The 56,107-nt window shown below is 71.1% G+C and carries 57 protein-coding genes (2 of these 57 running past the window's edge); 36 read left to right on the forward strand and 21 right to left on the reverse strand.

All coding sequences use genetic code 11. The features are described 5' to 3' along the window. Positions 1 to 2,362: the end of a DNA repair ATPase gene (locus tag OG254_RS40745; protein WP_405592387.1), read on the forward strand. 2,573 nt of this gene lie to the left of the window's left edge; only the last 2,362 of its 4,935 coding nucleotides appear in the window; the start codon falls outside the window, past its left edge; it ends in the stop codon at positions 2,360 to 2,362. A gap of 116 nt (positions 2,363 to 2,478) precedes the next feature. Further along, positions 2,479 to 3,036, forward strand: a complete 558-nt coding sequence (locus tag OG254_RS40750) for a hypothetical protein (protein ID WP_405592389.1) — start codon at positions 2,479 to 2,481, stop codon at positions 3,034 to 3,036. A gap of 27 nt (positions 3,037 to 3,063) precedes the next feature. Here OG254_RS40750 and OG254_RS40755 read toward each other — a convergent pair whose 3' ends face one another. After that, positions 3,064 to 3,540 (reverse strand): CBS domain-containing protein, encoded by a 477-nt coding sequence (locus tag OG254_RS40755; protein ID WP_405592391.1) that lies wholly within the window; start codon positions 3,538 to 3,540, stop codon positions 3,064 to 3,066. A 159-nt stretch (positions 3,541 to 3,699) separates the two neighbouring features. Between OG254_RS40755 and OG254_RS40760 the strand changes: the two genes are divergently transcribed. Next, positions 3,700 to 4,281, forward strand: coding sequence for a hypothetical protein (locus tag OG254_RS40760; RefSeq protein WP_405592393.1), 582 nt, complete (start codon positions 3,700 to 3,702; stop codon positions 4,279 to 4,281). A gap of 1 nt (position 4,282) precedes the next feature. On the opposite strand, the gene OG254_RS40765 is transcribed toward OG254_RS40760, so the two are convergent. The 9 genes from OG254_RS40765 to OG254_RS40805 all read right to left on the reverse strand — a co-directional run bounded on the left by OG254_RS40765 (position 4,283) and on the right by OG254_RS40805 (position 12,744). Next, the gene (locus tag OG254_RS40765) at positions 4,283 to 4,528 is read right to left on the reverse strand and encodes a hypothetical protein (RefSeq protein WP_405592395.1); all 246 of its coding nucleotides are present in this window, start codon (positions 4,526 to 4,528) and stop codon (positions 4,283 to 4,285) included. Between the two features lie 278 nt (positions 4,529 to 4,806). Next, positions 4,807 to 6,699, reverse strand: coding sequence for an NAD-binding protein (locus OG254_RS40770; protein ID WP_405595486.1), 1,893 nt, complete (start codon positions 6,697 to 6,699; stop codon positions 4,807 to 4,809). A 64-nt stretch (positions 6,700 to 6,763) separates the two neighbouring features. Further along, positions 6,764 to 8,062: an SLC13 family permease gene (locus OG254_RS40775; RefSeq protein ID WP_405592397.1), complete on the reverse strand. Its 1,299-nt coding sequence runs from the start codon at positions 8,060 to 8,062 to the stop codon at positions 6,764 to 6,766. Continuing rightward, positions 8,059 to 8,517, reverse strand: coding sequence for a CBS domain-containing protein (locus OG254_RS40780; protein ID WP_405592399.1), 459 nt, complete (start codon positions 8,515 to 8,517; stop codon positions 8,059 to 8,061). Before OG254_RS40780 ends, OG254_RS40775 begins: the two co-directional genes overlap by 4 nt. After that, a complete protein-coding gene (locus OG254_RS40785; RefSeq protein ID WP_405592401.1) occupies positions 8,504 to 9,739 on the reverse strand; it encodes a cation:proton antiporter in 1,236 nt (411 codons plus the stop codon). The genes OG254_RS40780 and OG254_RS40785 overlap by 14 nt, the downstream gene beginning before the upstream one ends. A gap of 172 nt (positions 9,740 to 9,911) precedes the next feature. Then, positions 9,912 to 10,256, reverse strand: a complete 345-nt coding sequence (locus OG254_RS40790) for an STAS domain-containing protein (protein WP_405592403.1) — start codon at positions 10,254 to 10,256, stop codon at positions 9,912 to 9,914. Between the two features lie 141 nt (positions 10,257 to 10,397). Next, on the reverse strand, positions 10,398 to 11,651 hold the full coding sequence (locus tag OG254_RS40795; RefSeq protein WP_405592405.1) for a cation:proton antiporter: 1,254 nt from the start codon (positions 11,649 to 11,651) through the stop codon (positions 10,398 to 10,400). A gap of 6 nt (positions 11,652 to 11,657) precedes the next feature. Then, a complete protein-coding gene (locus OG254_RS40800; protein ID WP_405592407.1) occupies positions 11,658 to 12,143 on the reverse strand; it encodes a cation:proton antiporter regulatory subunit in 486 nt (161 codons plus the stop codon). A 232-nt stretch (positions 12,144 to 12,375) separates the two neighbouring features. Then, positions 12,376 to 12,744: a hypothetical protein gene (locus OG254_RS40805; RefSeq protein ID WP_405592409.1), complete on the reverse strand. Its 369-nt coding sequence runs from the start codon at positions 12,742 to 12,744 to the stop codon at positions 12,376 to 12,378. Positions 12,745 to 13,381: 637 nt separating this feature from the next. On the opposite strand from OG254_RS40805, the gene OG254_RS40810 reads away from it, so the two are divergent. The 14 genes from OG254_RS40810 (at position 13,382) to OG254_RS40875 (ending at position 29,730) form a co-directional block, all read left to right on the forward strand. Then, positions 13,382 to 13,996, forward strand: a complete 615-nt coding sequence (locus OG254_RS40810; protein ID WP_405592411.1) for a hypothetical protein — start codon at positions 13,382 to 13,384, stop codon at positions 13,994 to 13,996. A 12-nt stretch (positions 13,997 to 14,008) separates the two neighbouring features. Beyond that, entirely contained in the window at positions 14,009 to 16,180 is a 2,172-nt protein-coding gene (locus tag OG254_RS40815) for a hypothetical protein (RefSeq protein ID WP_405592413.1), read from the forward strand. Continuing rightward, positions 16,177 to 17,202 (forward strand): hypothetical protein, encoded by a 1,026-nt coding sequence (locus OG254_RS40820; RefSeq protein ID WP_405592415.1) that lies wholly within the window; start codon positions 16,177 to 16,179, stop codon positions 17,200 to 17,202. Before OG254_RS40815 ends, OG254_RS40820 begins: the two co-directional genes overlap by 4 nt. Before the next feature lie 650 nt (positions 17,203 to 17,852). Then, positions 17,853 to 19,514, forward strand: coding sequence for a hypothetical protein (locus OG254_RS40825; RefSeq protein WP_405592417.1), 1,662 nt, complete (start codon positions 17,853 to 17,855; stop codon positions 19,512 to 19,514). After that, positions 19,514 to 19,915: a hypothetical protein gene (locus tag OG254_RS40830; protein ID WP_405592419.1), complete on the forward strand. Its 402-nt coding sequence runs from the start codon at positions 19,514 to 19,516 to the stop codon at positions 19,913 to 19,915. Before OG254_RS40825 ends, OG254_RS40830 begins: the two co-directional genes overlap by 1 nt. Positions 19,916 to 20,021: 106 nt before the next feature. Beyond that, positions 20,022 to 20,438: a hypothetical protein gene (locus OG254_RS40835; RefSeq protein WP_405592421.1), complete on the forward strand. Its 417-nt coding sequence runs from the start codon at positions 20,022 to 20,024 to the stop codon at positions 20,436 to 20,438. Then, positions 20,422 to 21,120 (forward strand): hypothetical protein, encoded by a 699-nt coding sequence (locus OG254_RS40840; RefSeq protein ID WP_405592423.1) that lies wholly within the window; start codon positions 20,422 to 20,424, stop codon positions 21,118 to 21,120. The genes OG254_RS40835 and OG254_RS40840 overlap by 17 nt, the downstream gene beginning before the upstream one ends. Before the next feature lie 770 nt (positions 21,121 to 21,890). Further along, positions 21,891 to 22,724: a M55 family metallopeptidase gene (locus OG254_RS40845; protein WP_405592425.1), complete on the forward strand. Its 834-nt coding sequence runs from the start codon at positions 21,891 to 21,893 to the stop codon at positions 22,722 to 22,724. Then, positions 22,717 to 24,021 carry a M20/M25/M40 family metallo-hydrolase gene (locus OG254_RS40850; RefSeq protein WP_405592427.1) on the forward strand — a complete coding sequence of 435 codons (1,305 nt, stop codon included), beginning with the start codon at positions 22,717 to 22,719 and terminating at the stop codon, positions 24,019 to 24,021. Before OG254_RS40845 ends, OG254_RS40850 begins: the two co-directional genes overlap by 8 nt. 5 nt (positions 24,022 to 24,026) lie before the next feature. Next, positions 24,027 to 25,991, forward strand: coding sequence for an LpqB family beta-propeller domain-containing protein (locus tag OG254_RS40855; protein ID WP_405592429.1), 1,965 nt, complete (start codon positions 24,027 to 24,029; stop codon positions 25,989 to 25,991). Positions 25,992 to 25,999: 8 nt separating this feature from the next. Then, complete coding sequence (locus tag OG254_RS40860) at positions 26,000 to 26,923, forward strand: LD-carboxypeptidase (protein ID WP_405595488.1); 924 nt, start codon at positions 26,000 to 26,002, stop codon at positions 26,921 to 26,923. A 101-nt stretch (positions 26,924 to 27,024) separates the two neighbouring features. Continuing rightward, positions 27,025 to 28,842 carry a CocE/NonD family hydrolase gene (locus OG254_RS40865; RefSeq protein ID WP_405592431.1) on the forward strand — a complete coding sequence of 606 codons (1,818 nt, stop codon included), beginning with the start codon at positions 27,025 to 27,027 and terminating at the stop codon, positions 28,840 to 28,842. A gap of 59 nt (positions 28,843 to 28,901) precedes the next feature. Beyond that, positions 28,902 to 29,156, forward strand: coding sequence for a DUF1049 domain-containing protein (locus OG254_RS40870; protein WP_405592433.1), 255 nt, complete (start codon positions 28,902 to 28,904; stop codon positions 29,154 to 29,156). Positions 29,157 to 29,175: 19 nt separating this feature from the next. Further along, positions 29,176 to 29,730, forward strand: coding sequence for a GNAT family N-acetyltransferase (locus OG254_RS40875; RefSeq protein ID WP_405592435.1), 555 nt, complete (start codon positions 29,176 to 29,178; stop codon positions 29,728 to 29,730). Here OG254_RS40875 and OG254_RS40880 read toward each other — a convergent pair. Together OG254_RS40880 and OG254_RS40885 are read right to left on the reverse strand one after the other, a co-directional pair. Beyond that, entirely contained in the window at positions 29,702 to 30,049 is a 348-nt protein-coding gene (locus tag OG254_RS40880; RefSeq protein WP_405592437.1) for a DUF6204 family protein, read from the reverse strand. The two genes, OG254_RS40875 and OG254_RS40880, sit on opposite strands and share 29 nt — an antisense overlap. 83 nt (positions 30,050 to 30,132) lie before the next feature. Next, positions 30,133 to 30,480, reverse strand: coding sequence for a VOC family protein (locus tag OG254_RS40885; protein WP_147995889.1), 348 nt, complete (start codon positions 30,478 to 30,480; stop codon positions 30,133 to 30,135). A 97-nt stretch (positions 30,481 to 30,577) separates the two neighbouring features. On the opposite strand from OG254_RS40885, the gene OG254_RS40890 reads away from it, so the two are divergent. The 13 genes from OG254_RS40890 (at position 30,578) to OG254_RS40950 (ending at position 40,021) form a co-directional block, all read left to right on the forward strand. After that, positions 30,578 to 31,036, forward strand: coding sequence for a phage holin family protein (locus tag OG254_RS40890; protein ID WP_405592439.1), 459 nt, complete (start codon positions 30,578 to 30,580; stop codon positions 31,034 to 31,036). Between the two features lie 220 nt (positions 31,037 to 31,256). Continuing rightward, positions 31,257 to 32,903: an FAD-dependent oxidoreductase gene (locus OG254_RS40895; protein WP_405592441.1), complete on the forward strand. Its 1,647-nt coding sequence runs from the start codon at positions 31,257 to 31,259 to the stop codon at positions 32,901 to 32,903. Continuing rightward, complete coding sequence (locus tag OG254_RS40900; RefSeq protein WP_405592443.1) at positions 32,900 to 34,747, forward strand: transketolase; 1,848 nt, start codon at positions 32,900 to 32,902, stop codon at positions 34,745 to 34,747. Before OG254_RS40895 ends, OG254_RS40900 begins: the two co-directional genes overlap by 4 nt. Positions 34,748 to 34,876: 129 nt before the next feature. Next, on the forward strand, positions 34,877 to 35,209 hold the full coding sequence (locus tag OG254_RS40905) for a gas vesicle protein (RefSeq protein WP_405592445.1): 333 nt from the start codon (positions 34,877 to 34,879) through the stop codon (positions 35,207 to 35,209). 51 nt (positions 35,210 to 35,260) lie between these two features. Beyond that, complete coding sequence (locus OG254_RS40910) at positions 35,261 to 35,686, forward strand: gas vesicle structural protein GvpA (protein WP_405592447.1); 426 nt, start codon at positions 35,261 to 35,263, stop codon at positions 35,684 to 35,686. Beyond that, positions 35,683 to 36,453, forward strand: a complete 771-nt coding sequence (locus OG254_RS40915; RefSeq protein WP_405592449.1) for a GvpL/GvpF family gas vesicle protein — start codon at positions 35,683 to 35,685, stop codon at positions 36,451 to 36,453. The genes OG254_RS40910 and OG254_RS40915 overlap by 4 nt, the downstream gene beginning before the upstream one ends. A gap of 4 nt (positions 36,454 to 36,457) precedes the next feature. After that, positions 36,458 to 36,718 carry a gas vesicle protein GvpG gene (locus OG254_RS40920; RefSeq protein ID WP_405592451.1) on the forward strand — a complete coding sequence of 87 codons (261 nt, stop codon included), beginning with the start codon at positions 36,458 to 36,460 and terminating at the stop codon, positions 36,716 to 36,718. Then, a complete protein-coding gene (locus OG254_RS40925) occupies positions 36,718 to 37,338 on the forward strand; it encodes a DNA primase (RefSeq protein WP_405595491.1) in 621 nt (206 codons plus the stop codon). Before OG254_RS40920 ends, OG254_RS40925 begins: the two co-directional genes overlap by 1 nt. Then, the gene (locus tag OG254_RS40930) at positions 37,335 to 38,399 is read left to right on the forward strand and encodes an SRPBCC family protein (RefSeq protein WP_405592453.1); all 1,065 of its coding nucleotides are present in this window, start codon (positions 37,335 to 37,337) and stop codon (positions 38,397 to 38,399) included. The genes OG254_RS40925 and OG254_RS40930 overlap by 4 nt, the downstream gene beginning before the upstream one ends. Further along, positions 38,396 to 38,746, forward strand: a complete 351-nt coding sequence (locus OG254_RS40935; RefSeq protein WP_405592455.1) for a gas vesicle protein — start codon at positions 38,396 to 38,398, stop codon at positions 38,744 to 38,746. The genes OG254_RS40930 and OG254_RS40935 overlap by 4 nt, the downstream gene beginning before the upstream one ends. Next, on the forward strand, positions 38,743 to 39,537 hold the full coding sequence (locus OG254_RS40940; RefSeq protein WP_405592457.1) for a GvpL/GvpF family gas vesicle protein: 795 nt from the start codon (positions 38,743 to 38,745) through the stop codon (positions 39,535 to 39,537). Before OG254_RS40935 ends, OG254_RS40940 begins: the two co-directional genes overlap by 4 nt. Beyond that, a complete protein-coding gene (locus tag OG254_RS40945; protein ID WP_031475810.1) occupies positions 39,534 to 39,722 on the forward strand; it encodes a gas vesicle protein in 189 nt (62 codons plus the stop codon). The genes OG254_RS40940 and OG254_RS40945 overlap by 4 nt, the downstream gene beginning before the upstream one ends. After that, positions 39,719 to 40,021 (forward strand): gas vesicle protein K, encoded by a 303-nt coding sequence (locus OG254_RS40950; RefSeq protein ID WP_405592459.1) that lies wholly within the window; start codon positions 39,719 to 39,721, stop codon positions 40,019 to 40,021. Before OG254_RS40945 ends, OG254_RS40950 begins: the two co-directional genes overlap by 4 nt. A 25-nt stretch (positions 40,022 to 40,046) precedes the next feature. Here OG254_RS40950 and OG254_RS40955 read toward each other — a convergent pair whose 3' ends face one another. The 3 genes from OG254_RS40955 to OG254_RS40965 all read right to left on the reverse strand — a co-directional run bounded on the left by OG254_RS40955 (position 40,047) and on the right by OG254_RS40965 (position 42,698). Further along, complete coding sequence (locus OG254_RS40955) at positions 40,047 to 40,217, reverse strand: hydrophobic protein (protein WP_147995903.1); 171 nt, start codon at positions 40,215 to 40,217, stop codon at positions 40,047 to 40,049. Between the two features lie 41 nt (positions 40,218 to 40,258). After that, positions 40,259 to 41,080 (reverse strand): class I SAM-dependent methyltransferase, encoded by an 822-nt coding sequence (locus tag OG254_RS40960; RefSeq protein ID WP_405592461.1) that lies wholly within the window; start codon positions 41,078 to 41,080, stop codon positions 40,259 to 40,261. 124 nt (positions 41,081 to 41,204) lie between these two features. Continuing rightward, entirely contained in the window at positions 41,205 to 42,698 is a 1,494-nt protein-coding gene (locus tag OG254_RS40965; protein WP_405592463.1) for a bifunctional phosphatase PAP2/diacylglycerol kinase family protein, read from the reverse strand. Between the two features lie 72 nt (positions 42,699 to 42,770). On the opposite strand from OG254_RS40965, the gene OG254_RS40970 reads away from it, so the two are divergent. The 3 genes from OG254_RS40970 (at position 42,771) to OG254_RS40980 (ending at position 45,504) form a co-directional block, all read left to right on the forward strand. After that, positions 42,771 to 43,430: a histidine phosphatase family protein gene (locus OG254_RS40970; RefSeq protein WP_405592465.1), complete on the forward strand. Its 660-nt coding sequence runs from the start codon at positions 42,771 to 42,773 to the stop codon at positions 43,428 to 43,430. Positions 43,431 to 43,520: 90 nt separating this feature from the next. Next, entirely contained in the window at positions 43,521 to 45,140 is a 1,620-nt protein-coding gene (locus OG254_RS40975; RefSeq protein WP_405592467.1) for an ABC-F family ATP-binding cassette domain-containing protein, read from the forward strand. Between the two features lie 79 nt (positions 45,141 to 45,219). Continuing rightward, positions 45,220 to 45,504, forward strand: coding sequence for a DUF6158 family protein (locus OG254_RS40980; protein WP_405592469.1), 285 nt, complete (start codon positions 45,220 to 45,222; stop codon positions 45,502 to 45,504). 1 nt (position 45,505) lies between these two features. Here OG254_RS40980 and OG254_RS40985 read toward each other — a convergent pair whose 3' ends face one another. Further along, positions 45,506 to 46,060, reverse strand: a complete 555-nt coding sequence (locus OG254_RS40985) for a type 1 glutamine amidotransferase domain-containing protein (protein ID WP_405592471.1) — start codon at positions 46,058 to 46,060, stop codon at positions 45,506 to 45,508. Positions 46,061 to 46,066: 6 nt separating this feature from the next. Continuing rightward, positions 46,067 to 46,465 (reverse strand): DUF2795 domain-containing protein, encoded by a 399-nt coding sequence (locus OG254_RS40990; protein WP_405592473.1) that lies wholly within the window; start codon positions 46,463 to 46,465, stop codon positions 46,067 to 46,069. 141 nt (positions 46,466 to 46,606) lie between these two features. Here OG254_RS40990 and OG254_RS40995 point away from each other — a divergent pair, with 141 nt between their 5' ends. Next, complete coding sequence (locus OG254_RS40995) at positions 46,607 to 46,762, forward strand: hypothetical protein (protein ID WP_351193847.1); 156 nt, start codon at positions 46,607 to 46,609, stop codon at positions 46,760 to 46,762. Here OG254_RS40995 and fxsT read toward each other — a convergent pair. The 3 genes from fxsT to OG254_RS41010 are packed head-to-tail and all read right to left on the reverse strand — an operon-like array spanning position 46,747 to position 53,431. Then, the gene (gene fxsT, locus OG254_RS41000) at positions 46,747 to 50,514 is read right to left on the reverse strand and encodes an FxSxx-COOH system tetratricopeptide repeat protein (protein WP_405592475.1); all 3,768 of its coding nucleotides are present in this window, start codon (positions 50,512 to 50,514) and stop codon (positions 46,747 to 46,749) included. The genes OG254_RS40995 and fxsT overlap by 16 nt on opposite strands. Continuing rightward, positions 50,511 to 51,584 (reverse strand): AAA family ATPase, encoded by a 1,074-nt coding sequence (locus OG254_RS41005; RefSeq protein WP_405592477.1) that lies wholly within the window; start codon positions 51,582 to 51,584, stop codon positions 50,511 to 50,513. Before OG254_RS41005 ends, fxsT begins: the two co-directional genes overlap by 4 nt. Positions 51,585 to 51,625: 41 nt before the next feature. Beyond that, complete coding sequence (locus OG254_RS41010) at positions 51,626 to 53,431, reverse strand: SEFIR domain-containing protein (RefSeq protein WP_405592479.1); 1,806 nt, start codon at positions 53,429 to 53,431, stop codon at positions 51,626 to 51,628. Positions 53,432 to 53,772: 341 nt separating this feature from the next. On the opposite strand from OG254_RS41010, the gene OG254_RS41015 reads away from it, so the two are divergent. Then, positions 53,773 to 54,564 carry an RNA polymerase sigma factor SigF gene (locus tag OG254_RS41015; RefSeq protein ID WP_405592481.1) on the forward strand — a complete coding sequence of 264 codons (792 nt, stop codon included), beginning with the start codon at positions 53,773 to 53,775 and terminating at the stop codon, positions 54,562 to 54,564. Positions 54,565 to 54,573: 9 nt separating this feature from the next. On the opposite strand, the gene OG254_RS41020 is transcribed toward OG254_RS41015, so the two are convergent. After that, on the reverse strand, positions 54,574 to 55,701 hold the full coding sequence (locus OG254_RS41020) for a GAF domain-containing protein (RefSeq protein ID WP_405592483.1): 1,128 nt from the start codon (positions 55,699 to 55,701) through the stop codon (positions 54,574 to 54,576). 125 nt (positions 55,702 to 55,826) lie between these two features. Between OG254_RS41020 and OG254_RS41025 the strand changes: the two genes are divergently transcribed. Next, positions 55,827 to 56,107, forward strand: partial view of an ANTAR domain-containing response regulator gene (locus OG254_RS41025; RefSeq protein WP_405592485.1) — the 5' portion only. Its footprint extends 436 nt past the window's final position; only the first 281 of its 717 coding nucleotides appear in the window; it begins with the start codon at positions 55,827 to 55,829; the stop codon falls past the right edge of the window.

Raw genomic sequence — 56,107 nt, forward strand, 5'->3', positions numbered from 1 at the left:
CGACGACGGCCGCACCCTGCGCCTCGGCACCCACCGTTTCGCCGTCAGCACCCAGCCCCTGGACCTGACGCTGGTCCCGCACGGCGACGGCCTCGCCTTCGCCCTGACCGGCACGGACTACCGGTCGCCGGTGACGGACCCGGACTTCGCGGCCACCCGCCCGTACTGGGACCGCCCGCTGCCGTCGGAGTCGCCCGAGGTCTACCGCGCCGAGTACCTCGCGGCTGGGTTGCTGGCCGAGCACGGTCCGGTGTCCCTGGCGGAAGCCGACCTACGGGCCCTCGTACGAGAGGCCGCGGAGGCGGCGTACGACGAGGGATACGAGCGCGGAGTCCACGACCAGGACGCGACCCTGATCCTCACCGCCCTCCTGCGCCTGTACGAGGGAGCGGGCCTGCTGCGCCACGAGCCGGCCGCCCGCGCCGCCGCCCAGTCGTTCTGGGCGCACGGCACGACGGCCGAAGCGCGCCAGAGCTGGACGCGGCGCGCGGTGTCTCTCGCCCGGGCCCGGGACACGTTCGGCCTGGCGCCGGCGATCGCCGACCTGGAGGCGGAGCTGGCGGAGGCGATCACCGGGGAGGCCGCTGGTGCCGCCGCCGCGTACCTCTTCGAGGAGCTGACCTATGGGCCGCACGGCTTCGTCATCAGCGCCGGCGCGCGCACGCTGCTCGACAAGTTCCGCCGTACGGTGGGCACGTCGGCGTACGACGAGGACCTCACCGCACTCGACGACCTGGCCTCCCGCAGCCAACTCGTCGAGGCGTGGCTGTCGTCGTACGCCACCTCCACCGGCACGGATCTCACCCCCGGCGACCTGGCCGAGGCGGTGGCCGCCGAGCTCTGCCCGGATCTGCCCCGCTACGAATCCGACGCACCCCTCACCGAGACTGTCGAGGGGCTCCTCGGCGCCCACCCGCGCGTCACCGGCCGTGCGCTCACCGTCCGCGTCGACGAACTCCTCGCCCGCACACGGCGATTCCGCACCCACGACGCCCCGGGCCATCGCGACTACCACCGTCGCCGTACGGCGTTGGTGGTCGCCGAGCGCACCCGGCTCCGCCTGGACGAGTACCGGCCGCGGGTCATGTCCGCGTTCGTCCGCAACCGGCTCATCGACGAGGTGTACCTCCCGCTCATCGGCGACAGCCTCGCCAAGCAGCTCGGCACCACGGGGGAGGCCAAGCGCACCGACACCGGCAGTCTGCTGCTGCTCATCTCCCCACCCGGCTACGGCAAGACGACGCTCATGGAGTACGTCGCCGACCGGCTCGGATTGATCCTGGTGAAGGTCAACGGCCCGGCGCTCGGCCACGCGGTCACCTCGCTCGACCCGGCGGAGGCTCCGAACGCGACGGCCCGCCAGGAGGTCGAGAAGATCAACTTCGCTCTGGAGGCCGGCAACAACACCCTCCTCTACCTCGACGACATCCAGCACACCTCGCCCGAGCTGCTGCAGAAGTTCATCCCGCTGTGCGACGCCACGCGCCGCATCGAGGGCGTGTGGGGCGGCGAACCGCGCACGTACGACCTGCGCGCCAAGCGCTTCGCCGTGTGCATGTCCGGCAACCCCTACACCGAGTCCGGCAGCCGCTTCCGCGTGCCCGACATGCTCGCCAACCGCGCCGACGTGTGGAACCTCGGCGACGTGCTGACCGGCAAGGAGGACGCCTTCGCGCTCAGCTTCGTGGAGAACGCCCTCACCGCGAACCCGGTGCTGGCCCCGCTCGCCGGCCGCGACCGCGCTGACCTGGAACTGCTGATCCGGCTGGCCGAGGACGATCCGACGGCCCGCGCCGACCGGCTGACCCACCCGTACGCACCCGCGGAACTGGAGCGGATCCTCGCCGTACTGCGGCACCTGCTCACCGCCCGCCGGACGGTCCTGGCGGTGAACGCCGCCTACATCGCCTCCGCCGCTCAGACGGACGCCACCCGCTCCGAGCCGTCCTTCCAACTCCAGGGCTCCTACCGCAACATGAACAAGCTGGCCCAGCGCATCCAACCCGTCATGAATGACGCCGAGCTGTCAGCCCTCATCGACGACCACTACACGGCCGAGGCCCAGACACTCACCACCGGCGCCGAGGCCAACCTGCTGAAGCTGGCCGAGCTGCGCGGCACGCTCACCGCGGAACAGGCTGGCCGCTGGCATGAGTTGAAGGCGGCGTACGTCCGCACCCAGACTCTGGGTGGCCCCGAGAGCGACCCTCTCATCCGAGCCGTCGCCGCGCTGGGCCTGCTCGCCGACCGGATCGCGGCCGTGGAATCGGCGATCAGTCGTGCCGCCGACCCGCGGCACCTCGTCGCGAACCCGACCGCCCGACACGCGGCCCGCCCGCTCCCAGGGCCGGGCGAGGAGTGAGTCGACGCGCCTGCGTGGCGGCGGTGTTGAAGGCCGCTTGACCACAGGACCGTACGTCCCCAGACCACCTGTCGTGGTGGGAGACATGTCTGGTCGGCGGTCCTACCCTGGCCCGTATGCGACAGCGCACCGGAAGGCGTTCCCCGGCGGACAGAGTGCGCCATGGGGAGACGTCATGTGTGGTCCACGACCGCTACTGGGCGCGCGAGTTGCGCAGTGCCCTTCTCTGCGGCGCGCTGCTCTTCGGGATGTTGGTGCTGCTCGACTGGGGGCTCGCGGAGCTCACCGCCGTACGGCTGATGTGGTGGGCGGCGCTCGCCGCCCTGCTCTCGGTCATCCTGACGCCGCCGCGTGTCAGCGCGGTTGACGGCGGACTCGACGCACGCGGGCTGCTGAGGCACCGCAGGGTGCGAACCGACCGTCTCGTTGTCGTGCGGATGACCGAGGGGGTCGGGCAGCGGCTGGTGCTGCGCGACGAGTCCGGCGGGCGGCTGGAGCTGGACCCAAGGGTCCTGGCCGCCAACCCCCTGCTCTGGCACCACCTCGAACAGGGCGCCCGGCGTTCCCTGGAGCGGGGCACGCTGCGGCGCGGCATGCCTGTGCTGGAGCGCCTCGGGCGGCGGATCGACAGGGAGTCGTGCCGCGGGATCCGTCGGGCTTCCGGCTTGGAGTAGCCCTGTGCGCGCGGGGCCGACGGCCGGTCAGGCGGCGCTCGACGCCCCTGCGGCACCGAGCAGCTCATGCAGGAGGTGCGAGGCGGTGATCACCCCCAGGAGGTGTGTCCCGGCCTTGTCCTTGGACGCGACGGCGACCAGAGGGCTCCGCACCCGTGCCATCAGGGCGGCCACCTCCAGCGCCGTGTCGTCGGGGTCGGCGATCGGGGGTGGCATGGCCTTGCTGGGCAGGCAGTCGCCTACACGGCGGCCCGCCAGGGCCTGGCACAGCCGGTCGGCGTGCTTCTCGTCGACGACCGCGGCGAGCGTCGGGTCCTCGATCACGTAGGCGGGCACCAGCACCTTGACCATCTGGGAGGCGGGCAGGATCGCCCTCGGCTCACCCTGTTCGTCGAGGACCAGCAGGCCCGGCAGCTTGTGCTCGGCCATCAGCCGGGCGGCGTCCAGGGCGTCGCTGTCGACGCTCACCGACTCGTATTCAACCGCCAGGTCACGCGCGCGCACGGCGGGCTCCTCATCTGCTGGAAACGTCCCTGCACTCAGCGTCGTACACCCGTGGTGCGCGGGCCAGGACATTGACGCGAAACATACGCGGCGGGCTCGGCGGGAGCACACTGGAAGTGTGCTGTCGGTGCTCACAAGAGCCCGAGGGGGTGTCGGCCGATGGCTGCGTCACGGTGTGCGAAGGTGCGGCTGTGGCGGTGGCGGCGGAATCCGCTCAAACGCCCCAGTGATCTCATCGAGGCGTGGGTCGTGCTCGCCGGGTGGGTGTTCGTCCTGGTGGGCGGGCTGATCGCAGGGCTGGCGACGGCCGCCGCGATCGAGCGGGACGCCGAGGGGCAGCGGATGGAGCGCCGTCGCGTCCCGGCCGTGCTGGTCGAGGACGCGGAGGGCCGGGTGCCCGCGCGGGGTGCGACCGATTTCCGGGTGTGGGCGACGGTGCGGTGGACCGCGGCGGACGGCTCGACGCACACGGACGAGGCCAGGGTGCCGGTCAGGGCCGAGGCCGGGAACCATGTCACCGTGTGGACGGACGGCAATGGCCGGATCACGGACGGTCCCCTGACCCAGGGAGAGGCCCGGGCGCACGCGATTTCCGGCGGGGCGGTGGTGGGTGCCGGGGCGGGTGGCATGGTGTGGTGCGCCGTGTGGGCCGTCCGTCTGGGGTTGGAGCGACGGCGTATGGCGCAGTGGGCCGCCGAGTGGGAGCGGATCGATACCCGGTGGGGGTGGAAGACGGGCTGAGTCAGCCGACGGGCTGCGGGCCCTGCGTACTGCCACCACCGCCTCGCGACTCACCCTCGGCCCAGGAGCGCATGGCTTGGCGGTGGAACCGCTCACCGAGCTGTGAACCGCACATGAGCCCCGCCCCGAACATCATCAGTCCGAACTGCGCGGGGAACGTGAGAAACGTGACGTCCTCGGAGTCCAGCCCGCCCCACCGGGCGAGAGGAACGACCATCCCGCTCGCCCAGAACACCAGCAGTGCCACTCCCCGAACGCGGATGCCCCACGGAGTGGTGTGCCGCCGGACCCGCTTAGGAGCCCAGCCCCGGATCAAGGCGATCGCGAGAGGCAGGGCAAGCGCAGACCAACCGCATATCCAGAGCAAGTCGAACACGCGCGCACTCCTTGTCTGCCGGATGCCGGAACCCGAGGGCCCGCCTCCCGGCGGCTCCGTCGACCACCGCACGCGACGACGGTCCCATGGCCACCTGAAGAGCGTCACTGCCCGGTTCCGGCACTCTTGGAGTGCCCTGGCGACATGATCTACGCGTCGGCGGACCGCGTCCCGAGCTGTGGCCGCCGGCCGAGTAACTGGGCCAAGCCCTGTCGCGTGGCGGCGAGGACCACCCGGTCCTCGGGGCGCAGTACATAGCCCGGATGGAGATCCCATACGAGGCCGGCGGGGCGGTCGGCGTCGCCCGGGGCCGGGGTGGCCGCGAGGTCGGGCTGCCGCTCGTCCGGCGCGGCGGTGTCCAAGGCGATGACGCGCCAGGCACCGGGTCGGAAGGACTCGGCGATCGTGCGGCCCTCCAGCTGGGGGTGACCGGCGACGTCCAGGGCGGCGAACAGCAGCACGCGGCGTTCGACCGGGATCGCGCCCAGGATCTGGCGGCCCATCATCGTGCCGGCGAAGGCGGGGGCCGCGAGCGTGGAGACGCTGCGGCTGCGCGTGAGGGCTCGGGGGTGGGCGGCGCGCAGGGTGCGGTAGACGGCGGCGGCGAAGTCGTCGTCGTACAGACGCAGGACCGTGCGCAGGTCGGGCTTGACGGAGCGGGCGTACAGAGCGGCTTCGAGGTTGGTGGTGTCGCTGCTGGTGAGGGCGAGCAGGGCATGCGCGCGGTGGATCTTGGCCGCCTCCAGGACGCCTTCCTGGGTGACGTCCCCGACGACCACCGGCACGCGCAGGCGGCGGGCGAGCGAGATGCCGCGCGCCTCCGGGTCCTCCTCCACGCACACCACCGGAATGCCGAGTTCCGCCAGCCGGGACAACACTCGGGTGCCTACCTTGCCGAGTCCCAGCAGGACGACATGGCCGGACAACCCACGCGGCGGGCGGCGCAGCGCGGAGGCGGTGCGGAAGGTGCCGAGTGCCTCCAGGACGGCCGCGAGCAGGACGGGCAGGAGGAGTAACCCGGCCAGTCCGGACAGGAGTTGTAGCGCCTGGCGGGCGGTGGGCTCGCCGATCGCGGGGTCGCCGATCGCGAACAGGTCGAGCAGGGTGAGGTAGGCGGCGTGCAGCGGGTGGTCACCGGTGGTCAGCCAGGACGCGACGGCCAGGCCGAGGACACTGACCGCGAGCCCGGCCAGCGACCAGCGCAGCCGGCGCGAGAAGAGCCGGCCGAAGGGCAGGCCCCGTCCCGTCAGTCGACCCGGTGGGGGAGCGGAGGCGGTGTGCGTCACCGTCTCCAGCGCCACCGTGCCGCGCCCGGTGGCAGCGGCCACCGTCTCCGCGTCCGGCAGCAGCGCGGGCCCCTCCTGGCCGCTGGCGTCCGAACCCTCCGCGCCGGCCGGGTCGTTGGTGGTCGACGACAGCAGGGCCAGCGTGCAGAGGCCGGGGTCGGCGACCTCGCCGCGCCTCGGCGGGGTGCGTTCGACAGCGCGCAGCAGCAGCCCGTCCGCCTGGACGACCTTGCTGGTGCCGGCGATGGCCGTGGCCGCGAGCGCCGGTGCCGCGGTGTCCGCGTCGGACAGGACGGTGGTGGAGGTGTCCAGCACCTCCGGGTCCAGGCCGGGGACGGCGAGGGCGGCGGCCTGGTCGAGGAGTTCCTCCAGGTGCTGGCCGAGCCTGCGGTTGTAGAGCCGGATGACCAGCCGCAGCCGGGGGTTGAGGCGGCGGGCGGCCAGCGCGGCGTGGATGTTGGTCTCGTCGTCGTCATACACCAGGGCGAGCGCGGCGGCCTCGCGTACGCCCGCGTCGGACAGGGCGGCCATGTCGAGCTCCGCCGCCTCCAGCAGGCGAGGAGCGCTGGCATCGCCGTCGGCGCGGTTCATCGCGGCCTGCATGCGGCCGAGCAGAGCCGAGACGCGCTGTGCGCGCCCGGCGGCCGGACCGGTACGCCGCCCGGGCGGCACAACAAGGGTGACCTGCTCCCGGTACACCGCGCTCAGCTCGGCCGCCAGCCGCTCGGCCAACGCGTCGTCACCGCACACGATCATGTGCCCGGACCGGGGAACCCCGTGCGTCGGCTGAGGCGGAACGACCATGCCTGTCACCTTCCGGTCAGACGAGGGCGAAGTAGCGCAGCCACACGTACAGCGCGGACAGCGCGACGGTGACGGCGGTGACGACGAGGCCGTACTTGGTGAACTGCCAGAAGGAGATGGGCTGTCGGTTGCGTTCGGCGATGCCGAGGACGACGACGTTGGCGCTGGCACCGATGGCGGTGGCGTTGCCGCCGAGGTCGGCGCCGAGGGCAAGCGCCCACCACATGACGTGGTCGGGGTCGCCGCCCATGTTGTTCACCAAGTCGGCGGTGATCGGTGCCATCGTGGCGACGTAGGGGATGTTGTCCACGATGCCGGACAGCACGGCCGAGGCGCCGAGCAGCAGCATGGAGCCGCCGAGTTCGTTGTCGCCGATCGCGTCCGCGAGGGCATTGGAGATCTCGCCGATGACGCCGGTCTCGATCAGGCCGCCGATCATGATGAACAGTCCGGCGAAGAAGGCGAGGGTGGGCCACTCGACCTCGCCCAGTACCTCGCCGGTCTCCACGGACGAGATCGCGATCAGGAGACCCGCGCCGAGCAGGGCGACGACGCTCGGCTCGTAGTGCAGGACAGGGTGGAGTACGAACCCGATGACGACCAGTGCGAGGACGACCAGGCCCTGGACGAGCAGCCGGGGGTCCTTGATGGCCTCGCGCTCTTCCAGCGCCATGACCTCTTCGGCGCGCGTCTCGTCGTAGACGAAGGACTTGCGGAACAGGAAGCGGCACATCACGACGAGCACCACTGTCAGGAACGCTGACAGCGGGGCGAGGTGCACCAGGAAGTCGTTGAAGGTCAGTCCGGCCCGGCTGGCGATGATGATGTTCGGCGGGTCGCCGACCAGGGTGGCGGTGCCGCCGATGTTGGAGGCGAGCACCTCGGCGATGAGGAACGGGGCCGCGGGCAGCGCGAGACGCTCGCACACCAGCAGCGTCACCGGGGCGATCAGCAGCACGGTCGTGACGTTGTCCAGGAGGGCGGACGCCACGGCCGTGATCACGATGAGCATGACCATCACGCGGAAGGGCTTGGCCCGTGCCCGCTTGACCGCCCAGATGGCCAGGTACTCGAACATGCCCGTCTTTTTGAGCACGCCGACGATCATCATCATGCCCAGGAGCAGGAAGATGACGTTCCAGTCGATGCCGGAGTGCTCGGAGAAGAAGGCCGACTTGTCGTCGGTCGCCCCGATCGCCAGCATCAGTGCGGCGCCGCCCAGGGCCGCGCCGACGCGGTGGATCTTCTCGCTGATGATCAGGCCATACGTGATCACGAAGACGGCGATTGCCGCCCAGCTCTGCCAGCCGTTCACGGTCCTCCGACGAGTTGTTCCATCAGGCGAGCGGCCGAGACGGCGCCCGCGAGCCGGGTTTGGTCGCCGTCGCTTTCGACGACGGCGACCAGTGGGGTGTGCGTGCGGGCCATGAGGGCCGCGATGTGCATGACGCTCGCGTCCGGTCCCACGGTCGGCGGGAGGAACCTGCGGCGCGGGAGCCACTCGGCCACCGTGAGCCCGGTGAGCTTCTCGCGTACGTCGTCGAGGTCCCGGTCGTCGATCACGGCGCCCAGGAGCGGATCCTCCAGGGCGTACTCGGGTACGAGCTGCCCGATGAGCTGGGAGCCGGGCACGATGGCGTACGGCTGGCCGTCGGGGTCGACGACCAGCAGCGCGGGCAGTTTGTACTCGGCCAGCAGCCGGGCCGCTTCGGTGGCGTCGTCGTCTGTGGAGACGGACGGGTAGGGCTCGGCGAGGTCACGCGCTGACATGGCCGGTCTCCTTGCTGGTACGGGATGCTGGGGTGCCGCCGTCCACACCCGCGAGGTCGTCGACGTGGAAGAGGCGGGCGATCGGTACGTCGGTGGAGCTGTGCGCGATGATCGAGAAGGCGATGCACACGGCGATCAGGGTGAACGCCTCCTCGCCCTGGGGTATCCCGGCCTGCAGCACGAGCAGCCCGTACACCACGGAGGCGAAGCCCTTCGGCCCGAACCAGGCCGCCACCAGCTTCTCCCGTCGGGTGAAGCGTGTGCCGAGCAGTGACAGCAGCAGCGAAGCCGGACGGATCAGCACAATGGCCAGCACCACCGCGACGTATCCGCCGAAGGGCAGGTCACCGAACAGCTGAGGAGTCAGCAGCGCGCCGAACACCAGCAGCGCGGCGAATTTGGCAAGCTCCGCCAGCGCCTCGCCCAGCGGCTCGAACGCCTCCTTCGCCTCCAGCGAGCGAGCGGTGAGCACGGCACCCGCCGAGAACGCGGCGAGGTAGGGGTTGGCGTGGGTGAGATGACAGACCGCGTAGAGGATCACGCCGATCGCCAGCGGCAGCAGCGGCTGCAGCTTGGGCTCGGCACCGAGCAGCCGGAACCTTACGAGCTCGATCACCACGTACGGCAGGACGATTCCGAAGACGAGCCCGAGGAGCAGCTCCAGCGCGATCTTCCCGAAGTCGGCCTCGGAGTGAGCGGAGGTCGGCCCCGCCGCAGCGATCAGGACGAGCACGACCGGCAGGGCGAGCCCGTCGTTGATGCCACTCTCCACGTTCAACAACTGTCGCAGCTTTGCCGGGACTTCCTTGCGCCCGACGATCGCGGAGGCGAACACCGGGTCGGTGGGTGCCAGCACGGCGCCGACCAGGAAGGACGTCGTCCAGTCCAGGCCCACCAGGTAGTGCGTGATCAGCGCCATGCCGACGAACGCGAGCGGCATACCGAGACCGAGGGCGCGGGCCGGGTTGCGCCAGTTCTCCCGCAGCTTGGGGAAGGAGACGTGCATGCCGTCGGTGAACAGCACCGCGAACAGCGCCAGGTCGGCCGTGACGGACACGATCTCGCTGTCCGGCGTGATGTGGATCAGCCCGAGGAACCCGTCACTGACGAGCGCGCCCCCGACGAGGAAGAGGAAGGACGTGGACAGGACCGTCCGGGCAGCGAGCCCGGACAGCAGCACCGCGATCAGCAGCGCCACCCCGAAGACCACGACGAGCACCATGACCCGGACCCCCGATCGGCAAAGACACCTCTGTCAAAGACCGCCGACCAGACTTCCCGGCACACCGCGGGGAACCCTACACGTTCTTTACGCGGCATTGACAGGTCCTTAGCGCGCATCCTGGAGCGGCGGACATTGCCGGATTCCGGCATGCTGTGCCGCCTCGGCCCGCTTAGCGGGCGTCGCTGTTCCCGTTCGACAGAGCACGGGAGAGGCCGATCTCGCGAAGGATCGACAGCGCACGGTCGTTGGCATGCGTGATGACCAGCCGCGTGCCGCGGGCTCGTGCGGCGCGCAGGGCCGAGAACAGCGCCTGGCAGCCGTCAGGGCTGAGGTGCTTGACGTCCGTCAGGTCCACTTCCAGGACAATCGGCCCGGCATCGATGAGCCGGACGAGCCGTTGGCCCGTCGCCTTGGCGCTTCGGGTGTCCAGGTCTCCGTGCAGCCGTACCACTTCATGACCCGGCAGGGCCTGCGGCCCGGACCGGCGCCGGTGACGGAAGCGGAAGATACGCATCAGCGGCTCCGGGGCAGGCGGGGTGGGTTCGCCGACCAGACTTCCCGGCACACCTGAAGGCAGCGTATCCGGGGACGTCGCGAAGGTGCCTGTTGTCCGCCTCCAGGCGGTGACGCGGGGTGATGGCCCTCGCGAGGTCGATCACGCGTGACCGACGGCGTCCTGGTCCTCGATGCTCTCGTACGTGTCCGGCGGCAACGGCGCGGCTTCCTCAGCCGCCGGGGTCGACGGGCGGCGACGCCGGCCGAGCAGGCGGGTGGCCAGGGGCTCGGTGTAGCGGGCGGTCAGGGGACCGAGGACGACGAGGATCAGGACGTAGGCCGTGGCCAGCGGGCCGAGGGAGGGCTCGATGCCGGCCGTGACGGCGAGCCCGGCGATCACGATGGAGAACTCACCGCGCGCGACCAAGGCCCCGCCGGCCCGCCAGCGCCCCTTGGTACCGATTCCGGCGCGGCGGGCGGCCCAGTAGCCGGTGGCGATCTTCGTGGCGGCGGTGACGGCGGCCAGGGCGAGGGCGGGCAGCAGGACGGGCGGGATGCTGGCGGGATCGGTGTTCAGGCCGAAGAAGACGAAGAACACGGCCGCGAACAGGTCTCGTAGCGGGGCGAGGAGGCTGTGGGCGCCCTCAGCCACCTCGCCGGACAGGGCGATGCCGACCAGGAAGGCGCCCACAGCGGCGGACACGTTCAGCTGCTGGGCGAGCCCGGCGATCACCAGAGTGAAGCCGAGGACGACGAGCAGCAGCTTCTCGGGATCGTCGCTGGAGACGAAGCGGGAGATGTGGCGCCCGTAGCGGACCGCGAGGACCAGAACGAGGACGGCCGCGCCGAGGGCGATGGCGAGCGTGACACTGCCGGCGGCGAGCCCGGCCCCGACCAGCAGAGCGGTGACGATGGGCAGGTAGACGGCCATGGAGAGGTCCTCGAGGACGAGGATGCTCAGGATGGCCGGGGTTTCGCGGTTGCCGAGCCGTCCCAGGTCGCCGAGGACCTTGGCGATGACGCCGGAGGAGGAGACCCACGTGACGCCGGCCAGGACGACCGCGGCGACCGGACCCCAGCCCAGCAGCAGCGCCATCACCGCGCCGGGTACGGCGTTGAGGACGGCGTCGACGAGTCCGGCGGGGTAGTGGGTCTTGAGGTTGGTGACCAGATCGCTGGCGGTGTACTCCAGGCCCAGCATGAGCAGCAACAGGATGACGCCGATCTCGGCACCGACAGCGACGAACTCCTCGCTGGAGCCCAGCGGCAGCAGCCCGCCGTTGCCGAAGGCGAGGCCGGCCAGCAGATACAGCGGTATCGGGGAGAAGTGGAAGCGCCCGGCGAACCGCCCGAGCAGCCCGAGGCCCAGGATGATGCAGCCGAACTCGATCAGGAAGACAGCGGAGGAGTGCACGGCGGGTCACTCCCGCCCGAGTATCGCGGCGGCCGCCTCCACGCCTTCGCGCGTTCCGATGACGATGAGGGTGTCACCGCCGGCGAGCCGGAAGTCCGGCGTGGGGGAGGGGATCGCCTCGGCCCGGCGCAGTACGGCCACGATGGAGACGCCGGTGTCGGTACGCATCCGGGTCTCGCCCAGAAGCCGCCCGTTCCAGTGCGACGTGGATTCCAGCTCGATGCGCTCGGCCACCAGGCCGAGGTCCGTGGTGGACAGCAGGTTGGGTGTGTGGTGGGCGGGCATCAGCGCGTCGATGAGGGTCGCCGCTTCCTCGGCCGTCAGCCGGGCGGACAGGGCGCACGCGTCCGGGTCGTCCTTGCGGTAGGCGCTGATGGTTCGGTGACCGTCGCGGTGGGCGACCACCGACAGCCGGCGGTGCTCCCGTGTCGTCAGGTCGTAGCGGACTCCGATGCCCGGCAACGGCGTACTGCTCAGGCGTGGCGCGCCCATGGCTGTCCCCCTTCTCTCGGCGTGAGCGTGTCTTGCAGCGGCTCGCCTTCGGGGGCCGTCCGGACGAGTGCCCAGGTCCGGCCTGTGAGGCTCATCCTAGGCGGCGGGGTGAAATGGCTCGCTTTGAGCGGCTCTCACCCGCCGTGCGCGGGGCGCGGGCTGCCGCCGCACGCGGGCGGCACGTGGCGGCGACGCTGATGGGGCTCGACGAGGTGCCTTCCGGCCGCCGTTCTCACAACAGGTCCTCGATCCGGCGCAGTTCCTGGCGCGCGGCGTCCGGATCGGCGTGCTCGCGGTCGAGGACGAGCAGGAGGAAGAGCCCCTCGTGGGTTCGGCGGGTCAGGGGGCGCAGGAGGTGGTAGTGGCCGTTGAGGGTGATCAGGATGTCCTCGAGCTGGTCCGGCTTGTGGCCGAACAGGGGGAGGGCGGAGAGGTGGGTGCGTACGACATCGGTGCCGCCGTGTGCGATCCGGTCCAGGTCGAGATCCTCGCTGCGGCTCTGGGTACCGAGCGGCATGCGGCTGACGTAGTCGACGACGGCGACGCCGAGTGCTCCGTCGAGGCGCATCGCCCTGTTGAGCGCGACCTGGATGGCGGACACGGCCGACCCCCTTTCGGCATGTGGCGATCTCCCATGCCGACCAGGCTTCCCGGCGCTCCAGCCCCAGCCGACATCCCAGCGGGACGGCGCGCGGCGGGGCACCTTTGCATCGTGCCATGGTTCGCGGCCGTCGGTGCCGTCCGTGCGCAGTTCGCCCTGCGTGGCCGGGGTGGGGAAGCCGAGGCGACCTGGGCACGACCCGTTCGTGATCTGGCCGGCTGGCCCCGGTGCTCCGGTCGCCGTCTGTGTGATCGCGGTCGTGCGCTCCTATCGGCTCCCGCGCATCCGGCCCGACACTCAGGACTCTCCGGGCCCCGCTACGAAAGGCTGAACCGGCGGCACCCCCCTTCGCTGAGTACCGCAGCGGGGCAGCACATGCACGTGGGCCGTCATCGGACGGTACGCAGCAGCGAAGCGGCGACCGCGATGGCAGGTGCCCGGCCATACTCAACCGCTTCCCTTGACTAACGGGATGCAAAGGTCGTTAAGGTGGCGATGGGTCGATCATGGTTTGTTGACGTGCAGTCCTACGTGATGGCGCGTCACTTGCACGGGGGAAGCGATGAGTTCTGACACGGGTGACGTACGTCCTGTATCCGCACCGAACACGGGCCCGGATCCGCGTACCGCGTACCAAATGCCGACGCCGGACACAGGCAGGGACGTGCGGGACATGGACCCCGCTCCCGGCGCCAACCCCGATCCGGGCGGCCTCTACACCGATGGCATACGCACCATGCCGGCGCCCGCAGCCGGCACCTCGGGCTCAGTCCCTGCGAGCTCGCCCATCGCCGGGCCCGATCAGCCCGTCGATGTGCGTGACCTCGACCCCGCGCGCGGCTCCTACTCCGCGGGGACGGGGAGCGGTGGAATCCAGGCGATGTCGAGCGGCGGCGACGGTGGTGTGCAGACCACCGGGTTCAGCGGGGTCGACGATCCGGCAGCGCTGAACCGTGCCGGTGAGAACTCCAACCAGCTGGCCAGCCTGGTGCACTCCAACGGGGACGTCGGCGAGGACGCGGAGATGATGGCGGCTGTGGGGTCCCTCAGCGGGGACCTGTGGGGCGGCGATCTCGGTGTGTCACTGATGAGCACGCTGGAGAGCTGGGACAAGCAGGCGCGCCGTTTGGCCCGCACCTGCGGTGACATCGGCGACAAATGCATCACGACCGCGCACAACCACGTCCGTACGGAGTCGGCGAATGAGTCCGAGATGAATGCCGTCCACGCCTCGCTGCCCGACTTCGACTGACAGGGACCTGCCATGAGTAGCATTGCCTACGAACAGCTCTACCACCTCGACGTCGCCTCTCTGAAAGCCGCCGCCGACCAGTGGAGCGATGTCGCCCGCCGCTACCAGCAGTGGGGCCAGGGGTTCGGTGACGGCGTCGTCAAGCCCTTCGACCAGGCCGGCTGGACCAGCATCGACGGGACATCAGTGTTCGCCCGGGCCCAGGTCGCGGCCGCTGAGAAGGAGTTCGGTGACGCGGTCACCGAGGCTAAGGGCATACGCGCCGTCCTGGAGGACGCCTACGAGGAGTTGCGCAAGTACAAGGCGGACCTGCACGAACTGGCCGCCGACGCCCAGCGCAACGGCGTGAGGATCAGCGGCACGGGCGAAGTCAGCCTGATCGACCCTGACGAGGCAGGCGACCAGCGCCGAGGCCCCGGAGGCGTACTGCCGTCGCAGAACGAGGAAAGGATCCTGCACGTCCAGGCCCGCATCGTCCTCATCCTCACTGCTGCCGCGGACGCGGACCAGTCCGCCGCCATTGCCCTGAAGCGCAACACCGGCAAGGGCGGTGACGAGGGCTTCAACGACAAGACGGTCAAGTCCGTCGACCAGGACGAGTCCCAGCGCGCCTCGAAGCTCCTGAAGAAGTACGAGAGCGGCGAGAAGCTCTCCCCCGCCGAACTCAACGAGCTCAACCGTCTGATGAGCCACAACCAGAAGGACCCGGAATTCAGCCGCATGGTCCTGGACAACCTCGGCCCCGAGGGCACCCTTCGCCTGGCACAGGACCTGGAGCAGGAGCGCGCCGGTGACGGCCCGAACAAGGACAAGTACAACAACATCCAGCACGCCCTGGCCAACAACATCGCCACCGCGAACAAGGACAAGGAGTTCTCGGACGAGTGGCGCAAGGACATGCGTGCACTCGGTACCGAGCGGACTCCCGACAGCGCCCAGATGTATGGCTACCAGACGCTGACCACTCTGCTGAAGCACGGTGACACCGCCGAATATCCGCCACGGCTCACCACGGGCCTGACCGACGACATCATCGCGGCCGAGAAGAAGCACCCGGACCTGTGGAACAAGTACGACCAGGCAAACGCCGGCGCCGATGTCGACCCCGTTCCCGTCATCGACCCGGTGGACGACATGCTTGGCATCATGAGTCGTGATCCGGACACGGCCACCGCGTACCTCGACCCGGGCGATGACGGAGGCAACAAGCGCCTGGAGTACCTGCTCAACAAGCGCGACTGGCCCGACCTGGAGGTCCGGGAGGTCTACCGCGGGCAGGAGCCGACCGGAGACATCGACCACATCGACGCCTCCAACACCCGCGTCGGCCTCGGCAGTTTCCTGGAAGCCGCGACAACTGGCGAAGACGCGGGCCCCCCGCACACGGCCGGCCAGGCGCGCGTCATGCGCGACACCGTCGAGTTGATGGACACCGCACCCGGCCACGAGGAGATCAAGCCCAACCTGCGTCAACCGCTGGCGAACTGCCTCGCCGACTACACCAACGACACCCACGAAATCCTCTCGGGAGTCCAGGGCTCGTACACGCACGAGGCCCCGCAGGAGCATGGGCGAGGCGGCGACGGCCTGTTCGGCGACAAGAACGACGCCCACATGGCCCCCAACTCGGACAAGCTGATCCGCATGATGCGCGGGATCTCCGAGGACCCGGAGGCTTACGGCACCATGCACAAGGCCGAAACGGCGTACATCGCCAAGCAGATGGAGGACAACGGCGGCAACACTGCCGATTCCGTCCGGGACCCCGTCCGCAAGGGCGGCTCCGCTCTCGGCGCCTACGACGCCGTGCGCGAGGACGTCATCTACGACAAGCGGGACAGCGCCAACGCCCAGGAAGACTGGAAGGCCAAGACCATCTACCACGTGGCCGGCACTCCGGTGACCATGGTCCCCGGGATCGGCGACGCCGCGCAGCGCATGCTGGACGCCTGGACCTACGACGTCTCCAATGAGGAAAAGGGCTACAACAACGACGCGGCAGCCGCCGAGGTCGCCGACCGAAGCCTCAAGTCCCAGCGGGAGATGCAGTTCCTCGTCGACGAGTGGGCCAATGGGCGCGGCATGCCGGGAATGGACGACCCGTCCGTCAACGACCTGCAATTCGACATGCGCAATGACCACACCACCGGCGAGAAGCTGGCCAACGACGCGATCGGCCGATGAACAACAACACTCCACCCCAGACGGCACGCCCCCGCCGCAAACTTCTCCTCGCCGCGGCAGCGACCGCTCTCGTCCTGGTCGGCGGTGGGGCGGTCGGCTATACCCTTGTCGCGCGGGAGGACAAGCCGGACTGTGAAACCGTGCTGTCCGACGCCACCCTCCAGCGCTCCCTCGGTGACGCATATCGCGAGGACATGGACTGCGGCGCCCTGGGCCGTGCCATAAAGGACGCTGCGACCGGATCAGCTCCCGGACGGCACACGCTCCCAGAAGCCCGCACCGTGCAGGCCACCCTGGCCGTGGTCAGCGAAGACATTGAGCAACGCCACGAACCCTCCATCCCCGCGGACCTGCGCGCCCCACTCGCAGCCACACTGGCGGACTACGCCCAGGACACCTACGAGATACTCAGCGGCGTCAACGGCGAGTACACGCACCGAGAGGACAGCGCCCCGTGGCAGGACGGCAAGACCGTCCGCATGTCCGCGCACCTCGACGACCTCATCAACGTCATGCGCGCGGTGTCCGAAGACCCCGCCGCGTACGCCGACCTGCGAGCCGCGCACGTCCGCGGGTGCGCAACGCACCTGGCCGCGGTCTCCACACAGGCCACGGGCTCCGTCTACAGCGGGCCGGCCAGAAGTTGTGCCGCCGGCCTTGGCCACTACGACGGAATTGCCGACGACATGCCCGAGTCGGGGGCCGAAGAATGGCGCTCGGGCGTACTGCAGCGCCTCAAGACGACCGCAGGAAGCCCCCCGCCCTACAAGGTGGACCGTGCCCGGCACATCGCCGGCAGCTGGCAGCAGGCGGTCATCGAGCGGGTCGACTCCGACCAGACCCAGTTCCTCAAGGGCGACAGCTCCCGAATCGTCGGCATCTGGACCGGCGCACGCGGTGACGGCATCGACACCAAGAGAGTGAACGATCTAGAACTGACGGTAGCCAGCGACGCCAACTCCAGCACGGTGGAGACCGAGGGGACCCTGCGGTGCACCAGGCACCCCACCGAGTGCGGGTAGGCGGCAGACGAGGTGAACGGCACCCGTACGTTGCGTCCATGCTTTCCAGTACGTGCTGTGCCACCGAGGACGGCCGCCCCAGCCGGGTGGGAGAGGCGATGACCAGGAAGTTGTCTACCGGAAGGCCCTGACCTGCGGTGATGCCGTCGAAACTGTCGCTGACCTGGGCTGATCCGTCTGTCTGGATCTTTCAGCGTCCTGTCGGGTTACGCAGTCGATTCTCCCCACGCGCTCCCCAGCGCTGTTCGTACTCCCCAGATTCTCCCCAGAGATGGCGAGGCCGGCTCAACGGATGCGCTGGCGTAAGCACGCTGAGTGACTGGTGGAAGTCTCGCAGCACTGACCCTTTGGACGCGACGCCTCGGAGCGCAAGACGGGGCTGGTCAAGAGAGCAGCCGTTTCCCGTCGCTGCTGCCGAGTGGCTTGAGGGGCAGAATTCGGTCAACTCCTACTCGCCAAGTCAGTTGCGTGCATTGTCGCGTTTGCGATCTGGCGGTTCCTGGATTTCGCCGTGAAGATGCCCGCCGTACCGGCGAACGGGGGGCGGGATGGGATTCGGGTGGGGCCTGCGTGTGCGGCCACGTGCGGCGGAGGACGTGGTCCAGGGGCCTGCGGTACCGGTTCAACCCGCTCCTGCTGCCTCTGGTGAGGTGGATCCGACCGCGTCGGAGGTGACCGGGTTGCTGTGTCAGGCCGTTTACGCGCGGCCTGACCGGGTCAAGTCTGCCAAGGCGTGGTGGCAAAGGCTCCGCGGCAAGGACAAGGCGCCGGCCAAACCCCGCCGCAGCACGCGCAGACGCATCTACCTGGAGGGCAGCGACGACTGCCCGCCCTTGGGTGAGCCCATGGCGCAGTGGGTTTTGGATCACGTCCTGCACGGGCCGCCCGTACCTGTGCCGTCGTACGGATTCGACCTCATGCCGGTGGTCGCACACAGCCTGAGTGCACGGCGGCGAAGGTGGCTCCGGTGGGTCGGCCTGTTACTCGTGGCCGCGGGCGTGACCTATACGACACCCCGGGCTGCGGCTGTGTGGGGTGGGGTCTTCCTGGTGGCCTTGGTGATGCGGTGGGCTGCGCTGCGTGCGCAGCGGAAGGTGAAGAAGTCGCGTCTGGCGACCTCTCCTCGCTCGGCGTACCTCGTGCTGTGCGTGCCGTGGGTGCTCGCGGTGGTTCCGTTTCAGCCGGTCGACGGCGAGTTTGTCGGTCTGCGGGTCGGCCTGCTGCTGTTGCCCTTTGCGTTGTTGGCTGGGGCCGCGCTGGTGTGTGGCGGGGATCGACTCGTGGCGCGGGCTGCCCTTGGCGGGATCATCCGCGAAGGAGTGGCGTCCGGCCGGTTGCCTTGGGCAGCTGCGAAGGGTGGGCGTCGGATGGCACAGATTGGTCGGGAACAGACATGGCAGGAGCTGCCGTACGACCATCCGGAGCGTTTTGTTGGAGCCGGGCGCGACGTATGGGGTGCCGCAGACATTGGTATCCCGCTCAAGCCCAGGGACCCGGAGGAGTCGGTCAAGTCGTTCGGTGAGTGGGAACTCCTGCGCAGGATAGGCGCGGCTCTCCGAGAACTGGGACGCGGGGCCCGGGAGATCACCGATCCGCTTCCCGGGTTCACGGTAAAAGAGGTGCAGGCTCTGCCGGCAGCGCTGTGGCTCCAGCGCACTCGCGCGGCCAAGCTGGAAATGCCGGACCTGCGGGGACGGGGGCGCCGGTCCCCGTCCAGCATGCCGGACCGGCTGTACTTGCGTGCGCAGTGCGTCAGCTGGGACGGACACGTGGTGGTCAGCGTGTTCGTGCACGCTGCGCTGGAAGCGGGGGAACTGCGGCTGACCATCCGGCCACAGGTGATCACGCCCGTGTACAACGAACTGCGGGTCGCCGGCGCGCCGGTCGCCAAGCGCGGTCTCCGTCTGTTCGGCTGGCTCGTGGCCCAATCGATATTGGACGCGGCCGCGGGCCCGGTCGCGCTTTGGCGGTTCGTGACTCGGCTCGGGCTCGGCGGACAGCGTGAGGATGGCAGGGCCGAGGAGAAGGACCCGGTCAGCCTGCGCGACCGGTACTCCACCGAGGAAGTCACCGACATGCACCAGAGCGACGATGCCAAGCGGCACGTCGTGCTGATGCAGACCTGCATCTTCCGGACCGTCTCCGAGTACCTCGAAGAAGTGGGCGTCGACACCGCCCCGTACGAGCGGCAGGTTGCCGCGGTCATCACCAACATTCAGGTCTACGGCGACAACAACGCGCCCATCCAGAACGTCGCGGGCAGCGACATCCGCGGCGTGGGCCAGAGCAACGGTACCCAGGGAGGCAAGTGATGAACTTCGGACGCGGCCGCCGCGAAGAGGAGCATGGACGAGGTTCGGGCATCAGCATCGGTGGCAACAACAACGCCCCCAACCAGAACGTCGTGGGGCAGAGCATCTCCCACGTGTACCAGTCCGCCTCCGTGCAGGGCGCCGTCGACATCGAGACCCTACGTGAACTCCTCGCCTCTTTCCGCACCGACGTGGAGCAGAACGAGGCAGGTCTTGCCAACGCGGCAGTGTTGCGGGCCATGACGGATTCCGTCGACACCTCGCTGGCCGCGGCTGACCCCCAGGCGCAGGCCGGCGCCTTGAGGGGGATCGCTCAAGCCCTGCCCGCTTTGGTGGCTGGAACCGTCGTCCAACAGGGCGGGCAGGCGCTTGCCAACGCCCTTTCGTCGTGGGTGGGTTGAAAAGAATGACGCCCTAACGGCCACTGGGATCCGGGATGAACCGTTCCGGCTGCCGACGTCTGCGCGCGCGGATACAGTGCTGGGACCAGTGGGGGAGAAGACACACGTGGACGAGCTGACCTTCGCCGTGACGACAGTGTTCGCGGCACTTCTCAGCCAGGCATCACAAGACACCTACACGAAGGCGCGGGACCTCCTGCGGCGCTTGCTGCGACGAGGCGACCAGCCGGACACCGCAGCCGAGTTGGAGCGCCTCGACCAGGATCGTGCGAGTGTGATGGAGCGTTCCGCGCCCGAGCGGGACGAGGCGGCACGCCGGGCTGCCGCTGGGTGGGCGCTGGGCTTGGAAGGACTCGTACGCGCGGACCGCGCGGCCTTCGAGGAACTGCGGGCGCTTGTTGAAAGGGACGGGCCGACCACAGTGATCAACCAACACAACCACGGCTCGGGCACCTTCATTAACGGCAGTGTCGCCGGCGGGCTCACCATCAACCACGGTGCGGCGCATGGCAGAGACACCTGAACCATCGACCATGGGGGACCAGCACAACCACGGTCCCGGAATCTTCATCGCGGGTGATGTCATCGGGGACGTGCATCACCATGCTTCGTCCCGGCCAACCTTCCACCAGACCGCGCGCATCGAGGAGCACGAGTCGGTCGGAGGCCCGGGCCGTGCCGGAAGGGCGCCTGTCAATGAGGAGCCGTCGGGCGAGGAAGGCAGGACGGGGCCGCTCAAGTCCCTGATCGGGAACGCGTTCGGCGCCTTCATGCTGTTCGGCATGGCCGGCTACGGTCTGGCAACCGTGTTCATGCCGACGCATCCGACATCGGAACGTGTCATTTCGGTCCCCCTGGCGGCTGGTCTGGCCTTGGGCGGTCTGGTGCCCCTGGCATCCTCGCTCGCCGTGCTCGCCGAACTCTGTGCCGCAGGCGCGGCGAACGCGGCCGGTTCGGCGGGCAGACGAGGACGGGAGGGGCGACGGACCGCCGCCCGTTTGAACCTGCGACAGGCACGTCTGGTCGCCCGCACGGCCCACTACAGCGCCGTGCTCGCCGGTTTCGTGGCAGCACTTGTTGGCTTCCTGGCCGTGAGCAGAAGAGCGGCGGACCGCGCCCAGGAGGCAAGCGATTGTGCGGAGTCGGAGGTCGCCAAGGCTTGTGCGGACCTACAGCGGAGCGATCCGGCTACGGGGGCGCGTTGACTGCCGGGTCGGCGGGTTGATTCAACGTTGGCAACGCAGGAACGACCATGAACCGCTCCGGGATGGGTGGAGTACGAACTCTGCACCCCGCCAGTAGCCTGAAACCAAGCAACTCGACTCCACACGACTCGGGGCAGTCCGGAGCCTCCATCAGACCCGGAGCGGTTCAACTACTACATCCCCGAAGAAGATGTGCTTCAGTGTCCCTGCCATCTGCGGCGACGCCTGGTAATCCGAGCTTCGGCCGGGCGGGATGACGCGGACGGTCATGGCGCCCCCACTCGGTTCGACGGCAAGAGACCGCACTGAAACTTCGGGAAGTCTTCGGGAAGAACACCCGCCGAAGGCCGGACGAAATCGTCTTCAGCCGGACACCCGCCGACTCCGCCCGAGGGCCCACCCGCACCCACGAAGCTGCTCCGCCGAGCCCGATAAACGGTCTGTGACCAGCAAAAACGCCCTCCCGATGGGAGGGCGGAGACTGGGCGCCCCCGGCAGGACTCGAACCTGCGGCCAAGCGCTTAGAAGGCGCTTGCTCTACCTCTCAATGGAGTCTTGCGGGACGCATGTGGGACCTCAGGTCCATGCTCTCTGAGGTGCCGAGTCTCAGGAGTGGACCCCCTCTCTGCCTCGTAAGAAGTTCCCGCGTCGACGCGTAAGGTGAAGCAGCATGAAGATCCCCGTTACCGCTGCACGTTTCACCGCATGATGTCGCAAACTGCTGTCGTAAGCTGGACGATAAGCCTCTGACCTGCGAGGGAACGGACCGCATGAAGATCCTCATCAGCGCCGACATGGAGGGCGCCACCGGTGTGACCTGGCCGGGCGACGTGCTTCCCGGGACGCCGCAGTGGGAAAGGTGCCGGGGGATGTTCACCTCGGACGTCGATGCCGCCGTGCTGGGTTTCTTCGACGGCGGTGCCGACGCCGTCGTCATCAACGAGGCGCACTGGTCCATGCGCAATCTGCTGCTCGAACGGCTCGACGAGCGCGCCCAGATGCTCACCGGCCGGCACAAGGAGCTCTCCATGGTCGAGGGCGTGCAGCACGGCGACATCGACGGCATCGCCTTCGTCGGCTACCACACGGGCGCCGGCATGGAGGGCGTCTTCGCGCACACCTACCTCCCGAACTCCATCACCGGGGTGTGGCTGAACGACGTACGGGCCAGTGAGGGCCTGCTGAACGCGCATGTCGTCGCCGAGTACGGCGTACCGGTGGTGCTCGTCACCGGCGACGACCTGGCCTGCGAGGACGCGCTCGGCTACGCGCCCGAGGCGCTGAAGGTCGCCGTGAAGGACCATGTCTCGCGGTACGCCGCCGTGTGCCGTACGCCGGCCAGGACCGCCGCCGACATCCGCGCCGCGGCCGGTCAGGCCGCCGGGCTGGCGGTCCGTCACGAACCCGTGCAGGGCGGCCCGTTCACCGTCGCGGTCGAGTTCGACGCCGAGCACCTCGCGATGGCCGTCACCGTCGTCCCCGGCGTCGAACGTATCGGCGAGCGCAAGGTGGCGTACACCAGCGAGCGAATGTACGAGGGAATCCGTACCTTCAAGGCGGTCACCACGATCGCCTCGGCCGCGGTGGAGGAGCAGTATGGCTGACGGGCAGGCACTGGACGAGGTCGTCACGTTCACCTCCGACCTCATCCGCATCGACACGACCAACCGCGGCGGCGGCGACTGCCAGGAGCGCCCCGCCGCCGAGTACGCCGCCGCACGGCTGACCGAGGCGGGTCTGGAACCGGCGCTGCTGGAGCGCGCGAAGGGCCGTACGAACGTCGTGGCCCGTATCGAGGGCAGCGACCCGTCGGCGGACGCGCTGCTCGTCCACGGTCATCTGGACGTGGTGCCCGCGCAGGCCGACGAGTGGAGTGTGCACCCCTTCTCCGGGGAGATCCGCGACGGCGTCGTCTGGGGCCGGGGCGCCGTCGACATGAAGAACATGGACGCGATGATCCTCGCCGTCGTGCGGTCCTGGGTCCGCGAGGGCGTACGGCCCCGCCGGGACGTGGTGATCGCGTTCACCGCCGACGAGGAGGCGAGCGCCGCGGACGGCTCCGGCTTCCTCGTGGACCGGCACGCCGCACTGTTCGAGGGCTGCACCGAGGGCATCGGCGAGTCCGGCGCGTTCACCGTCCACGACGGCAGCGGCCGGCAGATCTACCCCCTCGCGGCCGGGGAGCGCGGTACCGGCTGGCTGAAGCTCACGGCACGCGGGCGGGCCGCGCACGGCTCCCGGCCCAACCGGGAGAACGCGGTCACCCGCCTCGCCGCGGCCGTCACCCGGATCGGCGCCCACGAGTGGCCGCTCAGGCTCACCCCGACCGTCCGCGCCGCCCTCGTCGAACTCGCCGCGCTGTACGGCCTCGACGCCGACCTGGACGACGTGGACGGCCTGCTCCAGAAGCTCGGCCCGGCGGCCAGGCTGGTCGAGGCGACCGTCCGCAACAGCGCCAACCCGACGATGCTGGAGGCCGGTTACAAGGTCAACGTCATCCCCGGGCAGGCCGTGGCCTACGTCGACGGCCGCTATCTCCCGGGCTTCGAGGACGAGTTCCGGACCACCCTCGACGAGCTCACCGGGCCCGACGTGGACTGGGAGTTCCACCATCACGAGGTGGCCCTGCAGTCGCCGGTGGACTCGCCGACGTACGCCCGTATGCGCGCGGCCGTCGAGGAGTTCGCGCCCGAGGGACACGTCGTGCCGTACTGCATGCCCGGCGGCACCGACGCCAAGCAGTTCTCCCGGCTCGGCATCACCGGCTACGGCTTCTCGCCGCTGAAGCTGCCGGAGGGCTACGACTACGGGGCCATGTTCCACGGCGTCGACGAACGCGTGCCCGTCGAGGCGCTGCACTTCGGCGTCCGAGTGCTCGACCGTTTTCTGCGTACGGCCTAGGCGACTTGGGGGAGACAGTGCGGACGCTGGCGTACGGTTCCTGGCCCTCGCCCATCGACGCGGCCGTCGCCGCGGCGCACGAGGGGCGGCCGGACTTCGTGGGGTTCGTGGGGGAGGAGGCGTGGTGGACCGAGGCCCGGCCCACGGAGGGCGGACGGCGCACGCTGGTGCGCAGACGGGCCGACGGCCACGAGGAGTCGGTGCTGCCTGCTCCGTGGAACGTGCGCAGCCGGGTCATCGAGTACGGCGGACAGCCGTGGGCCGGCGCCGTGGCCGACGGCCGGCCGCTCGTCGTCTTCGTCAACTTCGCCGACCAGCGGCTCTACCGCTACGAGGAGGGCGGCGAGCCGCGTCCGCTCACCCCCGTGTCCGACGTGGGCGGTGGACTGCGCTGGGTGGAGCCGCGGCTTCGGCTCGACCTCGGTGAGGTGTGGTGCGTGCTGGAGGAGTTCACCGGCTCCGGACCCACCGATGTGCGGCGCGTCCTGGCCGCCGTACCGCTCGACGGCTCGGCGGCCGGGGACCGCGGCGCCGTACGCGAACTGACCGACGACCGGCGCCGGTTCGTCACCGGAGCGCGGATCTCGCCCGACGGGCGGCGGGCCGCGTGGCTCGCCTGGGACCATCCGCGCATGCCGTGGGACGGCACGGAACTGCTGGTCGCCGACGTCGGGGCCGACGGCACGCTCGGCCGCCCGCGGACCGTCGCGGGCGGCCCCGAGGAGTCGATCGCCCAGGCCGACTGGTCGGCCGACGGCCGGCTGCTGTACGTCAGCGACCGCAGCGGCTGGTGGAACCTCTACCGCGACGGCGAACCCCTGTGCCCGCGCGAGGAGGAGTTCGGCGGACCGCTGTGGCAGCTCGGCCTGCGCTGGTTCGCCCCGCTGGAGAGCGGGCTCGTGGCGGTCGTGCACGGCCGCGGGGCGACGGCCCTGGGCGTGCTCGACCCGGAGACCGGCGAGATCGTCGACGCGGCCGGCCCCTGGACCGAGTTCGCGCCCACCCTCACGGCGTACGGCGAGCGGATCGTCGCCGTCGGCGCCAGCCCGCGCAGCGCCTACGAGGTGGTCGAGCTGGACGCCACGACCGGCCGGTCCCGGGTGATCGGAGCCGCGCACGACGACGCCGTGGACCCCGCCTACTACCCCGAGCCGCAGATCCGCACCTTCACCGGCCCCGCCGGACAGGACATCCACGCGCACATCTACCCGCCGCACAACCCCGGTTGCGTGGCCCCCGGCGACACCCCGCCGCCGTACGTCGTCCGGGCGCACGGCGGCCCCACCTCGCGGGCGCCCCTCGTGCTCGACCTGGCCATCGCCTACTTCACCTCCCGGGGCATCGGCGTCGCGGAGGTCGACTACGGAGGCTCCAGCGGCTACGGCAGGGAGTACCGCAACCGGCTGCGCGAGCAGTGGGGCGTGACCGACGTCGAGGACTGCGCGGCCGTCGCGCTCGCCCTCGCCGACGAGGGCACCGCCGACCGCGACCGGCTCGCCGTCCGGGGCGGCAGCGCGGGCGGCTGGACCACGGCCGCCTCCCTCACCACGACCGGCGTCTACGCCTGCGGCACGATCCTGTACCCGATCCTCGACCTGGCCGGCTGGGGCACCGGCGAGACCCATGACTTCGAGTCCCAGTACCTGGAGTCCCTGGTCGGACCCCTCGCCGAGGTGCCCGGACGGTACCTGGAGCGCTCGCCCGCCGAGCACGCCGAGCACCTCACGGTGCCGTTCCTGCTGCTCCAGGGCCTGGACGACGTGATCTGCCCGCCTGCCCAGTGCGAGCGGTTCCTGGCCCGCATGGAGGGGCGCCGGGTGCCGCACGCCTACATCGCCTTCGAGGGGGAGGGCCACGGATTCCGGCGCGCGGAGACGATGGTCCGCGTCCTGGAGTCCGAACTCTCCCTGTACGCCCAGGTCTTCGGGCTCAACCCGCCCGGGATCCCGAAGCTGGAGCTCGCCAAGTGACCGAGCCCATAAGGCCGTTGCTGCGGCCGTCCCGACTCGCCCCCGGCGCCCGCGTGGCCGTCGTCGCCCTCAGCGGACCGGTGCCCGAGGACCGGCTGGAGTCCGGGCTCGACGTGCTGCGCGGCTGGGACCTCGACCCGGTGGTGGCGCCCCATGTGCTCGACCGGCACGGCGACTTCGACTACCTCGCGGGCACGGACGCCGACCGCGCCGCCGACCTCCAGCGGGCCTGGTGCGACCCGTCCGTGGACGCCGTGCTGTGCGCCCGGGGCGGCTACGGCGTGCAGCGGATGATCGACCTGCTCGACTGGGACGCGATGGCCGCGGCCGGGCCGAAGGTCTTCGTCGGCTTCAGCGACATCACCGTGCTGCACGAGGCCTTCGCCACCCGGCTGGGCCTCGCCACGCTGTACGGACCGATGGCGGCGGGCATCGACTTCATCAAGAACGCGCGGGCGCAGGAGCACTTGAGGGCCACGCTGTTCGAGCCGGAGTCGGTGCGCACGATCACCTCCACCGGCTCCGCACTGGTCCCGGGCCGGGCGCGGGGCGTCACGCTCGGCGGCTGCCTCTGCCTGCTCGCCGCCGACATGGGCACCCCGCATGCCCGGACCTCCGCGCGCGGTGGTCTGCTCTGCCTGGAGGACGTGGGCGAGGAGACGTACCGGCTCGACCGCTACCTCACCCAGCTGCTGCGCGCCGGTCTCTTCGACGGCGTGCGCGGGGTGCTGCTCGGGTCGTGGCAGGAGTGCGAGCCGTACGAGCGGGTGCGTGCGCTGCTAGTGGACCGACTGGGTGGCCTCGGTGTGCCGGTTGTGGAGGAGTTCGGGTTCGGGCACTGTGAGGGTGCGCTGACGATTCCGTTCGGGGCGGGTGCCGAACTCGACGCCGAGGCCGGGACGTTGACCCTCGACGAACCCGCGCTGCGCTGAGCACCGTTCACTGAATATCCGTCAAGAAACCTCCGTCACGGCGATTGACCTCGCCTGACACGTGTCACACCATGACAACCGGCCAGTACTTACTGGTCGGTATGCAGGGCTGTCCAGCGTGCCTCAGTGTGGAGGTCTCCGTGTCCCGTCGTGTGCCCAGATTCCGGGCCCCACTCGCTCTCGTTCTCGGCGCCACACTCACCGCCCCCCTCGCGCTCACCGCTCCGGCCGCCGCCGCGACCGGCCAGTTCACCGTCACCGCCCTGAAGTTCACCGTCCAGGCGGGCGGCCGCAGCTGCACCGTCGACGCCGATCTGTACCGGCCCGCGGGTGTGGACAGCGCCCACCGCGCACCCGCCGTCCTCGCCACCAACGGCTTCGGCGGCAGCAAGTCCGACGGCTCGACCAACGTCGTCGGCGAGGCCTTCGCCCAGCGCGGATACGTCTCCCTTGTCTACTCCGGGCTCGGCTTCGGCAGGTCCGGCTGTCTGATCTCGCTCGACGACCCCACCATCGACGGCGTCGCCGCCTCCGGGCTGATCGACTTCCTGGGCGGCGGGCGCGCCGCCGACGACGGCACCAAGGCCGACTTCGTCACCCTCGACGCCCCCGGCGACCCGCGCGTCGGCATGGTCGGCGGCTCCTACGGCGGCGCCGTCCAGCTGGCCACGGCCGCCGTCGACCGGCGCCTCGACGCCCTGGTGCCGATGATCACCTGGAACGACCTCGCCTACTCCCTCGACCCGAACAACGCCGTCGGCGCCGCCGGCGTCCCCGGCGCCTTCAAATGGCAGTGGGCCAACGGCTTCTACCTCATCGGCGAGGGCCAGCCCCTGCTGGAGGCGAACCTCGACCCCTCCCGCATCAACTCCATGGCCTGCCTGCACTTCGTCACCAAGGCCTGCGACACCATCCGCACCCTCAACTCCGGCCGCTACCCGGCGAAGCAGACCGCCGACCTGCTCGCCTACGCCCGCAGCGTCTCCCCGGTGTCCTACCTGAACCGCGTCAAGGCACCCACCCTCCTCGTCCAGGGCCAGGCCGACAGCCTCTTCAACCTCAACGAGGCGACGGCGACGTACAAGACGCTCAAGTCCCGGGGCACCCCGACCAAGATGATCTGGCAGTCCTGGGGCCACAGCGGCGGCCTCACCGACCCGGCCTCCGGCGAACTCAACCTCGGCCAGGGCAACCTGGAGACCAGCTACGTCGGCCGGCGCATCCTCGCCTGGTTCGACCGCTATCTGCGGGGCCACCACGTCGACACCGGACCGGCCTTCGCCTACTACCGCGACTGGATCACCGACCCGGACCACACCTACGCCACCGCCGACCGCGTCCCCGCGCTCAGCCGGACGCTCTACCTCTCCGGCGACGGCAAGCTCGTCGACAACCGCCGCAAGGTGGCGCGCGGCAGCCGTACGTACACGAACTGGCTCGTGCCCACCAGCCACTCGGAGAGCTCGCTCGCCGGACTCATCGGCCTTCCGGACCCGGCGCCGTACGACACCGCGGGCACCTACCTCGGCTGGACCAGCGAGCCGCTCGCCCGCACCACCGACGTCGTCGGCGCACCCCGGGCCACGCTGAAGGTGGTCTCCCCGAGGGCCGAGCGGACCCAGCACTCCGGGGACGCCGCCGACAAGCTCGTCCTGTTCGCCAAGCTGTACGACATCGCCCCCGACGGCACGCGGACGCTGGTGCGCCGGCTCGTCGCACCGGTGCGGGTGCCCGACGTGACCAAGAGCTTCACCGTGACGCTGCCGGGGATCGTGCACCGGTACGAGAAGGGGCACCGGCTGCGGTTCGTGATCGCGGCGAGTGACGACGCGTACTTCGGGAACCGGGGGATCAAGCCGGTGACCGTGGTCAGTGAGCCCCAGGACACCGGGGTGCTTCAGCTGCCGGTGATCGGGTAGCGCCTCCCGGCGGGCCGCTCACCGTGCGTGATCGCGTGTTCGGGAGCATGCTTGGTGGTATGACCACGAAGACGTCGGAGAGCGGCACGAAGGCCGGCGGGAAGCGGGGTGGCCTGGCCGGGACGATGACCCCTGCCAGGATCACCATGCTGGTGCTCGCCGCCCTCGCCCTGATCTTCATCTTCGAGAACACCGACAGTACCGAGATCCGGCTGCTGATCCCCCTGGTGACGATGCCGCTGTGGCTGGCGCTGCTGGCCATGGCCCTCATCGGCGCGCTGTTCGGGGCGTATTTCATGCGACGGCGCCGATAGCGGGTCGTACGCTGGCGCAATGCCGCATCCCGCGTCCCGCTACCTCGCAGAAGGCCCCCGAGTGGGCATACGTCACTTCAGCCACGACGACGCCGCCGAGTTCATCGGGCGTGCCCGGGAGAGCAAGGCACTGCACCATCCGTGGCTCTTCCCGCCGGACGGCGAAGCCGCGTACGCCGGTTACGCCGGGCGGCTGATCGAGGATCCGACCAAGGCGGGGTTCCTGGTCTGCGCGAAGGACGACGGCGGGGGGATCGCCGGGTTCGTCAACATCAACAACATCGTCGAGGGCGCCTTCAAGAGCGGCGCCCTCGGCTACGGCGCCTTCGCCCACGCGGCCGGCCGCGGCCTGATGCGGCAGGGCCTCGACCTGGTGGTGGGGCACGCCTTCGGCCCGATGCGGCTGCACCGGCTGGAGATCAACGTCCAGCCCGCCAACACCGCCTCCATCGCCCTCGCCCGCGCCTGCGGCTTCCGCCTCGAAGGCTTCTCGCCGAACATGCTCTACATCGACGGGGCCTGGCGCGATCACGAACGGTGGGCGATCACCGCCGAGATGCGGGCTTCCGGTTGATCTTCATCGTGTCGAGGTCCGTGACCGTCGACTTCAGATCCCTGAAGCCGTAGCCCAGCTCCCGCAGCGCGCTCTCGGCCCGGTCCTCGGCGATCGCGCCGGCCATCTCCTCGCCGTCCGCCGCGTCGGAGACCACGACATAGCGCATCGAGAAGTGCTTGAGCGGGGACGGCTCGTAGGACAGCGACCCCTCCTCGGTGAACCGCATGCTGGTCAGACCGTGCCCGCCGGCCTCGGCGAGCAGCCGTGCCCGGGCCTCGTCGGTGAGGCCGTCCCAGGTACCCCGGACGATCACCCGGTAGGTGTGCTGCTCACTCACGTTCCTGCTCCCCGCATCGGCCTGGAGGGTCGACCTTACGTCGGCGGGGGCAGCGCGCATCCGGAATATTGCCGCGCGCGATGCTACGCCTGACGGTCCACGTACTCGTAGATCGCCCCGTCCGGGTGCATCGCGATCAGGTTGCGGCCCACGGGTGTCGGCACCGGGCCGGCGATGATGCGCGCGCCCAGCTCGCTGAGCACCTGGTGGGCTTCGTCGACGTCCTTGACGGCGATCGTCGCGGCGACCTTGCGCAGCACCTCCAGCTCGGCCTCGGGGCCGCTCATGAGCAGGAAGCAGCCGACCGCGGCGACCTGGACGCCGCCGCGTTCGAAGCGGAGCGCTCTGCCGCCCGCGAGGCGTTCGTAGAAGGGGACCGCGGTCTCCAGGTCGTCGACGCATACGCGCAGCGTGGCTCCCAGAATGTCCATGCGGAAAGCCTAGTTGGGACCGGCCGGTCGGGGAGATCGTTTCACGCGATCCCCTCACTCCCCGTTACCCGCATGCCGGTACGGGTACCCGGCGCCCATGGATCGCCTGGATCATCTTGAGCATCTGGACAAGCAGCTGGTCGACGAGCTGGCGCAGGTGGCGCGGGAGACCGTGCGCGACGAGCTGCGCGAGCAGACGCGCAGGCAGCGCCGCCGGGCCATGCTCTACGCCGGGTCCGGCGCCGTCGCCCTGTACGCGGGCGCGGCCCTCGCGCTCGCCGTGGGGCTCGGCCTCGCCGCCGGGCTGCCGGACTGGGCCGCCGCGCTGATCACCGCGGTGATCCTCGGCGTGCTGGCGTACCTGCTGCGCGGCGCGGCCCGGCCGGCGCGGAAGGGACCGGCAACCGGGGCCGCGCAGGAGGGCACCCCCGGCACCCCGCCGAGCGGGCTCGGCATGCCGTACCCGCCGATGCCGCCCGGCCTGCCGGACACGACCGGGACGCGTACACCGCGCCCCGACGCCATCGACCCCGATCAGCCGCACCACCGGGCGTGACCCGGCGCAAGCGGACCCTGACACGCGGCCCTGCCGGGACCCGGCAGGGCCGTCGTGGTGACCGGGTGGGTCCGGGGAATCTGCCGCTGGGCGACGCGGTACTGCCGGCGGCAAGAGACGGGTCGCCCTCCGCGTACCCGCAGGCTCGCCCGGAAATCCGGAGCCGCCCCGGCGGACGTTTGGCGGACGTGACCCGGGGGACGCGGAAGGCTCCCGAGGTATGCGACAGCGTCGGAGGCGCACCGTGAGTCGACCCCGCATCGTGATCGTCGGCGCCGGATTCGCCGGGTACCGGGCGGCCCGCACCCTGTCCCGGATCACCCGGCACAAGGCCGACATCACCCTGCTCAACCCGACCGACTACTTCCTGTATCTGCCCCTGCTGCCCCAGGTCGCCGCGGGCATCCTGGAGCCACGCCGGGTGACCGTCTCGCTCTCCGGCACCCTGCCCCGCGTACGGCTCGTGCTGGGCGAGGCCGACGCCGTCGACCTCGACGGGCACACCGTGCGCTACGTCGGCCCCGAGGGCGACCGCGGGACCCTGTCCTTCGACCGGCTGATCCTCGCCGCGGGCAGCGTCAACAAGCTGCTGCCCATCCCCGGCGTCGCCGAGCACGCGCACGGCTTCCGCAGCCTGCCCGAGGCGCTGTACCTGCGGGACCACGTGACCCGCCAGCTGGAGCTGGCGGCCGCGGCCGACGACCCCGAGACCTGTTCGGCACGCTGCACCTTCGTCGTGGTCGGCGCCGGATACACCGGAACCGAGGTGGCCGCGCAGGGCAAGCTCTTCGCCGATGCCCAGGTCCGCAAGCACCCCCTGCGGGCGGGCCTGCGGCCACGCTGGCTGCTGGTCGACATCGCCGAGCGCGTCCTTCCCGAACTGAACGAGAGGCTGTCGCACACGGCCGATCAGGTGCTGCGGCAGCGGGGTGTGGAGGTGCGCATGGGTACCTCCGTGAAGGAGGCCACGCACCGCGGGGTGCTGCTGACCGACGGCGAGTTCGTCGGCACCCGCTCGCTGGTGTGGTGCGTCGGCGTACGGCCCGATCCGCTCGCCGCGTCGCTCGAACTGCCCCTGGAACAGGGCCGTCTGCTCGTCGACCCGTACCTTCAGGTGCCGGGCCGCCCGGGGCTGTTCGCCGCCGGGGACGCGGCCGCCGTACCCGACCTGGAGAAGCCCGGCGCGTACACGCCGATGACCGCCCAGCACGCCTGGCGGCAGGGCAAGGCCGTGGCCCACAACGTCGCCGCGTCCCTGGGCCTGGGGGAGCGGCGCGCCTACCGCCACCGCGACCTCGGCTTCGTCGTCGACCTGGGCGGCGTCAAGGCGGCCGCCAACCCGCTCGGCGTCAACCTGTCCGGCGTGGCGGCGGGCGCCGTCACCCGCGGCTACCACCTCGCCGCGCTGCCCGGCAACCGCGTCCGCGTGGCCGCCGACTGGCTGCTGGACGCCGTACTGCCCCGCCAGGCCGTGCAGCTGGGCCTCGTCCGGTCCGGGTCGGTGCCGCTGGACACGGCGTCGCCGGAGCTGGCCCGGGTGCCCGGTGGGCCGGAGAAGGGCCGGGCAGAGCCGTCCGCGGACTCCCGTGAGGACAGCCGGTCGGACGCCGACGCGGGACCGGAAACGCCCGACCTCATCCGGGACCCCGATGCCGCGAGGCACCCCGAACCACCCGGTCCCGTAAGGCAGCCGGACCTCCCGGAGGGCCACGAGCCGTCGCCCGGCGCCCGAGCGGACCATGCCACTGAGGCAGACGCCGGCGCCACCTCTCCCGACGCACCGGCCGTCCACAAGCGCCGCCCCGACATCCCCACGGCTCCCGCGCCGGAACCCGCGTCCCGCAACCTCCCGGAAGGGGACTCATGAACACCGCCGAACTCACCGAGCTCGCCCAGCAGTTGCGGGTGGACAGCGTGAGGGCGTCCGCCGCCGCGGGGTCGGGGCATCCGACGTCGTCGATGTCCGCCGCCGATCTGATGGCCGTGCTGCTCGCGCGGCATCTGCGGTACGACTTCGAGCGCCCCGCACACCCGGGCAACGACCGGTTCGTGCTGTCCAAGGGGCATGCCACGCCCCTGCTGTACTCCGCCTACAAGGCTGTGGGCGCCATCGAGGACGGCGAGCTGCTCACCTTCCGCCGGATCGGCAGCCGTCTCGAAGGGCACCCCACCCCGCGCCGCGTGCCCTGGGTGGAGACCGCGACCGGCTCACTCGGACAGGGACTGCCGATCGGCGTCGGCATCGCGCTGGCCGGGAAGCGGCTGGACCGCGCCGGATACCGGGTGTGGGTGCTGTGCGGGGACAGCGAGCTCGCCGAGGGTTCCGTGTGGGAGGCCGCCGAGCACGCGGCGTACGAGCACCTGGACAATCTGACCGCCATCGTGGACGTGAACCGGCTGGGCCAGCGCGGCCCGACCCGGCACGGGCACCATCTCGACGCCTACGCGCACCGCTTCCAGGCCTTCGGCTGGCACACCGTCGAGGTCGACGGACATGACGTGGACGCCGTGGACCGTGCGTACGGGGAGGCCCGGTCCACCATCGGGCAGCCCACCGTCATCCTCGCCCGCACCCTCAAGGGCAAGGGCGTCCACGACGTCCAGGACCGCGAGGGACTGCACGGCAAGCCGCTGCCGGACGCCGACGCGGCCATCGCCGAACTCGGCGGACCGCGCGACCTGCGCGTGCGCGTCCACGAGCCGCCCGCGACCCGCGCGCTGCACTCCGTGCCCACCGGAAACCTCGAACTCCCGCGCTGGGAAAGGGGGGAGAAGGTCGCCACCCGCGACGCCTACGGCCAGGCGCTCGCCGCCCTCGGCACGGCCCGCTCCGACGTGGTCGCCCTCGACGGCGAGGTCAGCGACTCCACCCGCGCCGAGTTCTTCGCCAAGGAACACCCCGACCGGTTCTTCGAGTGCTACATCGCCGAGCAGCAGATGGTCGCCGCCGCGGTGGGGCTCGCCACGCGCGGCCGGGTGCCGTACGCGTCCACCTTCGCCGCCTTCCTCACCCGCGCCTACGACTTCGTGCGCATGGCGTCGGTCAGCGGCATCGGCGTCAACCTCGTCGGCTCGCACGCCGGCGTCGCCATCGGGCAGGACGGGCCGAGCCAGATGGGCCTGGAGGACCTGGCGATGATGCGGGCCGTGCACGGATCGACCGTGCTGTACCCGTGCGACGCCAACCAGACCGCGAAACTCGTCACCACCATGGCCGGGCTGGAGGGCGTCCGCTATCTGCGCACCTCGCGCGGCCCCGGACCGGTGATCTACGGCCCCGACGAGGAGTTCCCGGTCGGCGGCAGCAAGGTGCTGCGCGCCGGTGACGGCGACCGGCTGACCGTCGTCGCGGCCGGCGTCACCGTGCACGAGGCGCTCGTCGCGGCCGACGTCCTGGAGCGCGAGGGCATCCGGATCAGGGTCGTCGACCTGTACTCCGTCAAGCCCGTCGACCACTTCACCCTGCGCCAGGCCGCCGAGGAGACCGGCCTGCTGCTCACCGTCGAGGACCACCACGAGGAGGGCGGCCTCGGCGACGCCGTCCTGGACGCCTTCCTCGACGGCCGCCCGGTGCCGCGCCTGGTGCGGCTCGCCGTGCGCAGGATGCCGGGTTCGGCGTCCCCGGACGAGCAGTTGCACGCCGCCGGCATCGACGCCGCGTCCATCGCCGCCGCGGGGAAGCTGCTGGTGGAGGAGGCGGTCGTACGGTGACCGGCGTCGGCACGAAGAAGGTGCGGGCAGGCCGCCGCGGACCGGCGCATCATCGCCGCCCTTAAGAAAGACCGTTGGAATCACGTGTTTGACCGGCGCCTCTCAGGCCACTCGGCGCGGGAGGCGCCCATGAATGATTCACAGAACACACGCAAATCATCCAGACGGCAGACGGGCGGGGCGGACGAACGACCGGCCCCCATCGAGGTCCTGCGACAGGCACGGACCCAGCTCGCCGAACTCACCGGCGCGGACGCGGAGAAGGTGACGTCCTTCGAACAGACGGAGGACGGCTGGACGCTCGAGATCGAGGTCCTGGAACTGGAGCGCGTACCCGACACGATGAGCCTGATGGCGAGCTACCAGGTCGAACTCGACCCTCAAGGACAGCTCACCGGGTACCGGCGCGTGCGCCGCTACGAGCGCGGGCGGTCCGACGCCCACAGGCAGGGTGGTCGCTAGGCCGCCCGCCCTCGCCCGGTACACCGTCCCGAGACAAGGAGGAACGGTCGTATGACCGTTGTCCCGGCACAGCAGTCCGGCGGCGGAGGCGGCAGCAGCGGCCTCTACGACGTGCTGGAACTCGTACTCGACAGGGGACTCGTGATCGATGCCTTCATCCGGGTCTCCCTGGTCGGCATCGAGATCCTCAAGATCGACATCCGTGTCGTCGTGGCCAGCGTGGACACCTACCTGCGCTTCGCCGAGGCGTGCAACCGGCTCGACCTGGAGGCCGGGCCGCGCAAGGACCCGGGCCTGCCCGACCTGGTCGGCGAGATCACCGAGTCCGGTGCGCGCGGCAAGTCCAAGGGCGCACTGTCCGGTGCCGCCGAGACCATCTCCGATGCCTTCAACCAGGCACGCGAGGAGGGCGAGGAACGGCCCAGGCAGCGTCCGCGCAAGTCCACCACGGCGCGCGGGAAGGAGGAGCAGGAGTGAGTACGTATGTGTACGGCATCACGGCGAGTTCCCATCCCGCGCTGCCCAAGGACATGGGCGGCGTCGGCGACCCGCCCGGCTCGGTGCGGGTGCTGAAGGAGGGCGAACTGGCCGCCCTCGTCAGCGACGCGCCGGACGGGCTGCGCCCCAAGCGCAGGGAACTGCTCGCCCACTCCCACGTCCTCGCCGAGGCCGGCTCGGCCGGCTGCGTACTGCCCATGCGGTTCGGCAGTGTCGCCCCCGACGACGACACCGTCACCGGCGTCCTCGCCGAGCGCGCCGAGCACTACAGGGAGCGGCTGACGGCCCTGGACGGCAAGGTCGAGTACAACGTCAAGGCCAGCCACGCCGAAGAGGCCGTGCTGCACCGCGTGCTGTCCGCGAACCCGGAGATCAGGGCCATGACGGAGGCCAACCGGACGTCCGGCGGCGGCAGTTACGAGCAGCGGCTCCAGCTCGGCGAGATGGTGGTCGCCGCGATCAGGGCCCAGGAGGCCGAGGACGCGACCGATGTGCAGCACACCCTGGAACCGGCGGCGGACGCGGTCAGCGTCGGCCCCGACTCCAGCGGCTGGCTCGCCAACGTGTCCTTCCTGGTGGGCCGCGACTCGGCGGAGACCTTCCTCACCGCGGTGGAACAGCTGCGCAAGGGCCATCCGCACCTCGAACTGCGCGTCAACGGCCCGCTGCCGCCCTACAGCTTCGTCGAGCCCGGCCCGGCCGAGCCCGCAGGCACCATGAGCGACGCCGAGAGAGCGCAGGAGTGACGTCGTGGGACTGATCGGAGAGGTCTTCCTGCTGCCGTTCGCCCCGGTGCGCGGCAGTGGATGGGTGATCAAGCAGGTGTTGCAGGAAGCGGAACGCCTCTACTACGACCCCGGCGCGGTACGCGCCGAACTGGCGGCACTCGAGGAGCAGTTGACCGCGGGCGAGATCGACGAGGAGGAATTCGACCGCCGGGAGGACGAACTCCTCGACCGGCTGGAGACGGGCCTGCGCGCAGGGTACGGCAACGGTGACAGGACGGCATGATGAATCGAGTGGGACTGGGCCTCGCGCTAGGGGCCGGATACGTCCTCGGACGTACGAAGAAGATGAAACTCGCCTTCGCGGTGGGCACGCTGGTGGCCGGCAAACGGCTGCATCTGAGCCCGCAGGGGATCGCGGACCTGGTGTCCGGGCAGCTGCGTGACAACCCGCAGTTCAAGGAGATCGGCGACCAGCTGCGCGAGGATCTGCGTGGCGTCGGCCAGGCCGCCTCGGGCGCCATGGTCGAGCGGCAGCTCGACGCGTTCGCCGACCGGCTGCACGGGCGCACCGCCGAGGTGCGCGAGCAGCTGTCGGGCGCGGTGCCGACGCCGGATCCCGGCGCGCGCGACGAGCAGGACGACGACCCCGACGAGGCAGCCGAGGAACCCGACGAGGCAGCCGAGGAACCCGAGGAGGCAGCCGAGGAGCCCGAGGAGCCGTCGCGGAAGGCGACGGCCCAGAGGAACCCGGCGAAGAAGACCGCCAAGAAGGCGGCGAAGAAGGCCCCCGCGCAGAAGACGGCGCCCAAGAAGAAGGCGCCGGCGCAGCGGACGGGCGCCGCCAGGACGGCGGCCAGGAAGACGGCCGGGGCACGCCGGTCGGAGGGCGGTGACGGGTCATGACGCAGACGCTCGGATCCGCGGGCTCCGCGGCCCGCGGCGCGGCCGAGGAACCACTGTCCGGCCTGGCCAACAGCGAGGCGGCGGAGCGGTTCAAGGCCGAACTCCAGGAGTACCTCGCCGCGCAGGCCCAGCGCATGCTGGTCGGCGCCGGTCGCAAACTCGGCGAGACCACCCTCAGGTTGAACGACATCGCCGAGGGCCGCAGCCCCGGCTTCGCCCAGCTCGCCCTCGGCGGCGGCCGCAAGCTCGCCGAGGGCAAGGGACCGCTGCGCAGCGCCCTGGAACTCGGCGCCTCCCGCGCCAAGGACAACGTGGTCAACGCGTTCAAGAACCTCGGCGGCGGCAAGGGCAAGAACAAGGGCCGAGCCGGCAAGAAGCCCACCGTCATCATGGAGTACGTCGATGTCGGCGTCCCGCTGCGCACGGCGTACGACCAGTGGACCCAGTACCAGGACTTCAGCACCTTCGCGAAGGGCGTGAAGAGCGCGAACCGCGCCGACGACACGACCTCCGACTGGCAGCTGAAGGTCCTCTGGTCCAACCGCAGCTGGAAGGCGCACACCACCGAGCAGGTGCCGGACGACCGGATCGCCTGGACTTCGGAGGGTGGCAAGGGCACCACGAAGGGTGTCGTGTCCTTCCACCAGCTCGGCGACAGCCTCACCCGCGTCCTGTTGGTGATCGAGTACTACCCGTCGGGCCTGTTCGAGAAGACCGGCAACATCTGGCGCGCCCAGGGCCGCCGGGCCCGGCTCGACCTCAAGAACTACGTCCGCTTCATCACCTTCAAGGGAGAGGCCGAGGACGCCTGGCGCGGGGAGATCCGCGACGGTGAGGTCGTCCGCAGCCACGAGGACGCGGTCGCGGAGGAGGACGAGGAGGAGTACCAAGAGAACGAGGACGATGGCGAGCGCGACGAGAGCGGCGAGTACCCCGAGGACGACGAGCCGGAGGACGAGTACGAGGAGGGCGAGGGTGATGAGGAGCCCGAGGACGCGTACGAGGAGGAGCCCGAGTACGAGGACGACGCCGAGTACGCGAGCGGCGGGAGCCGGCGATGACGATGTCCAGCAGGCTCCCCGAGCCCTACAGCCAGGGCGGCGGCGCCAACCTCGCCGACATCCTGGAGAGGGTGCTCGACAAGGGCATCATCATCGCGGGTGACATCCGGATCAACCTTCTCGACATCGAGCTCCTCACCGTGAAGCTGCGGCTGATCGTCGCCTCCGTCGACAAGGCGAAGGAGATGGGCATCGACTGGTGGGAGGACGACCCGGGGCTGTCCTCCCGCGCCCACCGAAACGAACTCGCCAGGGAGAACGCCGAGTTGCGCGAGCGCCTGGCCCAGCTGGAGCCCGCCCTTGGTCAGGCCCGTGGACAGGCCCGTGGACAGGAGGAGGCCCCATGACCGCACTGCGCTACGTGTATGCCGTGTGCCGCCCTTTTCGCTCCGCCCTCCAGGCCCAGCTCACGGGGGTCGCCGGGGCGCCGCCGAAACAGCTGACGCACCACGGCCTGGTCGCCGTCGTCAGCACGGTGCCCGAGACCGACTTCGCCGAGGCGCCGCTGCGCGCCCACCTGGAGGACCTGGACTGGCTCACCGTGACCGCCCGTGCCCATCAGCAGGTTATCGACGCGCTCACCGCCGTCACCACCCCGCTGCCGCTGCGGCTCGGCACCGTCTTCCGGGACGACAGCGGCGTACGGACCATGATGGAGGCGCGTGAGGAGGACTTCCGGCGCGTCCTCGACCGGCTGCAGGGGCGGGTGGAGTGGGGCGTCAAGGTGTACGTCGAGAGAGAGCCGACGGAAGCCGCCGAGCCCTCGGAGCCCGGCCCGCCCGAGCACGGGGCGGGGTCGGGCCGTGACTATCTGCGCCGGCGCCGTCTGCAGACGCGCGCTCACGAGGACGTGTGGCAGCGGGCCGCCGAGTTCGCCGGCCGACTGCACGAAACGCTTTCCGCTTTCGCCGAGGACGCCCGGCTGCACGCCCCGCAGAGTGCCACGCTTTCCGGCGCGTCCGGGCAGAACGTGCTGAACGCCGCCTATCTGGTGCCGCGCGCGGATTCCGAGGAATTCGTGGAACTGGTGGACCGGGAGAAGGACGACGCCCCCGGAATCCGCGTCGAACTCACCGGGCCCTGGGCGGCGTATTCCTTCACCGGGGAGTTCGCCGAGGAACCGGAGGTGGAGCGGTGACCGTCGTCGAACGCCGTGAGATCGCCCTCGTGGACCTGCTCGACCGGCTGCTCGCCGGGGGCGTCGTCGTCACGGGGGACATCACCCTGCGCATCGCCGACGTGGACCTCGTACGCATCGACCTGAACGCGCTGATCAGCTCTGTCAACGAGCAGGTCCCTTCGCCCTGGGGAGAGTTGACATGACGTCCCATCCGGAGCGTCCGACCCGTCGCGACCGGCTGGACCTCGATCCCGACACCGTGGAACGCGACCTCGTCAAACTCGTCCTGACGGTCGTGGAGTTGCTCCGCCAGCTCATGGAGCGCCAGGCGCTGCGCCGCTTCGACACGGGCGACCTGAGCGAGGAGCAGGAGGAGCGGATCGGGCTGACGCTGATGCTGCTGGAAGACCGGATGACCGAACTGCGCGAGCGCTACGGACTGCGGCCCGAGGACCTCAATCTGGACCTCGGGCCGCTCGGACCGCTACTCCCCAGGGAGTGAAATCGACTCGGGGAGTCGAATCAACTCACCATCGGTACCAGCGTCCCCTGCCTCCCGCCGTGGTCGTGCCACGCATCACGAATCCCAGAAGCCATACGATGAGAACCACGACGGCGATCCACCAAAGGGCCTTCAACGCGAATCCGGCGCCGAAGAGAATCAGAGCCAGTAGCAGCACGAGCAGAATAGGAATCATAGTCCAACCTCCTGCTCGACGAGTCTCCAGCAATTCGGGATTCAGGCTTCTTTACGGCACAGAATCTCCCCGTGCAGGACGCTGAACCAGCCGTCGTCGCGCCGCCCCCACTCCCGCCAGGCCTGCGACACGGCCCGCAACTCCTCCGCGGTCGCGTGCCCGCCCTCCGTGGCCCGCTCGGCATACGCCGAGGCCAGCGTGCGCTCCGCCCACAGCCCGCTCCACCAGGCGCGCTCCTCCTGGGTCGAGAAGGTCCAGGTACCGGACGTCGCCGTGACGTCGGTGAGCCCCGCCCGCAGCGCCCAGGACTTCAGCCGGCGCCCGGCGTCGGGCTCACCGCCGTTGGCGCGGGCGACCCGGCGGTACAGGTCCAGCCAGTCGTCCATGCCCTGGGACGCCGGATACCAGGTCATCGCCGCGTAGTCCGAGTCGCGGACCGCGATGAGGCCGCCCGGCTTCGTCACCCGTGCCATCTCGCGCAGCGCGCCCACCGGATCGCCGACATGCTGCAACACCTGGTGGGCGTGGATCACGCAGAACGTCTCGTCCGGGAAGTCCAGGGCGTGCACGTCCGCGACCGCGAAGTCGACGTTGCGCACGCCCCGCCCGGTGGCCGTGGCCCGGGCCTGCTCCAGGATCCCGGGCTCCCGGTCGACGCCCGTGACCTGCCCGTCCGGGACCAGGGCCGCCAGGTCCGCGGTGATGGTGCCCGGGCCGCAGCCGACGTCCAGGATCCTCATGTGCGGCTTCAGCGAGTCGAGCAGATACGCCGCCGAGTTGGCGGCGGTGCGCCAGGTGTGCGAACGCAGCACGGACTCATGGTGCCCGTGCGTGTAGACGGCGGTCTCCTGGGCCTTCGACATGGCTGTCCCCTCGTCTCGTCGTACCGGCTCACTGGGCACGCGACCCCGCCGGGCGGTACTCGACACCGTACGCCCGCATGTCGAATGGTGAGACCCGCGTTTTATTATGTGGACTGACGAGTGATCAGGAGCCCGACAGGGGGCGATAGACCGTCAGCGCCTCCGGCAGCTTCTCCAGCGTCACCTCGCCCCCCACTTCGGTGACTTCACCGTCGTAGGCGAGCAGTGCCCCCGGTGTGACCCCCGTCAGGTGCAGCCGGCCGACCTGGACCGCCGCGTGGGCCGGGGAGCGGGTCAGCGGGCCCGCGACGGCCGCCGCGAGCAGGCGCAGCGCGGGCCGCCGGCCGCCGTGCACGACCCGTACGTCGAGCACCCCGTCCGCGAGATTCAGCCGGCGGGCGGGGGCCAGGCCCATCCGGTGGTAGGTGCAGTTCCCGGCGAACAGCAGCCACAACGGGTGCTTGCGGCCCGCGACTTCGGCGTGCAGCGGGTGACGTTCGCTGCGCAGGACGCGCAGCGCCGCGAGCACTCCGGCGGGCCAGGCGCCGACCCGGGGCGAGATCCGGTCGCGCTCGCGCACCAGCTCCGGATACACACCGAGGCTGCAGGTGTTGAGGAACAGCCCCTGCTGTCCGTCGGAGCTGAACCGGCCCACGTCCACGAGCACCGCCTCGCCGCGCTGGACGGCCCGGCTCAGATCCCGTTCGTTCTCCACACCGAGGTCGTAGGCGAAGTGGTTCAGCGTGCCGCCGGGCAGCACCGCCAGCGGCAGGCCGTGCCGCAGCGCCACCTCGGCGGCCGTGTTCACCGTGCCGTCGCCGCCGCACACCCCGAGCACCCGGGCGCGGGCCGCCGCCTTGCCCAACTCGGCCCGGACATCGGCCGGTTCGCACTCGACGAGCTCGGCGCGCGGCAACAGGTCGAGCAGGGTGTGCACCCGGTCGACGGTGCCCGCCCCCATGTTGGCCACCACGACCAGGCCCTCCCCCTCCGTCAGCGCCGGCACGTCCGTACGCGGCCGGGCCGGCGGGACCACCCGGTCACGCGTCGGCACCATGCCCCGTACGGCGAACGCGGCCCCCGCCCCCAGCGCCGCGCCCGCCAGCACGTCGCTCGGGAAGTGCACGCCGGTGTACACCCGCGACAGCGCGACCGACCAGGCGATCGGGGCCACCACCAGGCCCCAGGCGGGCGACTCCAGGGCGACACCGGTGGCGAACGCGGCCGCCGACGCGGCGTGCCCGGACGGGAACGAGGTGGTGATCGGCTGCCGCTTCAGCTGCCGGACCAGCGGTACGGGATCCAGCACCGGGCGCGGGCGGCGCACCGACCGCTTGCCGAGCGTGTTGATGGTCAGCGAGGCCAGGCTCAGCGAGGCGAGGCCCCGGACCGCTGCCCGGCGGGCCCGCGGCGTGCTGCTGGCGGCGATGACGGCTCCCGTCGCGAACCACAGCAGGCCGTGGTTCGCGCTCCGGCTCAGCCGCGGCAGGATCCGCTCGGCATACGGCCAGTGCTGATCGGCGGCGAACTCGAACAGCCGGGAGTCGAGGGAGAGGAACCGGTCGCGCAGGGCGTGCCGGCCGGGCTTGAGGACGGTGAGGTCGACGTCTGGGCTCATACAGGGCTGGGTACCCTGAAGTGGCCGATTGCTGTCCCGCCGGCGGCGACCGACACACGGAGGAACCCGTAGATGCGCCTGCTCCTCGTCCGCCACGGCCAGACCCCGACCAACGTGGACTACCTCCTGGACACGGCCGTCCCGGGCCCCGGTCTGACCGAGCTCGGCGAACGGCAGGCGGCCGCGCTGCCCGCCGCGCTGGCCGGCGAGGACATCGAGGCGATCTACGTCTCCACCCTGATCCGCACCCAGCTCACGGCCGCCCCGCTGGCCGCCGCCCTCGGCCTCGACGTGATCGTCCGCGCCGGCATCCGCGAGGTGTTCGCGGGTGACCTGGAGATGCTGCCAGGCGACACCGAGGCCGGGCACGTCTACATGAGGACGGTGTTCGCCTGGGCGGCGGGCGACACGGAGCTGCGGATGCCGGGCGGCGAGAGCGGTGCCGAGGCGCTGGGGCGCTTCGACGCCGTGGTGGCTCAGGCCGCCGGGAGCGGGGCCGCGACGGTGGCCCTGGTCAGCCATGGCGCCGCGATCCGCATGTGGACGGCGGCGCGGGTGGCCAACGTCGATGTCGCCTTCGCGGCCGCGCATCCGCTCGACAACACCGGTGTGGTGGTCCTGGAGGGGTCGCCCGCGGATGGCTGGAAGGTGCTGTCGTGGGCGGGCGCGGTCGTGGCGCCGACAGGGGAGAGCGGACCGGCCGGGCAGGCTGTGGAAGAGGACCTCCCGTAGCGGCTGAAGGACCCCGAGGGCCCGTCCCTCGCCCGCCTGCGCGGATAACGGTTTGCCCGGGCTCCGCGGTGCCCCGCACAATTCGGCTCCATGGGACATCTGGAAGCCGCGCACCTCGAGTACTACCTCCCCGACGGGAGGGCGTTGCTCGGCGACGTGTCCTTCCGGGTGGGCGAAGGCGCCGCCGTGGCGCTGGTCGGACCGAACGGTGCCGGTAAGACGACCCTGCTGCGGCTGATCTCCGGGGAGCTGAAGCCGCACGGCGGCACCGTCACCGTCAGTGGCGGCCTCGGGGTGATGCGGCAGTTCGTGGGATCCGTACGGGACGAGACGACCGTCCGCGACCTGCTGGTGTCGGTCGCGCCGCCCCGTATCCGCACGGCCGCGCAGGGCGTCGACATCGCCGAGCACGCCATCATGACCGTCGACGACGAGGCCGCCCAGCTGAAGTACGCGCAGGCCCTCTCCGACTGGGCCGAGGTGCGCGGATACGAGGCCGAGACGCTGTGGGACATGTGCACCATGGCCGCGCTCGGGGTGCCGTACGACAAGGCGCAGTGGCGCCAGGTGCGGACCCTCTCCGGAGGCGAGCAGAAACGCCTGGTCCTGGAGGCGCTGCTGCGCGGCAACGACCAGGTGCTGCTGCTCGACGAGCCCGACAACTACCTCGACGTGCCCGGCAAGCGGTGGCTGGAGGAGCGCCTGAAGGAGACCCGCAAGACGGTGCTCTTCGTCTCCCACGACCGCGAACTCCTTTCTCGCGCCGCCGAGAAGATCGTCTCCGTCGAGCCCTCGCCGGCCGGTGCGGATGCCTGGGTGCACGGCGGTGGCTTCGGCACGTATCACGAGGCCCGCCAGGCCCGGTTCGCCCGCTTCGAGGAGCTGCGCAAACGCTGGGACGAGAAGCACGCGCAGCTGAAGAAGCTCGTACTGGCCCTGCGGCAGGCGGCGGAGAACAGCCCCGACATGGCCTCCCGCTACCGTGCGGCCCAGACCCGGCTGCGCAAGTTCGAGGAGGCGGGGCCGCCGCCGGAGCCGCCGCGCGAGCAGGACATCCGGATGCGGCTGAAGGGCGGACGCACCGGCGTACGTGCTGTGACCTGCGAGAACCTTGAGCTCAAGGGTCTGATGAAGCCGTTCTCGCTGGAGGTCTTCTACGGCGAGCGGGTCGCCGTCCTCGGCTCCAACGGCTCCGGCAAGTCGCACTTCCTGCGTCTGCTGGCCGGGGACGACGTGGCGCACACGGGGCAGTGGAAGCTGGGCGCGCGCGTCGTGCCCGGGCACTTCGCCCAGACGCACGCACACCCCGAGCTGATGGGCCGCACCCTCCTCGACATCCTGTGGAAGGAGCACGCCCAGGACCGGGGCGCCGCGATGTCCCGCCTTCGCCGCTACGAACTCACCCACCAGGCCGAGCAGACCTTCGACCGCCTGTCCGGCGGCCAGCAGGCCCGCTTCCAGATCCTCCTCCTGGAGCTGGAGGGCGTCACGGCCCTCCTCCTCGACGAACCGACCGACAACCTCGACCTGGAGTCCGCCGAGGCCCTCCAGGAGGGGCTGGAGGCCTTCGAGGGCACGGTACTGGCGGTCACCCACGACCGCTGGTTCGCCCGCTCCTTCGACCGCTACCTCGTCTTCGGCAGCGACGGACGGGTACGGGAGACGCCGGAGCCGGTGTGGGACGAGCGGAGGGTGGAGCGGGCACGCTGACCTGTTCGTACAGTGGATGCAGAAAGGCGAGATCCATGGCTGTCTCGCGTACCCGCTCGGGAGTGGGTACGCGGACCGCATGGTCGGACACGACGAGCGGGGTACCACCATGACCGGAGTCGACCCCAGCCGGCTGGATGACCAGCAGCTCATGAAGGAGCTGGAGAACATCCACCGGACGCGCCACGACACGCTGCTGTACGGCTCGAACGACGCGCTACGGGCCCACAACCATCGGATGGCGCAGCTGGAGGGCGAGTACCTTCGCCGCAATCCGCACCGGACGGTGGCCGCGGGCCGAACCCGGGAGGGCGCCCGCGACCGGACGCAGGGCTGTCCGACGCATGCCACCCCACCTGGGTGAATCAGACGGTCTCCCTCTTGGACTCCCTCGCGAACACCTCGAGGAACGTCTCGCAGAACGCCTTCAGGTCGTCCGGCCTGCGGCTGGTGACCAGTGTGTTGGGGCCCTGGTCACAGATCCGCACCTGCTCGTCGACCCAGGTGCCGCCGGCGTTGCGGATATCGGTCCGCAGGCTGGGCCACGAGGTCAGCACCCGCCCCCGCACGACATCCGCCTCCACCAGCGTCCACGCGGCATGGCAGATCGCGGCGACCGGCCGGCCCTGCTCGAAGAAGTCCCGCACGAAGGCGACGGCCTTGCGGTTCATCCGCAGATAGTCCGGGTTGGCAACCCCGCCCGGCAGGACCAGCGCGCCGAAGGAGTCGGCCGACGTCTCGCCCACGACCGCCTGCACGGGGAATTTCTCCGCCTTGTCGAGATGGTGGAAGGCCTGGATCGTGCCGGGCTTCGTCGACACGAGCACCGGCTCGTGTCCCGCTTCCACCACCGCCTGCCAGGGACGGGTGAGCTCGATCTGTTCGACGCCCTCGGGGGCGGTCAGAAAAGCGATACGCATGGTGCCTCAACGTCCTTCCGCGGCCGACCGCCGCCCCCCGGTCACGGCCTCGGCCAGCTCCTGGACGTTTGCATAGCGCGACGAGCGCGGCAGCCGCTCCAACGACTCGACCAGCGCATCGGGCGCGTACTCGCGCCGTAGCTCACCAATCAGCTCCCGGGGGCTCGCCGGGAAGGCGCTGCGACCCAGGATCCGCGCCAGCTCCAGCCGTACCGTCGGCAGGGAAGCCGCCGACGTCCCCGGCGTCACCGGACCGCCCGCCACCTGCGGATCGTCCTCGGCGGACGGCTCCGGATCGTGCCACTCCTCGGTCCGCGTGGGGTGCCCGGACCGCAGCAGCCCTTGGAGTTCGTGCTTCATCTCGTCGTCGCGGTGAACGCTCAGCCGGTCACTGCCTCGCTGCATGACTCCCTCCAGATCTTCGGGGTTGCGGTCCGCGTACCCGATGAGAGAGGGCCGACACAGGGTTTGCACTGCGGAAGAACGGAGACTCGGACCGGCACCCCCCACGAACGATCCGGGGACGAGGACGAAGAGGACAAAGCCATGGCACTGCTCGCCGTGCTTCTCCCGCTTCTGATGCTTGGTGTGGTGCTGGCGTTGGGGCGGTACGAGGATCTCCTGCTGCCGCCGCGCGAGGCCGAGCCCCTCGAACCGGTCACACCGCCGACCCCCACCGTCCGCCATCAGGCCTCGGGCTGACCGTCGCCCGCCGCACGATGCCTCAGCGCGGCAAGGACGGACTCGGTACGCCGAGTGTCGGGGTGCTCGGCACCGAGGACCCGTTGCTGTCGCCCGTACGTCTCCTCGGCCACTCCCCGTGCCTCCCCCAGCCGCAGGCTGTCGATCAGGCGCCTGGCGAGGACGGACGCCGTGCGCAGGGTGTCCGGGTGATCGTCGCCCAGTGTCCGGCGCCGCCGCCGGTAGGTGTCCTCGGTCAGGCGCAGCGCCCTCTCGGACCGGCCGAGACGTGCCAGCCGGTCGGCGAGATGCGAGGCCGCGCCGAGGGTGCGCGGATGGTCGGCGCCCTGTGTCCGGCGCCGCCGCTCGTAGGTGTCCTCGGCCACGGCCCGTGACTCCTCCAGGCGCCCCGCCTCGGCCAGGACCACGCTGAGGTGGGACGCGGCCCGCAGGGTGTCCGGATGATCGGGCCCGAGCGAGGCCGTCCAGCCTTCGTGGAGCTCCCGCAGGCGCCGCAGGACGATCTCGGTCTCGTCCCGGTCGTACAGATAGCGGCAGGCCTCGCCCGCGGCGTGCCGGGCGGCCGACGTCCTGAGATCCCGGGGTGCGACGGCCAGCAGGTGGGCCAGCAGCGCCGGCCAATGGGACCTGATCGCGGGGTCGGGCACGCCACTGGGGAACGCCGAGGTGAGCAGCCGACCGGCGTTCGCGGCGGCCCGCCGGCGCTCCTCGGCGCAGAGGTCCCCCCGGAGTACGGCCTTGGTGAGCTGGTGTAGTTGCAGGGTGCCGTCGGACACCCGGGCCAGCCCGACCTCGCTCACCTCCTTCAGGATCCGGTGCCGGGCCCGCAGGTCGGCCAGCGCCCGCCCCAGACGCGAGGCGTTCTTCCCGGCGGGGACGCAGGCGTGCAGGGGGAAGGGCTCGGCGGCCGGCAACAGCGCACAGGCGTCGAGCAGGTCGGCCGCCGCGGGGTCCTGCCGGCGCAGACGCAGGGCGCTCTGCCGGATCACGGCGACCACGGGCGGCGTCCACCCGGGCACTCCGGCGACCTCGCGTGACAGGCCCCGCAGAAAGACCTCCACGCTCATGGTGGAGAGCAGGGCGCCGGCCATCTCCAACGCCAGCGGGAGATGGCCCAGGGACTCGGCCAGCCGTACGGCGTCGTCGTGGGACAGTTTCGGACGGCGGCTGCGCAGCAGCGCCACGGACGCCCGGACGGACAGCACGTCGAGGGAGACGGCCGGGATGCTCAGCCGCAGGTCCGGGTCGCGGGAGGTGACCAGGACGTGCCCCGGCCCGTCGGGAATGTGGGTCACGACGGCCGGGTCGTCGGCGCTGTCGAAGACGAGGAGCCAACGCGGCCGGGAACGCAGCTCGGCCGCCAGGGCGGGCAGGACGGCCCCGGGAGAGGTGCCGACGCGGGCGACGCCCATGGCCCGCGCCAGCTTCCCGAGCTGTTCCGGGATCCGTACGAGGTTCTCGGCCGACACCCACCAGACCACGTCGTACTCGCCGCTGAAGCGGTGCGCGTACTCGAAGGCGAGCCGGCTCCTGCCGCCGCCCGCGCCTTCGTGCAGGGCGATGACGGCGACCCGTCCCTCGTGGGCCAGCCGTACCCGGACGTCCGCGAGCTCGCTCTCCCGGCCGGTGAACGCGGAGTCACGCTCGGGCAGGTTCGACACCCGCGGCGGTGTCCCGGGCAGCCGGGGCCCGCCGTCCCCCGCCCGCTTCAGCCGGCCCGGCCGGGCGGAGGGGAGGAAGGGCCTCCGGCCGCCGAACGGACTTCGCACCGCCTGCAGCAGGGTCCCCCGGGCGTCCCGCTCGTCCACTCCGGACAGGGTCGGCAGGGGCCGGCCGAGCGGAGGGTACGAGGTGTCGTCGAGGCCGATCGGGACCACGTCGCCGATCAGGGTCAGAGAGTCGAGGCCCTTCGGAAAGTGCGGCCGGTCAGGGCCGGCATAGTGCCGTGAGAACAGGGCGACCACCCGTGTCCCCGGCCGCTCCAGCTCGTGCCGCAGCCGGCCCACCAGGTCGTGCCCCGGCTCCTGCCCCCACTCGTCCAGCACCACCTCGTAGCCCGCGTCCTGCACATGCCAGCCGGCCCACTCGGCCCAGGCGCGGTCCCTGCTCGCATGGCTGATCAGGACGCGCGCAGACGCTATACCGTCCGGCCTCTCGTCCCCGGCGGGCGACAGGACGTGCCCGAACCGTGTCACCCCCGCGGCCGAGGGCGCGGCGAACGCCGCCCCGGCCACGGACACGGTCGCCTGCTCGCGGCCCACCCCCACCAGGGCCGCGTCGAAGGTGTGCGGATGCCCGATCCGGGGTTCCAGATGGGCCGCCACGGTGCGCAGCAGCTCCAGGACCCTGCTCACGTCACTGTGGTACTGGGCGTTGAGGAGCGCGTCGCGGACATCGGGCGTGAACTCGAAGCGCGGCTCGCCGCGTTCGGTGTCGTCGGCCGTCTCCTCGGCCCGGTGCAGCATCCCGCCGAGGAAGACCTCGGCCAGTTCGCTGCGGGACGAGCCGGGCAGCATGGCCTGCTGCACCACCCGGGCCACCGGAAGGGTGACCGTGGACAGCGCGGACAGCAGTCCGGCCAGCTGCCAGGACCGGGGCGACGACGATCTGCGGAACCGCAGGATCGCCTCGTCCGCGCCCGTCGCCGCGGTTGCTGCGCCGGACCGGGACGGCGGGCCCTCGCCGCGCCGTCCGCGGGTCCCGTGCGGCAGCAGCAGCGCCGCCGTCGGTGTCCAGTGGCCACTGCCGGCGGTCATCTCGGCCCAGCCGCGCAGCGGTCCGGGCTCCAGCTCGACCACCGGGACCGCCAGGGCGGGCCGTCGACGCGAGACGAACCGGCGGGGAAGCGCGAGGCCCCACCGTGTGTTCGGCGCCCCCGGCTGCGGAACCCGCAGCGACACCGGTGCCGGCGCGGTGCCCGAGCGGCTCCACAGCGAGGTGGGCAGGAGATGCATCAGGCTGACGTGGGAGCGCTGCGCCCAGTCCAGCAGCAGACGCTCCGCCGTCGCGTCGTGCCAGATGGAACCCACGGTGTCGCTGAGGACGACGATGAGCTGGTTCCCGGTCGGGTCCAGGATCTCGCGATGGTGGCGGGCCGGGCGCCCCACCGACGGGTGCGGGCGCACCTCGACCCCGGAGCCGTCGAGGGCGGGGGAGAGGTTCCAGCGGCGGATGTCACGGAACGCGCCGAGCCGGGCCAGGCCCTGGTGGAGCTCGCGGACCTCGTTGTGCCACAGAGCCATCGAGGGGCTGGTGTCGACGACCAGGGTGAGACAGAGCCGACGGGCCGGTTCGGGGCGCAGGACGGGGACCATGATGTCCTCGTCCACGAGCCGCGTGACCGTCGCCTCCTCGTCCAGCTCGAACGCGGTCGGCGACGGCGCTTTCCGGGTGAGCGGCCGCAACGCCCTTGTCAGCGCCAGGCCGTGCGGCAGGGCGGCCTCCGCCGGGACGTGCACGGGAGCGGCGAGCCGGTCGGCGCGCGCGGGCCGCCGCGGGCCACGGATGTGCAGGGTGGCGTGCCGGACCGCGGCGGGGCCCTCGATGGGATCTTGACGGGCCGGTGTCGGCTCCTCCGTGGCCTCCGGCGGCTCGGCGGAGGGCGCCCGCGGTGGCGTTTCGGCCGCGTCCTCGGTGCCGGGCGAGCGGCCCTCCAGGAGGTGCTGGGCGAGCCAGAGGATGTCCGCCAGTTCCTCGGGGCCGGGGTCCTCGACCCCGCCCTCCCGCAGGAGATCCAGGAGGTGGGAGATCACGTCGCGGCCGGCCCGCTCAGCGGTTGCAGGGTCGCGTCGGCCAGCTGCCCGATGTCGTCCGGCGCCGTCCACGCTCCCGCAAGACGCAGCTGTACGGCGTTGAGCAGCTGGTCCGTGCCCAGTTCACCGCGCTCGCGTCGGTCCAGGAACTTGCCGATCAGCCCGTCGGGACCGGTGGCGGCCGCTGCCGCGGCGGGCCCGATGCGCTGCTCGATGATGCGCCGCAGCTTGTCCTCCCCGGGCCGCTCGATGGTCAGCCGGATGCAGCGGCGCAGGAAGGCGGGCGGGAACTCCCGCTCGCCGTTGCTGGTGAGGACGACCACGGGGAAGGCCCGGCACTGGACCCGGCCCGCGGTGATCCGGGCCCGTCCGCCGGGATCGTCATTGCCGACGGCGACCGTCTGCTGGTGATCGGCGAGACGGGCCAGCTCCGGGATGTCGAAGCGGCCTTCGTCCAGGACGGTGAGCAGGTCGCCCGGCAGATCGATGTCGCACTTGTCGATCTCGTCGACGAGCAGGACGCGAGGGCGCTCGGCGGGCAGGAACGCGGTGCCCAGGGGGCCCAGCCGGAGGTACCGCCCGATGCCGTCGGCGGTCGGGGAGCCCTGGTCCGTCGGCTGCCCTTCCTCCTGCGCGGCCGGCTTCTCCTCCGTCCGCATGCGCGTGAGGTTGGCGTCCTCCAGTCGCCGCAGGGCGTCGTACCGGTAGAGGCCGTCGCGCAGTGTGGCCCGGCTGGTGATGGGCCACCGCAGCACCGGGCCGAGTCCCAGGTCCTGGGCGATGCTGTACGCCAGCGTCGACTTCCCCACTCCCGGCACTCCCGTGACCAGTAACGGGCGCCGCAGGAGGAGGGCCGTGTTGACGAGGTCGATCTCGTTGTCGTCGGCGAGATAGCCCGCGCCGCGTTCGCGGTCCGCCGCGTACTGGTCGTCGTCGAGGGAGGGCACCGTGTGGTCCGGGTCGGCCTTGCCCTCGAACACCCGCCAGGGCGGCCGGTGTTCGGCGAGCCGGGCAAGGTGCCGGTCGGTCGGCACGGCCGGGTCGCCCTTGTAGATCCACCAGTCCTTCACTGCACCTCCGGTCGGTCTCCGGCAGCGTGCCGGACGGTCTGTCACGCGATGAGGTTCGCGTCGCTCAGCGGGTCCGCGGCCGGCGAGTGGTTCGGGTCGTCCCAGAGGAGGACCACGCTCGCCCGGGCCGCTTCGGGCACCTGCGTGCTCCGGCGCAACTTCGCCACCGCGCCGGGCAGTTCGGCCACGTCGGCCAGGTCCAGGAGCGTGTTCAACGGCGGCACGGCGGGGTCGCCGCGGTGGCTGTCGCGCTGCCAGACGACGATGGGCATCCCGGCGTCCAGCGCCGCGGACACACCCTCCTGGGCCGGCGACGTCGACACCGCGACGCACACCGGGTGGTCGTTCCCGCGCCACTCACCGATGTGCTCGTCGAGGCACGCGACGTCCTCGTCCGCCACCCACGCCGTCGCCCGCTCGTCGTGGCCGTTGCACCGGGTCAGCCACTCCCATCGGCGGGACCACAGCTGCGGCAGGTCGAACTCGCAGCGCTCGTCCGGGCAGCGGACCACGACCTCGTAGAGCTTGCCGAGCGGACGCGTCACCCTGCGCAGCTGCAGCGGCCACTGCTCGAACGTCTCCTCCAACAGGCCGTCGAAGACGGCGAATTCGATGCGCCCCAGTTTCGCCGCCGGGCCCTGCTCGCCGCCGGTGAGCGCATCGGGGAGAGTGCGCATGCATTCCTGGAGGAGGCCGCGCGCCCCGTCCATGTCCACCACCAGCGACCCGGCGTCCTCGGGCGGCTGAAGGCGCCGGGGCTGTCTCCCGTCCGTCGTGCGCAGCCATATCTCCGCGTAGAACCGGTCCCGCCGCTGGGGGTGCTCCGTCAGCCGTACGGTCAGCGTCGCCTCGCTGCGCTTGATGCCGGGGGCGTCGTCCAGCTTCTGCAGCTCCCGGCTGTCCAGGAACCGGCCCACCCACGTGGCCAGCGCGGAGGCACGCTGCTGGTCGGCGGGGCTCTCCCCGGCGGCGTAACCGGCCGCGAGGGCGTGCGCGAAGGCGACCGGCTTGGGCACCGCACCCGGAGCGTGACGGCGCTTCCCGAGATCCTCGGCCCATGCGTACAGGTCGCCGTCCGGGGTGCCGAACGGCGCGGCCGCCCCGTCCGGACTCCCCGCGGCTCCGAAGGACCACTGGTACGCCTGCCCGGCCCAACTCTCCGGCTGCACACCGTCGAGCAGCCTTTCGAGCTCCCGCCAGGCGGCGTCGTCCAGCCCGCCCGACGGCACGTCCGGGGCCGGCGCGGCGGGCGTCGGCCGGCTCTCACCGGCGGAGCACGGCGGGGCCGTCGGCACCAGGGACGGGCGGGTGGGGTACACCGGGATCGGCCCCAACTCCGGCTCGACGCGCTCGGGTTGGTCCGTCATGTACCGCACGAGCTGCTCGATGCCGGCCGCGTCGAGCGAAGGTACCGGGAAGCGGCTGATCCGCACGGCCCCCAGGAACTCGGGCAGTTCCCGCTCGCTGCGCCCGGGCAGGACGACCAGCAGGACCTTGCGGAACCAGGCCTTGTAGTTCCCGTAGAGCTCGGTGCCCAGCAGGCCGGCCTCGAAGGCGACGCCGAGCCCCACCCCGTCCTGCTCCTCGTGGTCACCGCGGACCTTGTACGCGGGAGACGCGACGACGAGGACGTAGTCCGCGTCGGCGTACTGCCGCATCATCCAGCGCGGCCAGTCCTGGGGCTGCACGCCCGCGTACAGATCGACCTTCGCGTCGAGACCGCCCTGCGTGCGCAGCAGTTCGTAGAGCGTCTCGACCTTGGTGACGTGGCCGTCGTCGTCATGGGCGTAGGAGATGAAGACCCGCGGCCTTCCCGTCCCGACCGCCGCGTCCGCCCCGTACTCCATCCCCCGAGCCCCCTCCCGCGCAGGAACTCAGGGTAGTGGGGCGAGGGCGGCTGCGTCGGGCGATCTGTGGGAGTTCGGTCCACGTGCGCGTCGCGAGGTGCGGGGTCGGTCATGGGGCCCGCTGTGCGGCTCCGCTGCGAGGGACCCGCGGGCGGGGCCGAAAACCTGAGTGTGCGTTTGAGGACGGTGAGTGAGGGCAGGCGGACGAACAGTGCTTCGGACAGGAGGCACGTCCGTGGGAGCGGCGAGTTCCGCCACGGGTGTGTCCGCCTCCGGTGCGCGCCCGCACTCCCACGGTGACCGTCCAAGCCAGAGCACAACCAAGGGAGTTGCGACGCACCATGCCCACTCCAGTGAGCGCGAAGCACCACCCGCACGACGACGCCCCCGACACCGCCGAGGACTTCCGCCGGCTGGCCGCCCTGCCCGAGGGCCAACAGCGTGACACCCTCCGCGCGCGGATCGTCGAGGCATGGCTGCCCATGGCCGACCGGCTCGCCGGACGCTTCCGCAGCCGCGGTGAGAGCCTCGATGATCTGCGGCAGGTCGCCGCCCTCGGGCTGCTCAAGGCCGTCGACCGATACGACCCCGAGCTCGGCAACGCCTTCGAGAGCTACGCCGTGCCCACCATCACCGGCGAGATCAAGCGGCACTTCCGCGACCACATGTGGACGCTGCACGTGCCGCGCCGGGTCCAGGACCTGCGCAACCGCGTACGGTTCGCCGTGCACGACCTCCAGACCGTCTCGGGCCGGATGCCGACCGCCGCCGAGATCGCCGAGCACGCGGACATGAGCGAGGCCGACGTCCGGGTCGGCCTTGAGGCGCTGGAGAGTTTCACCGCCCTGTCGCTGGACGCGGAGCTGCCCGGCAGCGACGACGGGTACTCGCTGAGCGACATGCTGGGGTCGGCCGACCCCGCCCTGGACACGGTCATCGACCGCGAGGCCGTCAAGCCGCGGCTCGCCGCGCTGCCCGAGCGGGAGCGGGCGATTCTCTACATGCGGTTCTTCCGGGACATGACACAGAGTCGGATCGCGGAGCAACTGGGCATCTCGCAGATGCATGTGTCCCGGCTGATCAGCCGGTGCTGCCGCCGGGTGCGGGAGCAAGTCCTGAGCGATGTGGCTTGAGGAGCGGTCTCAAGGCGTTGCCGCGATCGCCAGTGATACGTGGCGGGACATCGTGTCCAAGGTCTTCGCCTCCGCCATCGAGAACGCCCGGCGCGGGCCGCATCTGAACAGGGTGAGGACCCCTTGTGCCGGGCCGCCGATTACCAGCGGCACGCACACAAGTGACGTGACGTTCGCCTGTACGAGGACGGGGGCGCCCTGCGCGTCCTGGCCGAAGGCGTCCGGGTCCTCGGGGCGCACCTGGAGGGACGGGGAGCCGGTGCGTGCCGTCTCCGTGACCAGGGGACAGGTGGCCGGGTCCTGTGCCGCGAGCGCCGTCGCCTCCTCGGGCGAGGGGGCCAGCACCGCCGTACGGGACATCCCCCCGGCGACGGTGTCGGCGATCACCCAGTCGGCGAAGGCGCCGTGGAGGACCTGGGCCGCCTGCCGCAGGACCGTCTCCCGGTCGCCGCGCGGTGCGCTGAGCAGGGTCGTGGTCATCTCGTCCAGCAGGTCCATCAGGGTCGCGTGCCGGGTCGTCTCGGCGAGGTCGGGGATCCGGGTCGCGGGCACAGCGTGCCGGGTCGCCGTGTGGAGTGCGCCGAGCTCGCCGGGCTGCATCACCACCAGGACCGTGGTGTGCGGCTCGCCGCTCGGACGTACGGCGGTCAGGGTCGCGTGCACCGGGTCCGACGGACGTTGCTGGAAATGCACGGTGAGGCTGCGGTCACCCTCGCCGCGGGCCACGGCGGCGGCCTGGGAACGGAACGCCGCCCGGTCGGCATGGGCCAGCAGGCCGGTCAGCGGCCGGCCCGTCGCATGGCCGGAGCGGACGCCGGTGAACGAGGTCGCCGAGAGATTCAGCCGGCGCACCACCGCCTCCCGGTCCACCAGCGCGACCGGGAGCGGGAACTGCTGGAACACCGCCCGCAGCAGATGCTGCTCCTGACGGTCGCCGGACGCCGTACGGGGCAGCGTGCCCGAGGACACCCGCTCGTACCATGGCCACAACTGGTCGGCTACATGGTCGAGTTCGAAGATGGCCGCGTCCAGGACCGTCGGCAGGTCCCCTTCGGACACGGATCGCGCCGCTTTGAGTTCCGCGACGCGGCGCACGAAATCCGCGAGCTCTTCACCGAATCCGTCCGTCTTCTCCATGGGCATGAACCTAGCTCGCGGTGACGTGTTCCGGGGCGGCGGGGAGCCAAGCGGTTCCTCCTTGTTCTCCGGTCGTTTTCCCCGGCCGGGACCGGGAACGCGCAGGAAAGAGGAAGGAGTTGACGATGCCCGCTCGCGACCATGTGGGTCACTGGGGAGACGAGTCCGCCGAAGCCGCCCTTCCCGGGCGCCGGTTGTCCGCGCTGGCCGAACAGGCCCTGCGCTGCACCGCCGACTGCTGCGGCGCCGGCAGCACGGTGGCCGAGGCGGGAGCCGACCGGCCCGCCGCCGTCACCCACCCCGACCTGGCCGCACTCGTGGCCGTGCAGCTCCGCTCCGGCGACGGGCCCATTCCGGCCGCCCTGGAGCGCGGCGAGCCCGTCGACTCGGCCGACCTGCTGCACGA

This window comes from Streptomyces sp. NBC_01092 (assembly GCF_045039535.1).
Classification (GTDB): domain Bacteria; phylum Actinomycetota; class Actinomycetes; order Streptomycetales; family Streptomycetaceae; genus Streptomyces.

Bases quoted from the DNA above. Each gene is read 5' to 3' on its own strand.
- OG254_RS40750 (WP_405592389.1), top strand. From the start codon at position 2,479: ATGCGACAGCGCACCGGAAGGCGTTCCCCGGCGGACAGAGTGCGCCAT.
- OG254_RS40760 (WP_405592393.1), top strand. From the start codon at position 3,700: ATGGCTGCGTCACGGTGTGCGAAGGTGCGGCTGTGGCGGTGGCGGCGG.
- OG254_RS40770 (WP_405595486.1), bottom strand. From the start codon at position 6,699: ATGATCGTGTGCGGTGACGACGCGTTGGCCGAGCGGCTGGCGGCCGAG.
- OG254_RS40780 (WP_405592399.1), bottom strand. From the start codon at position 8,517: ATGTCAGCGCGTGACCTCGCCGAGCCCTACCCGTCCGTCTCCACAGAC.
- OG254_RS40785 (WP_405592401.1), bottom strand. From the start codon at position 9,739: ATGGTGCTCGTCGTGGTCTTCGGGGTGGCGCTGCTGATCGCGGTGCTG.
- OG254_RS40790 (WP_405592403.1), bottom strand. From the start codon at position 10,256: ATGCGTATCTTCCGCTTCCGTCACCGGCGCCGGTCCGGGCCGCAGGCC.
- OG254_RS40800 (WP_405592407.1), bottom strand. From the start codon at position 12,143: ATGGGCGCGCCACGCCTGAGCAGTACGCCGTTGCCGGGCATCGGAGTC.
- OG254_RS40810 (WP_405592411.1), top strand. From the start codon at position 13,382: ATGCCGACGCCGGACACAGGCAGGGACGTGCGGGACATGGACCCCGCT.
- OG254_RS40815 (WP_405592413.1), top strand. From the start codon at position 14,009: ATGAGTAGCATTGCCTACGAACAGCTCTACCACCTCGACGTCGCCTCT.
- OG254_RS40820 (WP_405592415.1), top strand. From the start codon at position 16,177: ATGAACAACAACACTCCACCCCAGACGGCACGCCCCCGCCGCAAACTT.
- OG254_RS40830 (WP_405592419.1), top strand. From the start codon at position 19,514: ATGAACTTCGGACGCGGCCGCCGCGAAGAGGAGCATGGACGAGGTTCG.
- OG254_RS40840 (WP_405592423.1), top strand. From the start codon at position 20,422: ATGGCAGAGACACCTGAACCATCGACCATGGGGGACCAGCACAACCAC.
- OG254_RS40845 (WP_405592425.1), top strand. From the start codon at position 21,891: ATGAAGATCCTCATCAGCGCCGACATGGAGGGCGCCACCGGTGTGACC.
- OG254_RS40850 (WP_405592427.1), top strand. From the start codon at position 22,717: ATGGCTGACGGGCAGGCACTGGACGAGGTCGTCACGTTCACCTCCGAC.
- OG254_RS40865 (WP_405592431.1), top strand. From the start codon at position 27,025: ATGCAGGGCTGTCCAGCGTGCCTCAGTGTGGAGGTCTCCGTGTCCCGT.
- OG254_RS40870 (WP_405592433.1), top strand. From the start codon at position 28,902: ATGACCACGAAGACGTCGGAGAGCGGCACGAAGGCCGGCGGGAAGCGG.
- OG254_RS40875 (WP_405592435.1), top strand. From the start codon at position 29,176: ATGCCGCATCCCGCGTCCCGCTACCTCGCAGAAGGCCCCCGAGTGGGC.
- OG254_RS40885 (WP_147995889.1), bottom strand. From the start codon at position 30,480: ATGGACATTCTGGGAGCCACGCTGCGCGTATGCGTCGACGACCTGGAG.
- OG254_RS40890 (WP_405592439.1), top strand. From the start codon at position 30,578: ATGGATCGCCTGGATCATCTTGAGCATCTGGACAAGCAGCTGGTCGAC.
- OG254_RS40895 (WP_405592441.1), top strand. From the start codon at position 31,257: ATGCGACAGCGTCGGAGGCGCACCGTGAGTCGACCCCGCATCGTGATC.
- OG254_RS40900 (WP_405592443.1), top strand. From the start codon at position 32,900: ATGAACACCGCCGAACTCACCGAGCTCGCCCAGCAGTTGCGGGTGGAC.
- OG254_RS40905 (WP_405592445.1), top strand. From the start codon at position 34,877: ATGAATGATTCACAGAACACACGCAAATCATCCAGACGGCAGACGGGC.
- OG254_RS40910 (WP_405592447.1), top strand. From the start codon at position 35,261: ATGACCGTTGTCCCGGCACAGCAGTCCGGCGGCGGAGGCGGCAGCAGC.
- OG254_RS40925 (WP_405595491.1), top strand. From the start codon at position 36,718: ATGAATCGAGTGGGACTGGGCCTCGCGCTAGGGGCCGGATACGTCCTC.
- OG254_RS40930 (WP_405592453.1), top strand. From the start codon at position 37,335: ATGACGCAGACGCTCGGATCCGCGGGCTCCGCGGCCCGCGGCGCGGCC.
- OG254_RS40935 (WP_405592455.1), top strand. From the start codon at position 38,396: ATGACGATGTCCAGCAGGCTCCCCGAGCCCTACAGCCAGGGCGGCGGC.
- OG254_RS40940 (WP_405592457.1), top strand. From the start codon at position 38,743: ATGACCGCACTGCGCTACGTGTATGCCGTGTGCCGCCCTTTTCGCTCC.
- OG254_RS40950 (WP_405592459.1), top strand. From the start codon at position 39,719: ATGACGTCCCATCCGGAGCGTCCGACCCGTCGCGACCGGCTGGACCTC.
- OG254_RS40955 (WP_147995903.1), bottom strand. From the start codon at position 40,217: ATGATTCCTATTCTGCTCGTGCTGCTACTGGCTCTGATTCTCTTCGGC.
- OG254_RS40960 (WP_405592461.1), bottom strand. From the start codon at position 41,080: ATGTCGAAGGCCCAGGAGACCGCCGTCTACACGCACGGGCACCATGAG.
- OG254_RS40965 (WP_405592463.1), bottom strand. From the start codon at position 42,698: ATGAGCCCAGACGTCGACCTCACCGTCCTCAAGCCCGGCCGGCACGCC.
- OG254_RS40970 (WP_405592465.1), top strand. From the start codon at position 42,771: ATGCGCCTGCTCCTCGTCCGCCACGGCCAGACCCCGACCAACGTGGAC.
- OG254_RS40975 (WP_405592467.1), top strand. From the start codon at position 43,521: ATGGGACATCTGGAAGCCGCGCACCTCGAGTACTACCTCCCCGACGGG.
- OG254_RS40980 (WP_405592469.1), top strand. From the start codon at position 45,220: ATGGTCGGACACGACGAGCGGGGTACCACCATGACCGGAGTCGACCCC.
- OG254_RS40985 (WP_405592471.1), bottom strand. From the start codon at position 46,060: ATGCGTATCGCTTTTCTGACCGCCCCCGAGGGCGTCGAACAGATCGAG.
- OG254_RS40990 (WP_405592473.1), bottom strand. From the start codon at position 46,465: ATGCAGCGAGGCAGTGACCGGCTGAGCGTTCACCGCGACGACGAGATG.
- OG254_RS40995 (WP_351193847.1), top strand. From the start codon at position 46,607: ATGGCACTGCTCGCCGTGCTTCTCCCGCTTCTGATGCTTGGTGTGGTG.
- OG254_RS41010 (WP_405592479.1), bottom strand. From the start codon at position 53,431: ATGGAGTACGGGGCGGACGCGGCGGTCGGGACGGGAAGGCCGCGGGTC.
- OG254_RS41015 (WP_405592481.1), top strand. From the start codon at position 53,773: ATGCCCACTCCAGTGAGCGCGAAGCACCACCCGCACGACGACGCCCCC.
- OG254_RS41020 (WP_405592483.1), bottom strand. From the start codon at position 55,701: ATGGAGAAGACGGACGGATTCGGTGAAGAGCTCGCGGATTTCGTGCGC.